Below are 56,105 nucleotides of genomic sequence, written 5' to 3'. Positions count from 1 at the left end.
CTTCACCAACTGGTTGTCGACGGTGTCCAGGCTCTCGCTGGTCTCCGTCAAAAACTCCCGCAACAGATCATCCATGAGCTACGCCTTACTGACCTGACTCTGGACTTCGGCGGCTGCGCCACCTTTGGCGCGGACGGAAGCCCTATGCTCGATCGTTAGACATCCCTTTTCACAGTCCCGTTAATTTCATCCTCCGTCCTAATACGGATATTGAAGAGAAGTTTGCGGTTCGCCCGCATGCGGCTGCGCTTTTCGGCAAAACCGGCTCCGCGCCGCAACGACGGGGACGTGTGAGGTAAACGGGCCGGTAACAGCGGGCGAAGCGCGCTGGAAAGTCCTGCTCGTGAAGGACGATAGCGACGGCCTGCGGGACATCGAACCGAGCCGTCCGCAACCGGAGGCGCAGTCGCGCCCCTCGGTTCGCGTTGGCGGCGCGATCTGCGTGGTCCGCACACGCGGTAAACGAACCGTTACCCCGTGGCCATAGCCGCCGCGCTGCGCTAACCCAATCGCGCGGCCGAGGCGATGTCGCCGTCGGGACGATGCTCCGCCAGGCAATCGTTGATGGCGGCGAGCAGCGCATGCGGCGTGAACGGCTTGCGCAGACAGCGCGCTGCACCGAGCTCGAGCGCCATCCGGAGGAAATCGGGTGCAGGCGAATTCAGATTCGCAAAGGCGTAGCCGGACATCGCGATCAGCGGAATGACCGGCGCCCGCTCGTGGAAGAGCCGGATCGATTCGAACCCGCGCATGTGCGGCATGAAGATATCGATGATCATCAGATCGAATTGCTGGTGTTCGAGCGCACGAAGTCCGGCTTCACCTCCTTCGGCAATCGTTACCCGAAAATTGTTGCGCTGGAGATAGACCTCGATGGCCATGCAGACCATCGGGTCGTCGTCGACAACGAGAATATGGCGCAGACCTTCTGTCCCCATGTGAGTTTCCCGTTTTGGCGATTCAATAATTGAACCGTGGGGCACGCCGTTCTCCTTTGCTTTCAGTCGAAAAATGGATGGTCGCGAATGTCATTGGCGGCACGGGGAATATGGACGCGAAATCCGCGGCCACGCGACGCCAGGTTTCATGGCAATATTGGATGGCTGTAAATGCTGGTCCAACGGACGACACTGCGCGGGTCGACCGGCGTCTGATCGCAGCACGGATGCAATGCTTCCGGCTCATGAAAGCCCCTTGCAGCTTTTTCCTGCGCAACCCCTACAGGACCGGCGCACAGGCTCAGGAGCGAATCAGCGCGCCATTCTTATTTCCGCCGCAAATGCTGCAGCCTGTCTGCCCTCTAACGGGTATATGGACAGCGCCACAACCTTTACAATATGTTTTTGTCACCGCGCAACTGGATGACGAACGGCTTTACACCGATCGTACATCGAACACGCCGGATTGACCTTCGATGATTGCGAGCGGCCGCCCGTCCAACCAATTGCTGCAAATGCTCGACGCGGCAGATCTCGGTCTGCTGCGCCCGCATCTCGCGACAGTCGAAATGGTCAGGAAATCTGTCTTGTGCGAGGCGGGTGCTGCGCTGAGATATGTCTACTTCCCGCATGGCGGATCCGTTTCGATCACGGTGGGCCTGTCCGAAGGACAGATGATCGAGGTGGCGATGCTGGGCCGCGACAGTGTCGTCGGTGGCGGCGCGGCGCTTGCCGGCGGCATCGCGCCGACAGACGCGGTCGTGCTGTTCCCAGGGACTGCTTCCGTGCTGGAAATCGCAGCTTTCCGTACGGTCGCTGCCGCAAGCGCGCCGTTTCGCCAGCTGATGGTCCGCCATGAGCAGGCCTTGCTCGCGCATGCGCAGCAGTCGCTGCTCTGCAATACGCTGCACCCGGTCGAGGCGCGGCTCGCGCGCTGGCTGCTGCGCGCCCGCGATCTCTCGGACAGTGAAATCCTGCCGCTGACCCAGGAGGCGCTGGCGCAGATGTTGGGCGTACGGCGCAATGCCGTCTCGTTGGTCGCACATGCGCTGCAGCGGGCCGGCATCATTCACTACAGCCGTGGCCAGATTGAAATCCTCAATCTACGGGCGCTGGAGACGACGTCCTGCGACTGCTATTCGGCCGTGAAAGCCCACCACCTCCGCCTGGTCGGAACCGTGCCGTGACGACAGCTCGGCGCTACCAACTGTATGCCGGCGTGCACGCAGCGTGGCAGGAGTGCTGCCGTGGTCGGACAACTTGTCCCAATTGCCAATATATCCCGACGTGAACATGATGGAACTTACGCGTGCCGGGCGTGATTTCGTCTATCGCGATTCGATGGCGCGGGAACGGGAGGCAGCTTTTGGAAACGATGTTGCGCTCAACCAACGGCTTCCTGTCCGCACTGTCGGCAGACGACTATGAATCGATCCGCCCGCACCTGCGAACAGTCGACCTGCCCCATGAGGCGGTGCTGGTCGAGACCGGCGAGACGCTGACGCGCGCGTATTTTCCCCACCGTGGCGTCATCTCGCTGGTGGTGAAGCTCGCCAAGGGCGAGCATGTGCAAGTCGCCATGATCGGCCGCGACAGCCTGCTCGGGACGCTCTCGACCATGGGCGATGCGTCCGCGCTGAACACCGCCATCGTGCTGGTTCCGGGCGTCGCGTCGGTGATGGATCTCGACCGGCTGCGGATCGCCGCCGACCAGAGCAGCACCCTGCGCACGTTGCTGACGCGCCACGGGCTGGCGGTCTACGCCCAGGTCCAGCAGACGGCGGGCTGCAATGCCGCCCATCCCGTGGAGTCGCGGCTGTCGCGCTGCCTCTTGCACACGCATGACCTCTCGGGCGACTACCGGCTGCTGCTGACCCAGGAGGCCATGGCGCAGATGATCGGCGCGCGGCGCAACAGCGTGTCGCTGGTCGCCAACACCCTGCAACAGGCCAATTTCATCCATTACAGCCGCGGGCACATCCAGATCACCAACCTCGACGGCCTGCGCCAGACGGCGTGCGAATGCTACGCCACCGTGAAGGCCCAGTACGACCGGCTGCTCGGCGCGCGCTGACCGCCGCACGCCCATGGTAAACTGCCTGCTAATGCCGGCCTTCAAACACCTAGTGTCCTGCTACCGGAACTGAAATTCGAATGCCGTAGACACGGGGCAGCCCTCGCGCCGGGACGTGCCGCGCGACAAATGACCCGTGATCAAGGCAGCAGGCCCATGTTTGAAGTCACCGTCGCGCCCGCGCAGAAGGCGCTCGATGCCGAGCCTGCGCGCGAGCCGCGCGCTTACGAAGCACTGGTGCGCGAGATCGGCGAGGACGGTGCCTGCGAAGTGCGCGATGTATTCTGGCGCGAGACCTCCGCGCGCCTGCAATTGTTTCGCACGCTCCCGCTGGCGCAGCACCACGCCAGGATCGCGCGCGAAGCGCATTCGCTGAAGAGCGCGGCCGGGACGTTCGGCTATGTCAGGCTCGCGGCGCTGGCGCTGCGACTGGAGAAGTCCGCAGAGAGGCTCGGCGATGGCGAATTCCGCGATCTCCTGGACCTGATGGACGCCGCCTATGCCGCCGCGCGCGCACAGGAGCCGCAGGGCTAGTCCAGACCGCGCGAAACCCGCCGTACTTCTACGGCTTGGGATTTTTAGAGATGGCTAATCATAGGTGGCGATAGTCGCCGGAAACCAGGAGGGTTTCCATGTTCACCTACGAGACCGCGGACCAGAAAGAGGTTCGCCGCTTCCGTATTGCACAGTTCAACGGCCGCATGGCGACGGTGAGGGCTGGCGAGTCCACGGTGACCGGCTTCGTGCGTTCGGTGCTGGAGCATGAATCGAGCATGCCGCCCCGCTGGACCATCACGATCATCCCGAACGGACCGAAGGAAGAGATCAAACCGCTGCGTCCCGTCTCGCGCGCGCGTCCCTTCGCCGAAGATTATTTCTGAGCGCGATCGGGTTTTTAAGACGTCCCGGGAGATCTCTCGGGGCCTTGTCCGCATCATCGCCGCCGGCGATGCAACACACCAGCCTCAGTCGATCGAGTGCAGCAGCGCCGCGCGGACCAGATCCGCGGTGTTGCGCGCACCGAGCTTGCGCATCGCCTCGGCGCGATGGCTCTCGAACGTGCGCGGGCTGATCTGCATTCGAAGCGCACCCTGCTTGTTCGAATAACCTTCGCTGATCAGCCTCAGCACCTCGCGCTCGCGCTTGGTCAGCCGCTTCTGACCCGACAGGCTGAGGAGTTCGGCGCTCGGCACGCGCTGGGCCTGCTGGGCGCGGACGGCCTTCGATTCCGCGTCCTCGGCGCTGGAGGGGATCGACAAGCCCCCCTTGTGGGGACCGGCAAGCTGCTTGACCAGGCCGCAAACGCGCTCGGTTTGTGCCAGCGCGTTCTCGACCACCCGCTGCAAATAGGCGCGGTCGCCGGTCACAGGCGCGAGTTGGTCGCTGTGATGCTTGATCTCGCCCATGTAGAGCAGCAGCGCAGTCAGGGGGCCGTTGAGCTCTCGGGCGATGGCAGCGGCCATTTCGTCGGCGGCCTTGGCCCGGGCGGCGCTCAGGCGGACGAAATCGAGCTCTTCAGTTGGAGCAGCGCTGCTTTCGTACCATTCCGACGGCCGCGAATCGGTGGCCGTATCATTCTGTGACCCCATGTCACTCGTTTAGCGGAACCGGGGGCGGTCTGTGGTTAACTTTTTGCTCCGTAAGACTACGGTGATTTTGTCGGTTTTGCGTTAAAGTGGTGTCGCCGGCACAATTTGTGCTTGCGTTCGGCGGCGCCGGCCCACGCCAGGGTTGAGTTTTACGCCAAAAACTTGGGCAGACAGGCGAAATCGTCCTTAACCGCTGCCTTCGCTCCGACGCCTCCCCCCGGTTTTTACGGATTAATTAACGGCGACTTGCTTCTCTTAGGGGAAGTTGAGAGCGCGCAAATGCCTCCACGCATTGGGCCCGCACGCCCGCGGGAAACGCTGCGAAAGATTGCGTGCCATGAACGAGATCGATCGGCTGTCGGAATTCCTGCAGAGGCTGACGCCGCTGTCGCGCAGCTGTCTGCTCAGCGAACTCGAACGGCTCGAGCTGTGCGGCATCGACATGCCCGGCTCGTCCGACATCCAGTCGCGCTTGCGCGCCGAGTTTCGCAAGGACGGATCGACCCAGGCGCGCGCCACCAGCCCGTCGCGCTATTTCTTCGCGCCGCTCGAACTGCTCCTGATCGACGGCGCGCCCGAGCACGCCAATATGGGGCGGATCTCGCGCAACACCCTCACCCCGATCTGGGAGTGGATCTGCCGCGACCTGCTGCCGACCATGGCACGCGACTACATCAAGGCGATCAACGACCAGGTCGCCGCCAACAACCCGAAGGAAGTCCTGAAGGTCGCCTCGACCTTCCAGACCAAGGTCGTCAAGGTGCTCGAGAGCACCTTCGCATCAGTGGAGAGCACCGAATTCGCGCGCGGCAAGCTCGCGCAATACACGGCCTCACGCACCGCCTTCGACGACGTCAGGAAGATGCAGCACGTGCTGCGTGCGGGCGATGCGCTGCCGAAGTTCAACGAAAAGCTGCCTGAGAAGATCGCGAAATTCGACGACGGCCGGGTTGCCCAGATCACCGCGCAGCTCGACGCCTTCAAGAAGTCTCATCCCGATGCGCTGCCCTTCGCGCTGGCGCTGGTGGCGAGGCGCCTGACGATGCCCTGGCAATTGGCGCGTCTCGCCACCAAGGCGGCTGCGAGCAAGAGCGTCACTGATGTCGCCGCGACGCCCTATGCCTGCGTCATTCCCATGGTGCTCGACCGGCTCGACGACAAGCGCCTCGCGCTTCGGATCGCGCTCCGGCACAATCGGGTGCTGGTCGCCCGCGACCTGCTCGCCGAGATCTACGACACCGAATATGCACTCAAGGTGCGCATCGACGGCATCGAGGGTTGCGAATGGGGAATCCGGCTCCAGCAATTGATGGATGCGATCGCGGCGCTGGTGTCCGCCGAGGTGAGCCGCTTCCCGTCCAATGTCGGCCACATCCTCGGCTCGCGCCGGCTGCGCAGCCACGACACGCTCGGCGGCAAGCTGACCTACCTGGCCTGGAAGGGCCGCGACGTGGTGCAGGACGGCGCGGCGGCGTTTCGCAAATTGATCGGGCAGACCTGATATCGCGCGAACCGCTGCACACTTTTCCGGTTCATGCTCTAATGCGCACGCGGCAGGCACAGGAAGCGATCGAGAAATCGCCCTGACATCACGACCCTGAACCACCAATACATCATTCGCCGCATCGTCATTGTCGTAATCCTCGACAGCCCACCACCGGCTGTGCCGAGCAATAGCGCAGGTGCAGCAATGCGCGTGTGATGTGCTTCACATTTGCAGCCGCGGGCCGGGACGCGGTGTCGCAGAACCGTCACGAGCGAAAGCGAAACTTGCGCGCATCGCGCGAAGGCGAATCCTTCGAACGTCGCCGTCGCTCGCTCCGGATCCACCACAAAGCCATCGGGGAGAGCGACCGCCGCAACGCAGCCCGCCCACCGCGGACGACGCGGTCCTGTTCACCGTCTTCGTTGCGTACGAGCGGGCGCACACCCCGAAGCAACGCCGAAAATTAATCTCCGCTGGTCGCCTCGTTGCTTCGAAAGGACACACATCCGCATCGCTCGCCTCGATCCACCCGCAAGCGGGACGCAGCTTTCATCGCGCGAGAGACATTTCGCGTGCGCTGACAGTCGTTGTGCGCGTGGTGCTCGGGTATGCGAACTCTTTGCGAAGAGTCTGTCGACAAATTAGCTCGAATTGCAGGGTTTAACGTTACTCAAATAATTCAAGAACGATGTGAAGCTCTCCTTATTTGAACCCACGCTCGGCGTTTAAGAAACCGTCACGGAACGGGAGTGGTGTTGATGAACGATGGGATGGTTGAACTCGTCGGACGAAGGCCTGTGACCTTCGGACGACGAAAGGTAACGCCGCGCGCCTGCGTGGCCGATAGTAAGCGGCATCTGCGCGCCTTCCTCAGCGAGGTGCTGGAGGATCTCGGCTTCGTCACCAGCGAATGCGCCAGCTCGGACGAGCTGCAAACGGTGCTCGCCACCGAACTGCCGGACCTGATCCTGCTCGGCGTCGCCGCCGACGGTATCGAGCCGGGGAGATTCCTCGAAATATTGGTGCGCGAGGCATTTTCCGGCAAGGTTCTCGCCGTCGGCGCCCGCGAGTCGATCATCGTCAAGGCCGTGCGGCAGGTCGGCGAGGAATATGGCCTTGCCATGCTGCCGCCGCTGACCACGCCCTTTGCGGCGGAAACGCTGCGCGAGCGCATCGCCATGCTGCTGCCGGAGGAGCCCGCGCCCAGTCCCGCCGTGCATGTCGGCGAGGCCCTGCATGCCGGCTGGCTCGAGCTCTGGTACCAGCCCAAGATCGACGCGCGCACGCTGATCCGCTGCGGTGCCGAGGCGCTGGTGCGGATGCGGCATCCGACCTGGGGCGTGGTGCCGCCGGCTTACTTCATTCCCGAGGAGCGCGATCCGCATCTGCGTGATCTCTCCGAATTCGTGATCGAGCGCGCGATACGGGACTGGCATTATCTGCTGGAGCAGCAGACCCCGGTCGATCTCTCGATCAACCTGCCCGCGTCTTATCTGAAGGAGCCGCAGGCGGTGCGCGATCTCTGCCGTCGCGTGCCGACGCATCCGGCCTTCGGCGGGCTGACGGTCGAGATCGACAGCGAGGAGGCGATCCGCGATCTCGATCACCTGACCGAGGTCGCGCGCGAGGTCGGGCTACACAATATCGGCCTGTCGATCGACAATCTCGGCGCCAACTGGCCGGCGCTGATGGAGCGGGACAAAGTTCCCTTCGTCAAGCTGAAGGCCGACCGGCAATTCGTCACCGGCAGCGGCAGTGACCGGTTGAAGCGCACGGTGTGCCGTCACATCGTCGAGCTCGCGCAGGGCTTTGGCGCGCGCAGCGTGGCCCAGGGGGTCGAAAGCCGCGCCGACCTCGTCGCCGCCAACGAGCTCGGCTTCGATCTCGTGCAGGGCTTCCTGTTCGGCAAGCCGATGCCGCTGAAGAAGTTTGCAAAGGGCGCGCTGACGAAGACGGTGATGGGGCAGGCGTGAGGCACAAGCCTCACGCAAACCGGCGTGCGAAGAAGACGCAGGCGACCACGAGCGCGGTCGCCGCGATCATGCTCCAGGCGACGGGCTCGTGCAGCAGCAGGCCGGCGAGCGCGAGACCGAAGAACGGCTGGAGCTGCTGCAACTGGCCAACGCGCGCGATGCCGCCGATCGCAAGGCCGCGGTACCAGAAGATGAAGCCGACGAACATGCTGAAGATCGAGACGTAAGCGAGCCCGATCCAGGCGGGCACGCTGACGCCGTTCCAGCTCGCCGGCCAGGTCAGAACCGCGACCGGCACCATCAGCGGCAGCGCGAGCAGGAGCGCCCAGGAGATCACCTGCCAGCCGCCGAGCCGGCGCGACAATGCGGCACCTTCGGCATAGCCGAGGCCGCACAGCACGATCGCGGCCACCATCAAGAGATCGCCGGTGAGCGAGGCCGAACCGCCGTTCGACAAGGCAAAGCCGGCTACCGTGGCGCTGCCGAGGATCGCGAACAGCCAGAACAAGGGTTGCGGCCGCTCGCCGCCACGCAGCACGGCGAAGACCGCGGTCGAGAGCGGCAACAGGCCGATGAAGACGATTGAACGGGCCGAGGTGATGTGCTGGAGCGCGAGCGCCGTCAGCAGCGGGAAGCCGACCACGACGCCGATGGCGACGATGGTGAGGGAGGCGAAATCCCCCCGCTGCGGCCGGGCCTGCCGCAGCACGCCGAGCACGGCCACACCGATCAGCGCCGCGATGACCGCGCGGGCCGACGTCAGGAACAGCGCGGAGAAGCCGCCGACCGCGACGCGCGTCGCCGGCAGCGAGCCGCTGAAGATGATGACGCCGAGCAGGCCATTGCCCCAGCCGCTCCCCGCAGATTGCATGTCCGTTCCGCCTTTCGAGAACCGCGATACTCGGCTGCCGGCGGTGGCCCGACCAGTCACAATCCAGTACAATCCGGCAAATCTGTATGGGTATGGAAGGTGATACACCTTGGACATCAGAGCGCCATCGAAGGGACGCGGCGGCACGCGGACCATTGACGTGATGAGCGCGATCCGCGGCAAGATCGCCGGCCGCGCGCTCAGTGCCGGCGACCGCCTGCCATCGGTCCGCAGCCTGGCGGCCACGATGGGTGTGTCGCCGTCGACCGTCGTCGAAGCCTATGATCGCCTCGCGGCCGAAGGCCTGATCCGCGCCCGTCGCGGCTCCGGCTTCTATGTCTCGCCGACGATCATGCCGCCGCTTGCGCTGGCCGAAGCCGGGCCGCGGCGCGACCGGGAGGTCGATCCGTTCTGGGTCTCCAGGCAATCGCTCGATGCCGACGCCGCGGTGCTAAAGCCCGGCTGCGGCTGGCTGCCGGCGGAGTGGATGCCGGAAGCGGCCTTGCGCCGCGCCGTCCGTGCCCTGGCGCGGACCGATGCGGATCTCTTGACGGACTATGGCAGCACGCGCGGCGGATTGGCGCTGCGCCGGCTGCTGCTTGCGCGCCTCGCCGAGGATTCGATTCCCGCGTCCGTCGATCAGCTCATGCTGACGGGCTCGGGCACGCAAGGCGCCGACCTCGTCTGCCGCTTCCTGCTGCGTCCCGGCGACACGGTGCTGGTCGACGACCCCTGCTACTTCAATTTCCGCGCGCTGCTGCGGGCGCATCAGGTCAGGATCATCGGCGTGCCCTACACACCGTCGGGCCCTGATGTCACCCGCTTCGAGCAGATCCTCGGTGCCGAACGTCCCAGGCTCTACATCACCAATTCAGCGCTGCACAATCCGACCGGCGCGACGATGTCGCTTGCGACCGCGCACCGGCTGCTGACCGCGGCGGCCGCGCACGACCTCACCATCATCGAGGACGACATTTTCGGCGATTTCGAGCCGGAGCGCTCGCCGCGCCTGGCCGCGCTCGACGGGCTCACCCGCGTGATCCGCATCGGCAGCTTCTCCAAGACGCTGTCGGCCTCAGTGCGTTGCGGCTATATCGCCGCGCGGCCCGACTGGATCGAGCATCTCGTCGACCTCCAGGTCGCAACCAGCTTCGGCGGCCCGAGCCCGGCCGCGACCGAGATCATCACAAAGGTGCTGGCCGGCGGCAGCTATCGCAAGCACATGGACGAACTCCGGCAAAAGCTCACGCGGACGCGCCGCGACGTCGCGCGAAAACTTCAGGCGTTGGGGCTGGAGCCATGGCTGATGCCGCGCGGCGGATTCTTCCTCTGGTGCCGGCTCACAGGCGGACGGGACGCCGCGCAGGTCGCGCGCGCGGCGCTGGAGCAGGATGTCGTGCTGGCGCCGGGCAACGTGTTCAGCGTGGCGCAGAAAGCCTCGCACTTCATGCGCTTCAACGTGGCGCAGATGAGCGATCCCCGCGTGTGGGACGTGCTGCGGCGGGCGCTGAAGGCACCGGTCGCCCTCTAATACAGCGGCTCCTCATACACCGGCGCGCCGTCGAGCAGCAGCCGCTTGATGGCGGCGCGGCCTGAGGGGAGCACGGCGGCGACGATTCGGATTTTTTGCTGGTTGCGGGCCTGCTCGAGCTTCTTGCCCTCGCCTTCCGGCACGAAATAGCTTTCGAGGCCGTATTTGATCGTCAGCTTGTCACAGAAGGTGCGGACGTTTGATCCGCAGGAATAACTGACGCGGCCGCGGATCAGCACGTCGGGCGCCGTGACCGGCGCCGGCTCGGCATGCACCGAAACCGCCGCGTAAAGGCCGTCGGCATTGGGCGCGAGCTTGACGAACACGATCGGATTACGCGCGTCGGCCGGCTTGCCGGCGAGCGCGCCGGCCGGCACTTGCGAAATGTCGTAGCGGAGCACGACATAGTCGCCGCGCAGGAGATCGCGGGGATCGACCGGCTGCGTCTGCAAGGTCACTTCATGGCCCTCGCGCAGGATCTGCATGCGGTCGGCGACCATCAGGACCAGCAGCAAGCATTGCAGCAGCACAGCGACGCCGAACAGCACGGCTTTCGGGATGCGCTGCCAGAGTCCAGTGATGGTACCGATCATCGCTCAGCCCTCGGCAGCATGCGATTGAGCGCGGTGGCAAAGACCACGGCGATGAGTCCGGCCCCCGCAAGAAAGGCCGAGCGGCGCAGCAACGAGCCGTGCACCGCCCAGGTGATGCCGGCGATGACGCCGGCAATTCCGAGCCAGCCGGCGGCGATCCGCGGGCGCACGTCATCGAGCACACCGGAGACGACGAGGCACAGCATGGCGCAAAGCAGCGCGGCGTAAGCGAACCAGGGCTCGCCGGCCGTGGAGACCGGCCAAATCGGCGCGGCGAGCAGCACGAGCCCGATCGCGCATGATGCGAGGATTTCACCTGCGCGCTTCGTGAGCATGGCGGAGACGAGGGCGAGGATCACCCCCGCGGCCCCGCACAGGATCGCCCAAATCGGCTGGGCGGATACCGTGCTGGTCCGGAAGCGGATGATGTCGTCGACGGTCGCCACCTCCAGGACGGCGACGCCGGCCAGCGAAAACGCCCCGTAGATCGACAGGACGCTCCCGAGACGGAGCGCCCTCGGCGAGGGCCAGGCTGCGAGCGCGAGCCCGGCGCCGAACAGCAGGGCGGCGCCGTTGGCGAGCACGAAGGACGGCTGGGCGCCGTCGAGCTCGAAGCGGAGCGACGTCGCGATCCACCACGGCAGCACCGCGAGCGCGACGAGATGAGCGGCGACGCGCGACTTCCAGGCGAAGGCGAGAGCTGCCGCAATCAGCCAGACCGCCACGAACGGAAGATGCAGGACGTCGGGCGCGTCGTAAGTCCGCATGCAGGTCCAGATGCCGGCGGCGACGAGGCCGACCGCGAGCGCACCGCGCGAGCCGGTCAGCAGCGCGGCGGCGAACGCGCCGATCGACCACAGCAGCATGCCGCCGGCAAAGTCGTCGCCGAGATGATACATCTGGCCGACCAGCGCGATGCCCGCACCGAAGATGATCGCACCGACGCTGGCGCAGAGATCGGCGAGAACGTGGCGGCCTCTCGATGCGAACCAGGCCCCGAGGCCAGAGGTAGCGACCATGCCGGCGAGCAGGATCGCAAACCGCAACAGCCGCGCGATCTCGGTCCAGTGCGCCGCCACGAAGGCGAGGAACGCGGCCGCGATCAACAGACCGCCGACGATGCCGACGACCACGGCGATGTTGATGCCCGGCGGCAGCGGCGGCAGCGCATTGCGGATCGAGGCCGCCGCCGCCGGCGCAATCACGCCATCGGCTTCCCATTGCGCAAGATCAGCGTTGAGGCGGTCGCGGTAGGACTTGTCGAACATTGGGGTGGGTTGCCTTGGTCCCGGCCGGCGGCGGGGCATTGCTAGGTCGGATCCCGCCGGTGGCGGGTTCAAGCGGGCGGGCGCCGGCGCGGGGTCTTAAGCGCCCGGATAACAAAAAACTGGAAAACAACCCCATGCACAGTAGACGACCGGCGTAAAATCAATGGCTTAGGCGAAGGCCATGCGCGCGAAATGATCGTTGGTCTTCGTCGGCGCTGGGACACGCTATTGCCGACGCTGTTGCCTAGCTTACGCTTGGCTGATCGCTTCGAGACTTGGAGCGCGGAGAATCCGTCTCCGGGCATTTTGTTTGCAGCCGCTGAGCGTACGCTTTTCTGACAGGGGCGGGCTCTGAGTCGATGAACGGCCCGGCGACTTTCCAAAAATTCGATGCCTGAAGCAGATTGGCCCAGCGGCGTAGCAGTCTGGATTGCTACATTGCAGGATTCGCATTGCGAGAAGCGCTTGATTGATCGAGACTTTTAGCTAGTCGACAGATTATGGCGGAGAGGGAGGGATTCGAACCCCCGATAGGCTTGCACCTATGCCGCATTTCGAGTGCGGTGCATTCAACCACTCTGCCACCTCTCCTAAGGCGCCATGGTAGGAGCTGGGCCCCTGTGGTTGGGGGCGTTAATAGGCGAGGATGGCGGGCCAGACAAGGCGCGCGGGGCGAAAATCAGATCGGTTTTCGGAGCTGGCGAGGCCCTGTGACGGCGAAGATGCCGCTCGCGGCGGATTTCAGGGGCCGTTTGAAGGATTTGCGAGTGATGCCGCTCCCCCGAAGGTGGCGTGCGCAAGGACTGAAGGGGGCTGGAGCGGTCCGAATCACCTGGGAAAAACGGGGTGGGACCGCCAGACGCGGTAAACACTGGCGGTCCCTTGCCGCTCATTGCAATACTGGCTGGGAAGGGCGGCTTCGCCGGCCAGGTGAGGCGACAATTCGACCCTAGCGTGCGGCCTCGGCGCCGCAACGCAATCCGGTCCTTAACCTAACCAGTCAAGGTTACTCTGGAGCCCGCTTCCGTTCCGATGACATCGGAACGGGGCTCCAGATTCCCCGTTTTGCGCGTTTTTTCGACGCGAACCGGTGTCCACTTCGCTTGAAAACGCGCAGCTAGTCGTTTTTGGCGCTGTCCTTGTTGTTTTCCTTGGCCTTTTTCTTGCCGTTCTCCGTAGTGTCCCGGTCCTTCGCGCTCTCCTTGCGGCGGTTGGTGAAGCGGGCATTGCCAAGGCCCGTGCCGATGGTGAGCACACCCCAGCGCTCGACGTCCTGCATGAACGGCACCTCGGAGAGGCCCTGAACCACGCCGTCATTGTGCATCAGGATCGCGGTGTCGTGCTCGCCGATCTCGGGGATGCCCTCGATCAGGCTCGCCGGCAGGTTGAACTTGCTGCTCTCCCAATTGCCCGGCAGGTTCTGCGCACCCTTCTCGATCGAGCCGTCGGCATTGATCACGCCGGGACAGGCGATGCCGATGAAAGGTGCGAGCTTGAAGCCGTCGTTCTCGGCTTCCGCGATCAGCCCCTTCAGCATCTTGGTGAGCCGCTTGACCGCACCTTCGCGCGTCGGCTCGTCGTCGGCATGACGCCACAGCTCGGATTTCACGACCTTGGCCTTCGACAGATCCTTGGCCTTCTTCCAGTTGGTCTCGACCAGGCCGCAGCGGATGTTGGTGCCGCCGATGTCGACCGCCAAAATGCTGTCATAGGCCTCGAAGATCCAGGACGGCGCCAGATGCAGCGCGCCAATCAGGCCGGCTTCATCCGGGTGATGGCGGATCGGCATCATGTCGATCTTGAAGTCCTCGGATTTGAGGATGATCTCGGTGCGCGCGATCGCCAGCTCGCCGAGCCGGGAATCGCGGAAGCCGCCGCCGACCACAATGCGCTCGGTCTTGGCCCAAGCCTTGGTCTTGAGGAAACGCCGGGTGACATAGGCGAGCTCCTGGGCGAAATCCTCGATCGCGCTGTGCACCACCGCGGAGGCCTCGGTGTCGTCGCCGACCAGGATGGCATCCAGCGTCTTCTTGCTGATCTCCTCCGAGGGCTCCTTGCCGAACGGGTCCTCCCCGGTCTTGCGCAGCGGCTTGCGCCAGCGGTCGAGGATGTCGCGGAACGCGCCCTTGCTGGCGCGATCGCCGAGAAAGCCGTCCTCGTCCTTCATCTCGATGTTGAAACTGTCGATCTCCACCGACGGCAGCCGCTCCGCGCCGTGATGGGCGATGCCCGTCGCCTTGACCAGTTCGTCCGTTGCCATGGTAAGCCCTTGCCCGCATGTCGATTTGCGATGACAACGGCAAGGGAACCCGTTGGTTGCAATGCCATCCCGCAGATTCGACGGGGCGCCGGAAGAGGCCCAAATCCTTCAAATCCGGGCGTTTTCCGCGGTTTTCCTTGACTCTTCTCTGCCGGCGGCTATAAGTCCCCCAACCGGCGCGGGGCGTTTCTCGCGCCGCTTGTTTTTGCGTGGGTTTTCAAAGGGATAACTCCCGCCCGCACAAAACTCGATAAACCCATAGCGACTGACAAAAAGCCGACCCCGACGATTACAGTCGCGAGGCCGGGATTGAACACGGAGAAAAAAACGATGTTCGCAGTCATCAAAACCGGCGGCAAGCAATACCGCGTCGTGCCGGATGATGTTCTCGAAGTAGGCAAGATCGAAGGCGAAGTCGGCTCGATCATTCAGCTGAATGAAGTTCTGGTGCTCGGCGGCGACACGCCGGTGCTGGGTATTCCGACGGTCGCAGGTGCGTCCGTTGCGGTCGAGGTGCTCGACCACAAGCGCGGCCCCAAGGTCATCGCGTTCAAGAAGCGCCGCCGCAAGAATTCGCGCCGCAAGCGCGGCTATCGCGACGAGATCACGGTGCTCCGCATCTCCGAGATCCTGACGGATGGCGCCAAGCCCACCAAGGGCCCGCGTCCGAAGCGGGAGAAGGTGGCGAAGGAGCCGGCAGCGGAAGCCGCCGAGTAACGCAAAATCGATCACGCCAATTCACGAATTGATGCGTGAGAAATTTTGAAATGATTCCGTCAAGGAATTGATCTAGAAATACGCAGGATTTCGGAGACGAGCCATGGCTCACAAAAAAGCAGGCGGTTCATCGCGCAACGGTCGCGATTCCAAGGGTAAGCGCCTCGGCATCAAGGCGTTCGGCGGGGAAGTTGTGATTCCCGGCAACATCATTGCGCGTCAGCGCGGCACCACCTGGCACCCGGGCCTTAATGTCGGCATGGGCACGGACCACACTCTGTTCGCCAAGATCGAGGGTCGCGTCACGTTCCAGGCCAAAGCCAACGGCCGCACCTTCGTATCGGTGCTCCCGCTCGCAGAGGCGGCTGAATAGACGGCGGATCAAATTGGAGTCCGCCGGTCCTACCAAACCGGCGGAGTCCTTAAGATCGCAAGAGATCGAAGGCTCCAAGGGGGAGGCGGGAAACCGGCCTCCCCTTTTCTTTTGACTTGCTCACTTTGACTTAGTGACTTTCACGGAGCCGGACATGTTGCAGGATTTCTCGAGCGCGACCTTGGCTGAGGCGAGACCTGGTGTCGTCGCCACCGAACGGCTGACCTTGCGGCGGCCGACCCTCGCCGACGTCAGGACCATCGCCCGGCTCGCCAATGACCGCCGCGTCGCCGAAAACACCCGCCGCCTCCCGCACCCCTATTCGCAGGACGACGCCGTCGCCTTCGTCCGCGCCACCGCCGCGCTCGGCAGCGAGACGGTGTTCCTGATCGAGCACGATACCGGGCCGGTCGGCATGGTCGGCATCGACTGCTCCACGCCCGGCAATGCCGAGCTCGGCTATTGGCTCGGCGTCGAGCACTGGGGCAAGGGCTTTGCCACCGAGGCCGCGCGCGGCGCGATCGACTTCTTCTTCGAGGAGTTCGAGGACGAGCACCTCTATGCCGGCGCGCGCGTCACCAATCCGGCCTCGCGCAACGTGCTGGAGAAGTGCGGCTTCCAGTGGAGCGGCGTGCAGCTGCATCGCTTCCTGGCGCTGGGCTCCTCGACGCCGGTCGACTGCTTCCGCCTTTCGCGCGGCGTGTGGGCGTCGCTGAAGAGCTGGAGCAGCGCGCGGAGGATGAGGTAGCGGCGCACTGCGTCCTCAATCACCAGTGTCGCCCCCGCGAAAGCGGGGGCCCATAACCACAGGGAGGAGTGTGAGGCAAAGCGCCCACTCCGAGTCTTCGCAAAACATCTCCCTGTGGGTAGGGGTCCCTGCTTTCGCAGGGACGACGGCGTGGCTTTGGCTACACTGGTGGATTTACTTCGGCACTCTCTCGCCCCAGATCCCGCTCACGCAGATAAATATAGAACCCCGCCCCGATGATGATCGCGGCGCCGATGAGCGTGGCCATTGACGGTACATCGCCGAACACGACGAAGCCGAAGATCACGGCCCAGACGATCATCGAATATTGGTAGGGCACCACGACGCTGGCCGGCGCCAGCTTGAGCGAGCGGTTGACGCAGAACAGCGCGGTGACCGAGACGCATCCCGCGAGCGCGAAGATCACCAGGCTGCCTGATGTCGGCGGCACCCAGTGAAACGCCGACAGCACCGCGCCCAGCGAAAACGTGCCGACGAATTGCGAGGATGCCATCACGATGTCGGGCGTCTTGCGCAGGCTGCGCGTGATCAGCATCAAGGTCGCAAACGACAGGCTGCCGCCGAGCGCGATCAGCGCCGGCAGGCTGACGGTCTGCGCCGACGGCCGCAGCGCGATCAGGACGCCGCAGAAGCCGATCAAAATCGCGGTCCAGCGCCGCCAGCCGACCTTCTCGCCCAAGAAGATCGCCGACATCGCGGTGACGAAGATGGGACCGGCGAGATAATAGGTGATGACGTCGGCGAGCGGCAGATAGACGGTGGCGAGGAAGAAGGCGGCGACCTCGAGCGTCGACAGCACGACACGAAACAGCTGCAGCCAGGGCTGCTCGAGGCGGACGAAATCGTGACGCTGCCGCCAGATCAGCGGCGCGAGCAGCAGCAGCGCCGCGCAGGCACGCAGGAACAAGAGCTGCCCCACCGAATAAGTCCCGACCAGGAACTTGCCCATGGCGTCGCCGAACGAGAACATGAAGATCGACAGCACCATCAGCCCGATGCCGGCGAGGCGCGCGGAGCGATCGTCATAGGCGGAGAGGTTCTTGAACAGGGGCATTGCAGCGAGTCTGGGTGAAGGATTCGTCGTTGCGTGCTCAGCGAAGCAATGACGGGGACAGAGCGTCAGGAATCGGCTGGTAGTATCGCTTGCGGTCGTTTTAATGACGTGGCCGCGCCGGACAAGCCCGTATCGCCGAATTGAACGGATTGTCGCACTCCTCGCGTCGCGGTAGCGATAGGCCGGCCACGAACAGAGAGCAGGGACATGCCCGACTTCGATCCGACCCAGCATCGCATGATCCCCACGCAACGCTGGTTTGAGGATTTCGTCATCGGCGAACGCTTCGTGCTGCCGAGCCGCACCCAGACCTCGGCGATATTCGCCGCGTTCCAGACCGCGAGCGGCGACACCCATCCCGTCCACTATGACGTGGAATATTGCCGCAGCCGCGGCATGCCGCATCTGCTCGCCCACGGTTTCCAGACGCTGATCCACACCGCGCCGGGCGCCGGCCTGTTTCCGTTCATGGTCGAGGACTCCCTGGTCGGCTTCCTCGAGCAGTCGAGCCGGTTCCTCAAGCCCGTGTTTGCCGATGACACCATCTATCCCGCGCTCGAGGTCACCGAGCTGGTGCCGGGCCGCACCACCGGCGCGGTGACGCTTCGCAGCACCGTGTTCAACCAGCGCAAGGAGCTGGTGCTGGAGGGGATGCAGAAATTCCTGATCCGGCGCCGGCCGACTGGTTAAGCAAGGGGCGAAATCGCGAGAAATTCGGCCGATTTGCGGGTCTATCCGGGTTGCCGGAGGGGGCCGGCTGGCCTACCTATGGCCCATGAAATTCCTCGACGAAGCAAAGGTCTATATCCGCTCTGGTGATGGCGGGAACGGCTGCGTGGCGTTCCGCCGCGAGAAGTTCATCGAATTCGGCGGTCCCTCCGGCGGCAATGGCGGCCGCGGCGGCAACGTCATCATCGAGGTCGCCGATGGCCTCAACACGCTGATCGATTACCGCTACCAGCAGCACTTCAAGGCCCAGAAGGGCGAGAACGGCTCAGGTTCGGACCGCCACGGCGCCAACGGCAAGAACATCGTGCTGAAGGTGCCGATGGGCACGCAGATCTTCGACGAGGACCGCGAGACGCTGATCCACGACTTCACCAAGGTCGGCGAAAAGTTCGTGCTGGCCGAGGGCGGCAATGGCGGCTTCGGCAACGCGCATTTCAAGACCTCGACCAACCGCGCGCCGCGCAACGCCAATCCCGGCCAGACCGGCGAAGAGCGCTGGATCTGGCTGCGGCTGAAGCTGATCGCGGATGCCGGTCTCGTCGGCATGCCCAATGCCGGCAAGTCGACCTTCCTGTCCAAGGTCAGCGCGGCGCGGCCGAAGATCGCCGACTATCCCTTCACCACGCTGCATCCGCAGCTCGGCGTCGTGAATGCCGACGGCCGCGAATTCGTGCTCGCGGACATTCCGGGCCTGATCGAAGGCGCGCATGAAGGCACCGGTCTCGGCGACCGCTTCCTCGGCCATGTCGAGCGCTGCCGCGTGCTGCTGCATCTGATCGATGCGACCTGCGAGCACGCCGGCAAGGCCTACAAGACGGTGCGCAAGGAGCTCGACGCCTATGGCGGGCTGCTCACCGACAAGATCGAGATCGTCGCGCTGAACAAGATCGACGCGGTCGAGCCGGACGAACTCAAGAAGCAGAAGGACCGGCTAAAGCGCGCCGCCAAGAAGACGCCGCTGCTGCTGTCCGGCGTCACCGGCGACGGCGTCAAGGAAGCGCTGCGTGCACTCGTCGAGGTGATCGGCGAGGCCCCGGTGTCGGCCAAGGCCAAGAGCGCTGCCGAAGCGGAGCCGTGGTCGGCTTGAACTCTCTCGTCGTCCCTGCCTAGTGCGCAATTGCGCACGGGGCGCAGGGACCCATACCGCGTGATCTCTCGATGCGGATGGTCGTATACCGAACTTCTAATCTTCGCCAAACTCCTCCCTGTGGTTATGGGTCCCTGCTTTCGCAGGGACGACAGTGGAGGATGGGGCTACGCGTACGCGCATCACCGGCTTGTCTTCGCCCCTCCGATAGCGCAGCATCCAGCAATCAAGAAAATGCAGGGATGACGCATGCCGCGCGCGAAGAATGTTCTCTGGATCATGTGCGACCAGCTTCGCTATGATTATCTCGGCTGCACCGGCCATCCCACGCTGAAGACGCCGAACATCGACGCCATGGCCAAGCGCGGCGTGCTGTTCAGCAAGGCCTATGTGCAATCGCCGATCTGCGGCCCGTCGCGGATGTCGTTCTACACCGGCCGCTACATGCGCTCGCACGGCTCGCACTGGAACGGCTGGCCGCTGCGCGTCGGCGAGCCGACGCTCGGCGATCACCTCAAAAAGATCGGCGTGCGCAACGTGCTGGTCGGCAAGACCCACATGGCCCCTGATATCGAAGGCATGAAGGCGCTCGGCATCCCCCCGGAATCGATGATCGGCGTGCACGTCGCCGAATGCGGTTTTGAGCCGTATGAGCGCGACGATGGCCTGCATCCGACCGGCCGCCCGCGCCCGAAATACGACGAATATCTGCGCCAGCAGGGTTTTGAAGCGACCAATCCCTGGGAGCATTGGGCCAATTCAGGTGCGGCAGAGGACGGCTCGCTGCAGAACGGCTGGCTGCTGGTGCATGCCGACAAGGCCGCGCGCGTGCCGGACGAGCATTCCGAAACACCCTACATGACGCGGCGCGCGATGGACTTCATCGGCGAGGCCGAGACCGATGGCCGGCCGTGGTGCCTGCATCTGTCCTACATCAAGCCGCACTGGCCCTATATCGCGCCAGAGCCCTACGCCAGCATGTATTCGACCGATGACATGATCCCGGTGATCCGCTCGGAGCGCGAGCGGCAAAATCCGCATCCGGTGTTCGGCGCCTATATGGACATGCGCTACTCCCGCAACATGGCGCGCGACGATGCCCGCGAGAAGGTGATCCCGACCTATATGGGCCTGATCACCCAGATCGACGACCAGATGGGCGTGCTGATGAAGTTCTTAGGTGAGCGCGATCTGCTGGAAACCACCATGATCGTGTTCACTTCCGATCACGGCGACTATCTCGGCGATCACTGGATGGGCGAGAAGGACCTGTTCCACGAGCAGTCGGCGAAGATTCCGCTGATCGTCATCGACCCCTCGAAGGAAGCCGACGCCACGCGCGGCACGCGCAGCGATGCGCTGGTGGAGGGAATCGACCTCGCGCCGACCTTCGTCGATTATTTCGGCGGCAAGGTGCCGGGTCATATCCTCGAAGGGCATTCGCTGCTGCCGCTGCTGCGCGGGCCGACACCGCCGGACTGGCGCAAGGTCGCGTTCTCCGAATACGACTACGCCATGCAGGACGTGCGGCTGAAGCTGAACCAGCCGATCGAGCGCTGCCGCCTCTTCATGGTGTTCGACGGCCGCTGGAAATACATCCACGCCTCCGGCTTCCGCCCGATGCTGTATGACCTCGAGACCGATCCGGAAGAGTTTGTCGATCGCGGCGACGACCCCGAATGCGCCGGCATCATCGCGCGGTTGCAGGCCGAGCTGTTCGACTGGGCGCTGCATCCGAGCGGTCACATCACCACGCCCCCCGAAAAGATCGCCGCCTATGCCGAGAACCAGCTCCAAGTGAAAGGCGGCTTCCTGATCGGCATCTGGGATGAAGCCGAGCTTGCCGCGATCAAGGACGGAATAGCGCAGCGCGCGAAGATGTGAGTGAGCGGAGCGCAGCTCTCTCAACTCGTCATGCCCGGGCTTGACGGTCGAGTGTGGAGCGCGAGCGAGACCTAATTCTCGATCTTGTAGCCCGTCGCCTGCACGATCGGCCGCCAGAACGCGATATTCGCCGCGAGCTGTTTTGACAGGCCTTCCGCCGTGCTGCCGACCGGGATCAGGCCGATGGCGGCGAGCTTGTCCTTCACCTCCGGCTTGGCCAGCATCGCGACCGCGGCTGCGCTGAGCTTTTCGGCAAAATCCGGCGGGCTGCCGGCGGGGAGCCACATGCCGTACCAGCCGTCGGCAACGAGATCGATACCGCTTTCCTTCAGCGTCGGCACATCGGGGACGAACGGCGAGCGCTCTGCGCTTGCAATCGCGAGGATCCTCACACCGTTGGCACGATGCTGCGCGATCGCATCGGATACCGTGGTGATGCCGAACGGCAGATGGCCGGCGATGAGATCATTCATGACAAGCGCGCTCCCGCGATAAGGCGCCCGGGTCATTGAAAGACCAAGGATCTGTTCAAGTCGCCATCCGAGGAAGTGCGGGATGTTGCCGCTGCCTGGTGTCCCATAGGCGGCCTTTGCGACATTTGCCCTCAACCAGGTGACGAGTTCACCAAAACTACCCACCCCGATCGCGGGACTTGCAACGACGGCAAACTCGAAGCGAACGAGTTGCGACACGGGGACGAAATCCCTGGCCGCGTCGAAGCTCGGTTGATTCTCCACCATCGGCAGCAGGTACATGGTCGGACCGGTCGTCACCAAGATTGTATTGCCGTCGGAGCTTGCGCCCTTCACGGCCCTGATTCCGATCAACCCGTCACCACCGGTACGATTCTCGACGATCATGGTTCGCCCAAGCGGGGCGCCGAATTGCTCGGCGATGAGACGACACAAGGCATCACCGCTGCCGCCTGCCGCGAACGGGAAGATGATGCGCGTCAGCGGACCGGATTGAGCATGTGCGCCACTGGCCTGCGCCAGCAAGGGCAGCGAGAGGCCTCCGGCGATGAAGCTGCGTCGGTCCACGTCATCCTCCCTCGTTATTGATTATTCGAGGCATAGACTGCCCGGGCCTTGGCCGACAAGGGCGCCGTTAGGCCTATTTACCGGCTCCGCTGCCTTGCGCCGGCCACCGTCCTGCTGCAAAAGCTAGCCGCATCGGCGCCGCCCTTTTTCGCTCCGCCGGACCAACGACAGAGCAATTTGACGACCGCCATGGCCAGCCCCGAACTCAGTCAATTCCGCCGCATCGTCGTCAAGGTCGGCTCCGCGCTGCTGGTCGATTCCGACAAGGGCGAGGTGCGGGCGTCCTGGCTCGCCGCGCTCGCCGACGACATGGCCAAGCTGCACCGCGAGGGACGCGACGTCCTCGTCGTCTCCTCCGGCTCGATCGCGCTCGGCCGCAGCCGCCTCAAGCTGCCGCGCGGCCCGCTCAAGCTGGAAGAGAGCCAGGCCGCCGCCGCCGTCGGCCAGATCGCGCTGGCGCGGATCTGGTCCGAGGTGCTCGGGGCGCACGACATCGGTGCCGGCCAGATCCTGGTGACGCTGCAGGACACCGAGGAGCGCCGCCGCTATCTCAATGCGCGCTCCACGATCGGCAAGCTGCTGGAGTGGCGTGCGATCCCCGTGATCAACGAGAACGACACGGTCGCCACCAACGAGATCCGCTACGGCGACAATGACCGGCTCGCCGCGCGCGTCGCCACGATGGCAAGCGCCGACCTGCTGGTGCTGCTGTCCGACATCGACGGACTCTATGACGCCCCGCCGAAGAACAATCCGAACGCCAAGCTCATTCCGGTGGTCGAGAGCATCTCCTCGGAGATCGAAGCCGTGGCGGGCGACGCCGAGTCCGAGCTGTCGCGCGGCGGCATGCGCACCAAGGTCGAGGCGGCCAAGATCGCGACCACCGGCGGCACGCATATGCTGATCGCCTCCGGCAAGATCGAGCATCCCTTGCAGGCGATCGCCGACGGCGGCCGCTGCACCTGGTTCCTGACGCCGGCCAATCCGATCACCTCGCGAAAGCGCTGGATCGCGGGCACGCTGGAGCCGAAGGGCACGCTGACCATCGACGCCGGCGCAGTGACGGCGCTGCGCGCCGGCGCCAGCCTGCTGCCGGCCGGCGTGATCAAGGTCGAGGGCCAGTTCGCCCGCGGCGATGCCGTGATCGTGCGCGGCCCCGACACCAGCGAGGTCGGCCGCGGCCTGATCGCCTACGACGCCGAGGTCGCCGAGCGGATCAAGGGCCGCTCCTCCCCTGATGTGATGACCATCCTCGGTATCAGCGGAAGATCGGAGATGATCCACCGCGACGATCTGGTGGTGGGCGGATAAGGGCCGCTGCGGCCCTTTTGCTGAGCCAGTGGCCTAGCCGCCGCGCGGCTTGGGAGACCTGCCATACCCTCCCGACCCTTCGCAGGCGCGGGATTTCCGTGCTAGGACACCGCCTTAGCAGAAGGTTTTGACCCCAATGGCCGCCCCCCTCAAAGCCGTCGACGGCAATGCCGATCTCCAGGCGCTGATGTCCGATCTCGGAACCCGTGCCCGCGCTGCCGCGCGCGTGCTGGCGCTGGCGCCGCCGGAGCAGAAAAACCGGGCGCTGGAAGCCATGGAGCGGGCGATCCGCGCGAGCTCTGCGGCGATCCTCGCCGCCAATGCCGAGGACGTCGCGGAAGCCCGCGCCTCCGGCAATGCCACATCCTCCTTCATCGACCGCCTGACGCTGACGCCGGCGCGCATCGAGGGCATGGCCGAGGGCATCGACATCGTACGCGGCATCGCCGATCCCGTCGGCATCGTCACCGAGAGCTGGCAGCGGCCGAACGGCATGAGGATCGAGCGCGTGCGCGTGCCGCTCGGCGTCGTCGGCGTGATCTTCGAGAGCCGTCCGAACGTTGCGGCCGACGCCGGCGTGCTGTGCCTGAAGTCCGGCAATGCCGTGATCCTGCGCGGCGGCTCGGACAGTTTTCGGTCCTGCCGCGCGATCCATGAATGCCTGGTGCAGGGCCTGCGCGAGGCGGGCCTGCCTGAAGCTGCGATCACGCTGGTGCCGACGCGCGACCGCGCGGCAGTCGGCATGATGCTCTCGGGCCTGAACGGCGCGGTCGACGTGATCGTGCCCCGCGGGGGAAAAAGCCTCGTCGCGCGCGTCGAGCAGGAAGCGCGCGTGCCTGTCTTCGCGCATCTCGAAGGCGTCAACCACGTCTATGTCGATGCCAGCGCCGACCTTGCCATGGCGAAGTCGCTCGTGCTCAACGCAAAAATGCGCCGCACCGGGGTCTGCGGCGCGGCCGAGACGCTGCTGGTCGATCGCGCCGCGGCCGGCAAAAATCTGAAGCCGCTGGTCGAGATGCTGATCGAGGCGGGCTGCGAAGTGCGCGGCGACGAAACGGTGCAAGGGACGGATGCGCGCGTAAAACCTGCGAGCGACGACGATTGGGACACCGAATATCTCGACGCGATCATCGCGGCGAAGGTGGTCGACGGCGTCGATGGCGCAATCGCGCACATCCAGAACCATGGCTCGCATCACACCGATGCGATCGTGAGCGCGGATGAGGCGGCCGCGAAGAAATTCCTGAGCGAGGTCGATTCCGCGATCGTGCTGCACAACGCCTCGACACAGTTTGCCGATGGCGGCGAGTTCGGCTTCGGCGCCGAGATCGGGATTGCGACCGGCCGCTTCCACGCCCGCGGCCCTGTTGGCGCCGAGCAGCTGACGAGCTTCAAATATCGCGTTCACGGCACCGGACAGACGCGGCCGTAAGCAACGTCGCGGGGCGGGCATTGAGCAACAATTTCGTCGTGCCGCGTTTCGTGGCGCAAGCGGTCCCACCCCACACGGAGGGCATGCGCATCGGCCTGCTCGGCGGCTCGTTCAATCCGCCGCATCAGGCGCACCGCGCGATCAGCCGGTTCGCGCTCCAACGATTGCAACTCGATCGCGTCTGGTGGCTGGTGACCCCAGGCAATCCGCTGAAGGAGAACGGCAATCTGCATGAGCTCGGCGAGCGCATGCGGGCCGCGCGCGACGTCGCCGATGATCCCCGGATCGAGGTCAGCTGTCTCGAATCCGTCATCCGCACCCGCTACACTATCGACACGATCAACACCTTGCGCCGCCGCTTCTCGGGCCTGCGCTTTGTCTGGATCATGGGCGCCGACAATCTCGCTCAATTCCATCATTGGCAGGACTGGCGGCGCATCGCCGGCCAGGTGCCGATGGCAGTCATCGATCGCCCGCCGCAGAGTTTTCGCGCCCTCGCCTCCCCCGCAGCCCAAGCGCTGGCACGCTACCGCCTGCCCGAGAACAAGGCGGCGCTGCTTGCGGATCGAACAGCGCCCGCCTGGGTGTTCCTGACCGGATTGAAGCTGAATCTGTCCTCGACGGGCTTACGGAACCCGGACGGGAGCTGGAAAGGTACAATGTGAGGACGAGGGCGTGGATGTGGTGTGGGCTTTCGCCTCTCTGGCATATTGAAACCCTTAACCCCACATGATGTAGTGTAACCAGTGAGCGCTGGATTCGGCGTTCGCGATACAGTGAAAGGAATGGTCCCTGACCACATCTGTATTGTCCAAGTCAGCTTCGACGAAGTCTGTTTTACCCAAGGTTGCCAAGCCGGCGCGTAAAACATCAGCCAAAGCTGCGGTCTTGAAGGCGCAACCCGACGCCGACAAGACGCTGAGCCTGATCCTCTCCCGCCTCGAGGACATGAAGGCGGAAGAGACGGTCACCATCGACCTTCGCGGCAAATCGGCGTACTCCGACTACATGATCGTCACCACCGGCCGGGTGAACCGGCACGTTGGCGCGATCGCGGAAAACGTCGCCAAGGGCCTCAAGGAAAACGGCATCAAGAACATCCATGTCGAGGGCTTGCCCAATTGCGACTGGGTGCTGATCGATTCCGGCGACGTGATCGTGCACGTGTTCAGACCCGAGGTCCGTGAGTTCTACAATCTCGAGCGATTGTACACGCAGGGCCCAGGGGCGGCGAAGGCGATCTAGGCTGATCGAGCCGATTTCGAATCGGCTGACGCGCATGCTAGCGTCGTGCGCGCGCCATTTGCGCGCGGTCTTGAAAACACGACCCTGAAGATATCAGACCCCTGAAGATATCATGCGCGTTGCTGTCATTGCGGTGGGCCGGCTGAAGCAGGGCCCCGAACGGGAGCTTGCCGACCGCTATTTCGAGCGGTTCGACGAGGCCGGCGGCAAGCTCGGATTCCGCGAGCTCCTGGTCCACGAAATCCCCGAGAGCCGCGCGCGCGACACCGCGACGCGGATGACCGAAGAGGCCGCCGCGATCTCCGCGCATATTCCGGACAAATCGATCCTGGTGGCACTGGACGAGCGCGGGCAAAATCTCGACTCCACCGTATTCGCACGGCATCTCGGACGCTGGCGGGACGAAGGTGCCGGACATACTGTCTTCGTGATCGGAGGGGCGGACGGACTTTCGCCCGAATTGCGCCGTAAGGCCAAGCTCGCGATTGCGTTCGGCTCTGCGACCTGGCCGCACCAAATGGTCCGCGTCATGCTTCTGGAACAGCTTTATCGGGCCGCCACCATTTTGGCCGGCCACCCCTATCACCGCGCGTGATGCGCGCCACAACGAGCACCTTTGCCGACACGATGCGAGCGCCGCTCCTCAACCTGTTGCTGATCACAAGCGTTGCCGGCGCAAGCCTCGCGCAAGCCCAGACCGCAGCGCCGGCGCCCCAGACAGCCGCCGTCTCGCCTGACGCCATCAAGCAGCGCGAGCAGGAGCTGGAAGCCGCGCGCGCCCGGCAGAAGAGCGCGGAAGAGGCGCAGGCCAAGCTCAAGGCCGAGATCACCTCGCTCGGCCAGGACCGCACTCAGCTCAATCAGCAGCTGATCGACACCGCCGCCAATGTGCGCAGCGTGGAGACCAAGATCGACGAGACCGAAACGCGTCTGCGCACGCTCAACGGACGCGAGCAGGCGATGCGCACCTCGCTCGATTCGCGCCGTGCCGACATCGTCGAGGTGCTGGCGGCGTTGCAGCGGGCCGGACGGCGCACGCCGCCGGCGCTGCTGGTGCGGCCCGAAGATGCGCTGCAATCACTGCGCACGGCAATGCTGCTCGGCGCCGTGGTGCCGGAGCTGCGCGGCCGCGCCGAAAAGATCGCAAGCGAGCTCGGCGAGCTCGTGGCCTTGCGCAAGAATATCGCCACCGAGCGCGACCAGCTCGCCTCCGATCGCGACAAGGTCAGGAGCGACCAGACCCGGCTCACCGCCCTCGTCGACGAGCGGCAGCGCCAGCAGGCGGCACGCGAGAAGGACCTCGATGCCGAGAATTCGCGCGCCATCGCGCTTTCGAGACAGGTCGGCGATCTCCAGGGGCTGATCACCAAGATGGAGCAGGATCTGCAGAGCGCCGCCAAGGCGGCCGAGAAGGCAGCCGAGGCCGCACGGCAGGCCGAGGCCAAGGCGGCCGCCAGTGCCAGCGCGAGCGCCAAGTCCGGGCCGGGCGTGTTCAAGGACCGGTCCCGGACCACCCCTGCGATCGTCTTTGCCTCCGCCAAGGGTCTCCTGCCTCTTCCAGTTAACGGTAACAAGATCAGGGATTTCGGCGGTTCCGACGGGGTCGGCGGGGTCCAGAAGGGCATTTCGCTGGCGACCAAGCCCGGCTCCCAGGTCACAACGCCGTGTGACGGCTGGGTGGTCTATTCAGGCCCGTTCCGCAGCTATGGACAACTCTTGATCCTCAACGCCGGGGGCGGGTATCATGTCCTGATCGCCGGGATGGAGCGCATTTCGGTCAACATCGGACAGTTTGTGCTCACGGGGGAGCCGGTTGCGACGATGGGATCGACCTCTCAGGTCGCCTCCATTCTCGCGACGAACGCGAGTCAACCTGTGCTGTATGTCGAGTTCCGTAAGGACGGCACTCCAATCGATCCAGGCCCATGGTGGGCCGCAAATGAAGGCGAGAAGGTTCGCGGATGATGCGCAAGACTTCAGTAATCCTCCTCAGCGCGGCCACCGGCGCGGCGCTGATGCTGTTCGTGACCCAGCCGCGCGCGGTGTTCATGGGCTCCAGCGCGCGAGCCGCCACCGCAGACACCTATCGCCAGCTCAATCTGTTCGGCGACGTCTTCGAGCGCGTGCGCTCCGACTATGTCGAGAAGCCCGACGACACCAAGCTGATCGAATCCGCCATCAGCGGCATGCTCACCGGCCTCGATCCGCATTCGAGCTACATGGATGCCAAGAGCTTCCGCGACATGCAGGTGCAGACCCGCGGTGAGTTCGGCGGCCTCGGCATCGAGGTCACGATGGAAGACGGCCTGATCAAGGTGGTCTCGCCGATCGACGACACCCCGGCTTCGCGTGCCGGCGTCATGGCCAACGACATCATCACCAATCTCGACGACGAGGCGGTGCAGGGCCTGACCCTGAACCAGGCGGTCGAGAAGATGCGCGGCCCGGTCAACACCAAGATCAAGCTCAAGATCATCCGCAAGGGACAGGACAATCCGATCGACGTCACCCTGGTGCGCGACAACATCCGCGTCCGCTCGGTGCGCGCGCGCGTCGAGGCCGACGACATCGCCTATATCCGCATCACCACCTTCAACGAGCAGACCACCGAAGGCCTGAAGCGCGAGGTCGCCAACCTCTCCAATCAGATCGGCGACAAGCTGAAGGGCTACATCATCGACCTCCGCAACAATCCGGGCGGCCTGCTCGAGGAAGCGGTCACCGTCTCCGACTCGTTCCTGGAGAAGGGCGAGATCGTGTCGACGCGCGGGCGCAATGCCGAAGAGACCCAGCGTCGCACCGCGCATTCGGGCGATCTGACCAAGGGCAAGCCGGTTATCGTATTGGTCAATGGCGGCTCGGCCTCGGCGTCGGAGATCGTCGCCGGCGCGCTGCAGGACCACAAGCGCGCGACCATCGTCGGCACGCGCTCGTTCGGCAAGGGCTCGGTGCAGACCATCATTCCGCTCGGAAGCGGCAATGGCGCCCTGCGGCTGACCACGGCGCGCTACTACACGCCGTCGGGCAAGTCGATCCAGGCCAAGGGCATCGTGCCCGACATCGAAGTGCTGCAGGACGTGCCGGACGAGCTGAAGTCGCGCACCGACACCAAGGGCGAAGCTTCGCTGCGCGGCCATCTCAAGAACGACGGCGACGAGAAAACCGGCTCGCAGTCCTACGTCCCGCCGGACGCCAAGGACGACAAGGCGCTCAAGCTCGCCGACGACTTGCTCCACGGCATCAAGAACAGCGCCTCCGCCGCGCCCACCCCGGGCGGCGACAACAAGGCCACGACCGACAAGCCCAAAGCGGCGAACTAAGTCGGCGTATCCACGCGATCCCACGAAAGGGCGGCTCCTCGGAGCCGCCCTTTTGCTTGGAACTCCTGGTTGCTGATAACTCCTGGCATCCCCGGCCTATCCCGGCCTGCCGCCGCTTGACCCCGGCGTGGTATCGTCATTGGCAGTGATTCGGGATCGCGCATGACTGAAACGGCCGATGATCTGAGCGCCCCGCTCGGACAGGACAAGCCGCGCCGGAAACGCCGGCTGCGGCTGCCGTTCACGGCCATGCAGGCGCTTGCCGTGCTGCTCGGCCTGTTCCTCCTCACCTTTGCCGGCTTCGCCATCTTCAACAAGGATCCGCTCGGCGGCGAGCCGATGACGCGGATCGCCATCCGCGAGAACGGCGCCGACAAGGCTCCCGCCGAGAAGCCCGCCGCCGGCCACGGCCAGGACAGCAAGCAAGACGGCAAACACGACAGCCAGGAGACGCCGAAGCAGGCCGCTCCCGGCGAGCAGAAGACCGTCACCATGATCGACGGCTCCACCGGCGCCCGCCATGACGTGGTGATCGGCGAGGACGCAGGCGACAAGGCGGGGGCGGCTTCGGCCCCGCCGCCGGTCATGGCCGGGATCAATCCAAAACTGCTGGAGAAGTCACGCTACGGCATGATCCCGGTGGTCGCCGACGGGCTGAAGCCGTTCAACGTCTATGCGGCGGACGCCGATCGCGCCAAGGCCGCCAAGATGCCGGTGGTCGCCATCGTGATCGGCGGCCTTGGCGTCGGCGCCGCCAAGACCACCGATGCGATCATGAGGCTGCCGGCAGCGGTGACGCTGGCCTTCACGCCCTACGGTACCGATCCCGGCAAGCTCGCCGAACGGGCCCGCGCGCAGCGCCACGAGATCTTCCTCCAGATCCCGATGGAGCCCTACGACTTCCCCGACAATGATCCGGGACCGCAGACGCTGCTGACCTCGCTCAGCGCCGACCAGAACATGGACCGCCTGTTCTGGCATTTCAGCCGGATGCAGGGCTATGCCGGCATCACCAATTTCATGGGCGCCCGCTTCATCGCGACGGAGCCGGCGATGCAGCCGATCATCCGCGAGGCGGCCAAGCGCGGCCTCGGCTTCTTCGACGACGGCTCCTCGCCCCGCAGCATCGCAGCCCAGGCCGCGGCGAACCAGGCCATGCCGTTCGGCAAGGGCGACATCGCGATCGACGTGGTGCCGACCCCGACCGAGATCGACCGCGCCCTGAACAAGCTCGAATCGGCGGCACGCGAGCGCGGCGCGGCTGTCGGCACCGCCTCCGCCCTTCCCGTCTCGATCGAGCGCATCGGCGCCTGGACCAAGACATTGGGCGACCGGGGTATCCTTTTGGTGCCATTGACAACCGCGATGCTGAAATCAAAATCCAGCTAAATCAACGGATTGGTACGGCACGGGTCCCGCGGGACCGGTCAAGCCTTACCGACAGCATGCGAGAGGTCTGGCGGAATGGCGCGTTACGAGGATCTGCCCTACCGGACCTGCGTCGGTGTGATGCTGATCAACACAGAGGGACGGGTGTTCATCGGCCGCCGCGCCGGCGGCATCGAGCATGTCGACGACACCCATGTCTGGCAGATGCCGCAAGGCGGCGTCGATCCCGGCGAGGACACCTGGGACGCCGCGAGGCGCGAGCTCTATGAGGAGACCAGCGTGCGCTCGGTCGAGCGGCTCGGCGAGGTCCCGGACTGGCTCACTTACGACATTCCGCGCACGGTCGCCGGGCGCGCCTGGAAGGGCCGCTATCGCGGCCAGCGCCAGAAATGGTTCGCCGTGCGCTTCACCGGCAAGGACAGCGAGATCAATGTCGCCAATCCCGGCGGTGGCGGCCACAAGGCCGAATTCGTGAGCTGGCGCTGGGAGCCGATGAAGAATCTGACCGGGCTGATCATTCCCTTCAAGCGCCCGGTCTATGAGCGCGTGGTGCAGGAATTTTCCGCGCTGGCGGAGGATTGACCTCCACCGTCATTCCGGGGCACGCGAAGCGTGAACTCCGGTGCGCAGTGCGCACCTGAGAATCTCGAGGTTCCGGGTTCGATGCTGCGCATCGCCCCGGAACGACGACGGAGAGCGAAAGCACATGACCAATCAAAAACCCTACCGCCCCAACGTGGGGATCGCCCTCTTCAACACCGAAGGCCGCGTGCTGATCGGCCATCGCTTCAAGGGCGACGGTCCCGAGATCATCCTGCCCGGGCTCGACTGGCAGATGCCGCAGGGCGGCGTCGACGACGGTGAGAATTTGCGCGATGCCGCGATGCGCGAGCTCTGGGAGGAGACCAGCGTCGTCAGCGCGGACTATCTCGGCGAGACCGACTGGCTCAGCTACGAATTCCCGCCCTATGACGGACCGCAGACGCATCGCCTCGCGAAATTTCGTGGCCAGCGGCAAAAATGGTTCGCGCTGCGCTTCACCGGCAAGGATGACGAGATCGACCCGCTGACGCCGCGCAACGGCCAGCCCGCCGAGTTCGACGCCTGGCGCTGGGAGCGCCTGGATCGTGTTGCCGACGTCGTGGTGCCGTTCCGGCGTGAGGTTTATCAGGCCGTCGCGCAGCAGTTCGCGGCCTTCGCAAACTGAAACTGCGAAAACAACCCCATGCACAGTAGAAGGCCGCCGCCGGCGCGGTACGCTGTGGTTGTTGTGAAGCGATTGACACCGCGGAAGAAGTTCACAGCGCTGCGCAATCCGTCACGGGTGTCCAACCTCTCCCGCTTGCGGGGGAGGTCGGCGCGAAGCGCCGGGTGGGGGCTCTCTCCACCCAGGGAGTGTCCCGTTGCGGAGACACCCCCACCCCAGCCCTCCCCCGCAAGCGGGAGAGGGAGCGCATCTCGCGCCCGGCAGCGATCGGGCCCAGTCTCAGCACGCGCTAATTAATCGGACCCACCGTGAACGGGCCGAGTGCGATGACGTGGCAGTCGCTGTCGCGCTTGGCGCAGTCGGCGAGTGCGGAGGTGACGGCGGCCTGCTCGTCGGCGGCCTTGAGGCCGAGGCCTGGCCGGCCCGCGCTACCGACCGCGACCGCGTTCCAGCCCATGGCGTCACCGAGCTTGCGCACGACCTCGCCGCGCGCATCCGCCACGATCGAGGCGTTGGAGGCGGCATTGAAGAAGCCGGTGATCCTGAACAGCGTCGGGATCGGCACGACGAAATTGTCGTCGATCGCGACCACGAGGCACGCGACGCCGGCGATCGCGCCGCATGATTCCAGCGAACGGCGCGCGGCATCTTCGGCGGACGCGGCGCCGAGCACCATGAAATATTGTCCGCCCGGGCCGAGCGCGACCGAGCGGGATTTCGCCGCCGGCACGAACATGTTCTCGAGCCGGACCTTTTGCGGTTCGCGCACCATCGGAAAGTCCTTCGATGCGAAGCTTCGCTCGGTCATGGCGTCGTGCCGGAAATAGGGAGACGGCGGCATCGGCGGCTTGCCGTGCGTGTAGACGACGTTGTTGCCGACCGCATAGAGCTCGCAGCGCCGCGGCGATTGCGCGGCATCGGCGCGCTTCTGGCACTGCTCGATCGCGGTGTTGCGCGCGGCCTCCTCGTTCGGCTGGTTCAGGGCCGAGCCGGTGAAGCCGCCGACATTGAGCGCGAAGGCCTTGTAGTCGCCGGCAGCGGAATAATCGCCGGCGAGAAAGTTGCGCACGCGCTCGTTGATGAAGGGCACGCTGTCGGCCGCAAACTTGCCGGCCATCGGCGCGGCCGATGGTGACGGCGCAGGCATCGGCGCCATCGCAGCGCCGGCATTTTGCGGCGCCATTGGCGTCATTGGCGCTTTGGCCATTTGAGTCGGCGCGGGGCTCGGCGCCGCGCTTGGTGCTGCGGCCGGCGTCGCTGCGACATTCGCCGTCTGCTTGAGCTTGGTGTTGTAGAGGAAGCCGGTGACGCCGATGGCGACGATCGAGACGATTGCGACCACCAGCGGCCACATCCACACCGGCGCCGTGGCGAGCTTTGAGCCCGCTTTCTTCAGCTGCGGCTTGGTATAGCTGCCGTCCTCGCGCCGCATCGCCACCATGTAGGCGTGCACCGGCGTCGGGATGTTCTTGACCTCCTGCGCGCCGATATCGGCGAACTGCACCGAGAGCTTGTTGGCGACCTGCTCATGCACCGCGCGCGAGACGCAGATGCCGCCGACCTCGGCGAGACCCTCCAGCCGCGCAGCGATGTTGACGCCGTCGCCGAGCAGATCGCCGTTGCGCTCGACCACGTCGCCGATAGTGATGCCGATGCGGAACGACATCTGCCGGCTCGGCGGATAAGCCATGTTGCGGGTCCGCAAGGATTCCTGGATGTCGATCGCGCAACGCACCGCATCGACCGCGCTCGGGAATTCCGCGAGCACGGCATCGCCCGCCGTATTGAAGATGCGTCCCCCGGCCCTCGCGATGAAATCGTCGACGACCTCGCGATAGGAGGCCAGACGCCGCAGCGTCTCCTCCTCGTCTTCGGCAACCAGTCTCGAGTAACCGGCAATATCGGCTGCGAAAATCGCTGCGATCTTGCGTTTCATCTGCGACCCGCCCCGGGAACAAATTCGCAGGGCAGAATGCCGCTATCGGCGGCGGGGTGCAACAAAGTTTCAGCGCCCGCCACGGGTGTGACGAGCGCTGCACTTGGTCAGGGAATGTCTTGCAAGGTTCTCGTTCGAGCCCCGGAGCGGTGCCCCGGGGCTTAGTGCATAGCCGTCGAGTTGAGCTGCTGCTGGATGCTCTTGAAGTGGTCGAGCCGCTCGATCGCCTGATCGAGCTCGCCGCCTTCATGCTCCTTCAGCCCCTCTTCCATCTCCGAGATGGTCGCCGCGAACTGGGCGCGGTCGAGCTCGGCCAGCGACGTCGCGACATCGGCGAGCACGGTCAGGCCCTTTTCGGAGACTTCGGCGAGACCGCCGAGCACGATGACCTTCTCATGGCGGCCAGCGGTGGTGATGGTGAGAATGCCCGGACGGATCGCGGCCACGACCGGCGCATGCCCTGCCAGCACGCCGAAATCACCCTCGACGCCGGGGATGTCGACCTGATCGACCTCGCCCGAGAAGGCGAGCTTTTCCGGAGAGACGAGATCGAAGTGGAAGGTAGCCATGGTGTACCTGCGAATGGTGAGTAGCGAATGGCGAGTGGCGAAGAGAGCAGCGCGTCTATTCGCTACTCCCCATTCGCCATTCGCGCCTTAGGCCGCTTCCGCCGCCAGCTTCTTGCCCTTCTCGACGGCTTCTTCGATCGTGCCGACCATGTAGAAGGCCGCTTCGGGCAGATGGTCGTACTTGCCTTCCACCAGGCCCTTGAAGCCCTTGATGGTGTCGGCGAGCTCGACGAACTTGCCCGGCGATCCCGTGAAGATTTCGGCGACGTGGAACGGCTGCGACATGAAGCGCTCGACCTTGCGGGCGCGCGCCACCGTCAGCTTGTCCTCTTCCGAAAGCTCGTCCATGCCGAGAATGGCGATGATGTCCTGGAGCGCCTTATAGCGCTGCAGCACCTGCTGGACCTGACGGGCAACCGCGTAGTGCTCCTCGCCGACGACCAGCGGGGAGAGCATGCGCGAGGTCGAGTCGAGCGGATCCACCGCGGGATAGATGCCCTTTTCGGCGATCGAGCGCGACAGCGTGGTGGTCGCGTCAAGATGCGCGAACGAGGTCGCGGGCGCCGGGTCGGTCAAGTCGTCGGCCGGAACGTAGATGGCCTGCACCGAGGTGATCGAACCCTTCTGCGTGGTGGTGATGCGCTCCTGCAGCGCGCCCATGTCGGTGGCGAGCGTCGGCTGATAACCCACCGCCGAAGGAATACGGCCGAGCAGCGCCGACACTTCCGAGCCGGCCTGGGTGAAGCGGAAGATGTTGTCGACGAAGAACAGCACGTCTTGGCCCTTGTCGCGGAAGTCTTCCGCGATGGTCAGACCCGTGAGCGCGACGCGGGCGCGGGCGCCGGGCGGCTCGTTCATCTGGCCGAACACCAGCGCGCACTTCGACTTGACGCTCGGATCCGGATTCTTCGGATCGGCGTTGACCTTGGACTCGATGAACTCGTGATAGAGGTCGTTGCCCTCGCGGGTGCGCTCGCCGACGCCGGCGAACACGGAGTAACCGCCGTGCGCCTTCGCGACGTTGTTGATCAGCTCCTGAATCAGCACGGTCTTGCCGACGCCGGCGCCGCCGAACAGGCCGATCTTGCCGCCCTTTGCATACGGAGCCAGGAGATCGACGACCTTGATGCCGGTGACCAGAATTTCAGCTTCGGTCGACTGGTCGGTGTAGCTCGGCGCGTCCTGATGGATGGGGCGCAGGCTTTCGGCGTTGACCGGGCCGGCTTCGTCGATCGGCTCGCCGATGACGTTGATGATGCGGCCGAGCGTGCCTTCGCCGACGGGAACGCGGATCGGCAGGCCGGTGTCGGTCACTTCCTGGCCGCGCACCAGACCTTCGGTCACGTCCATCGCGATCGTGCGCACGGTGGACTCACCGAGATGCTGCGCAACTTCCAGCACGAGGCGGATGTTGCCGTTCTTGGTTTCCAGCGAATTGAGAATGGCCGGGAGGTGGCCCTCGAACTGAACGTCGACGACGGCGCCCATGACCTGGGTGACGCGACCGACCGGGTTAGCTGCTGTAGCCATGAAGCTCTCCTTCGAAATTCTTTACTTGAACGACCGTCGTTGAGTTCGTGCGTCAGACCGCCTCGGCGCCGGAGATGATCTCGATCAGCTCCTTGGTGATCTGGGCTTGACGGGTTCGGTTGTAGATCTGGGTTTGCTTGCGGATCATTTCGCCGGCGTTGCGGGTGGCGTTGTCCATCGAGCTCATCTGCGCGCCGTAGAACGAAGCGGTGTTTTCCAGCAGCGCGCGGAAGATCTGCACCGCGATGTTGCGCGGCAGCAGGCCCGAAAGGAGTTCGTCCTCCTCCGGCTCATATTCGTAGGACGTCGACGGCGCGTTCGCCGCCTTCTCTTCCACGACCAGCGGAATGATCTGCTGCGCGGTCGGGATCTGGGCGATCACCGACTTGAACTGCGCGTAGAACAGCGTGCAAACGTCGAACTCGCCGTTCTCGAAACGGGCCAGCACCTTCCTGGCGATGTCCTCGGCGTTGACGAAACCGAGCTGACGAACGCTGCGCAGGTCGAGATGTTCGACGATCTGCTTGTCGAACTGGCGGCGGAGCTGCTCATAGCCCTTGCGGCCGACGCAGAAGAATTTGACTTCCTTGCCCTGCGCCATCAGCGCCTGGGCACGATCGCGCGCGAGGCGCACGATCGAGGAGTTGAAGGCACCGGACAGGCCGCGCTCGCCGGTGCAGACCAGCAGCAGGTGGACCTGGTCCCTGCCGGTGCCGGCAAGCAGCGCCGGCGCGCCGGGTGAACCGGCGGCGGCGCTGGCGATGTTGGAGATCACCGCGCTCATCTTGTCGGCATAGGGGCGCGCAGCTTCGGCCGCCTGCTGGGCGCGGCGCAACCTGGACGCCGCGACCATCTGCATGGCCTTGGTGATCTTTTGCGTCGCCTTGGTGGAGGCGATGCGCACGCGCATGTCTTTAAGTGACGCCATTCTTCGTTCACCCCGGCGGTTCGACTGATACGTCGGACCGCTAGCCTGTCCCGATCGCAATGCCCGGCCGGGCGCCGGGCACGCTTCTTATTGTCTTGCCTCTCGCGAAGCGATCATGGCCGGAAGACCCGGCCATGACGACGCTTAAGCGAAGCTCTTCGCAAAACCTTCGACCACCGACTTCAGCTTGGCAGCCACGTCGTCGGAGAGGTCGCGGGTGTCGCGGATCGAATTGAGGATCTCGACGTTCTTGCCGCGCAGCAGCGAGAGCAGACCGTCCTCGAACGCGCGCACCTTGTTGACCGGGAGCGGATCGAGATAGCCGTTGGTGCCGGCCCAGATCACGCAGACCTGCTCTTCCATCTTCAGCGGCGCGAACTGCGGCTGCTTCAGGAGCTCGGTCAGGCGGGAGCCGCGGTTCAGCAGGCGCTGGGTCGAGGCGTCCAAGTCGGAGCCGAACTGCGCGAACGCCGCCATTTCGCGGTACTGCGCCAGCTCGCCCTTGATCTTGCCCGCGACCTTCTTGGTGGCCTTGGTCTGCGCCGAGGAGCCGACGCGCGACACCGACAGACCGACATTCACCGCGGGACGGATGCCCTGGAAGAACAGGTCGGTTTCCAGGAAGATCTGACCGTCGGTGATCGAGATGACGTTGGTCGGAATGTAGGCCGACACGTCGTTGGCCTGGGTTTCGATGACCGGCAGCGCGGTCAGCGAGCCCGAGCCGTGATCCTTGCTGAGCTTGGCCGCGCGCTCGAGCAGACGGGAATGCAGGTAGAACACGTCGCCCGGATAAGCTTCGCGGCCCGGCGGGCGGCGCAGCAGCAGCGACATCTGGCGGTAGGCGACGGCCTGCTTGGACAGATCGTCATAGATGATGACCGCGTGCATGCCGTTGTCGCGGAAGAACTCGCCCATGGTGCAGGCGGTGAACGGCGCGATGTACTGCATCGGCGCCGGATCCGAAGCGGTGGCGGCGACGACGATCGAATATTCGAGCGCGCCCTGCTCTTCCAGCACCTTCACGAACTGGGCGACGGTCGAACGCTTCTGGCCGACCGCGACGTAGACGCAGTACAGCTTGATGTTCTCGTCGGGCTGCGCGTTGAGCGGCTTCTGGTTCAGGATGGTGTCGAGCGCGATCGCGGTCTTGCCGGTCTGACGGTCGCCGATGATCAGCTCGCGCTGGCCGCGGCCGATCGGGATCAGGGCGTCGATCGCCTTGAGGCCGGTCGCCATCGGCTCGCTCACCGACTTGCGCGGAATGATGCCGGGCGCCTTGACGTCGACGCGCATGCGCTTGTCGGCCTGGATCGGGCCCTTGCCGTCGATCGGATTGCCGAGCGCGTCGACGACGCGGCCGAGCAGGCCCTTGCCGACCGGCGCGTCCACGATGGCGCGGGTGCGCTTGACGGTCTGGCCTTCCTTGATCTCACGGTCGCCGCCGAAGATCACGACGCCGACGTTGTCGGTTTCAAGGTTCAGCGCCATGCCGCGGGTGCCGTTCTCGAACTCGACCATTTCGCCGGCCTGGACGTTGTCCAGACCGTAGACGCGAGCGATACCGTCGCCGACGGACAGCACCTGTCCGACTTCGGAGACTTCAGCTTCCTGGCCGAAATTCTTGATCTGGTCCTTGAGGATCGCGGAAATTTCCGCGGCGCGGATGTCCATCAGCCTGCCTCTTTCATCGCGTGCTTGATCGAATTGAGTTTGGTGCGAAGCGAACTATCGATCATGCGGCTGCCGAGCTTGACGACGAGGCCACCGATGATCGAGGGATCGACATTCACGTTGAGCGCGACGTCCTTGCCGGTCACCGACTTCAGGGCAACCTTGAGGGCGTCGAGATTCTTGTCCGAAAGCGTTTCCGCAACGGTGACGTCGGCCGTCACCTCGCCCTTGAACCTGGCGACCAGGGCCCGGTAGGCGCGAATGACGTCGACCACCGCGAACAGGCGGCGATTGGCGGTCAGGACTTTCAGGAAATTGGCGGAGATGCCGGCGATGCCGGCCTTGGCCAGCACGGCCGAAAGGGCCTTGGACTGGGCATCGGCCGCGAAAACCGGACTGCGGACGAGGCGCTTAAGATCGGCGCTCTCGTTCAGCATGGCCTCGAATTTCTCGAGATCGGCTTTGACCTCGTCGACCACTTTCTGGTCGCGGGCCAGTTCAAACAAGGCCGTTGCATAACGGCCGGACACACCTGAAACGGACGTATCTTCTGCAGCCACAGACGCGCTCTTTTTGCTGTCAAACTCGCAAGGGAAAAACCGTCGCCACAAAGCGGCGCCAAGCGATCCAAGCCCTTGGAATTCAAGCGGGACTTCGATTTCCGGCCGACACGGGACGTGCCGGATCCGTGAAAATCGCGGCTTTGCTAACATAGCAGGCGCGCAGGTGCAACATGACGCCAAATTAAAGGCACGAGGTTCTGTCGCCAGTTCGTCGCACGCTGGATACGTCGGTCACCCACCTGATCCGACGACCGTATCAGGGGACTTGAGCAAGGACATGGTGACGAGGTGCCACGTCACGGAATTGTCGCGCGGGCTCCGCCGTGGTCCCGCCTTGTTGGTTCCTGCTCTCAGCGCATAGCGGCCATGAACACGGATCGCTGAGGCGTGATTCCGGCCTCGCCGGAATCACTCGCCGAATACTTACCCAATTCTAAATGCTCAAGATGATGACTTCGTTTTTACAGTATTCTGAAGTATTTCATAAGTTAACAAATCGTTAAAAGCGAAGATTACGGAACATCGCCCGAATATCTGGTCGCGGTAACAAGATATTTCATGACGACACAGAATGGATTTACTGCCCAATTCACGCCTCATTAGGAATCGAAACGCCAACCCGCTCACAAACTGATGGGGGCTCCACTAGCCACATGTGTGGCAATACTAGCTTAGGGACCACTAAATGCTGTCTTTGAAGACGCTGGGCTTTGTGACCCGGCCGCGCACGGCGATCGCTTTCATTGCCGCAACTCTTCTCATCGGTGGAACTGCCACCGAAGCTTCCGCCAAATCCCGGCATCACCGGCATCATCATCACCGCCACCACGCTCAGACCGATACCAACGCGACCTCCGATTGGCGCAACGCCAATGCGTCGATGACGCCGTCACAGGGCACGGGCCACAGCTTCTCCGGCGTGGCCTCCTTTTACGGCAACGAGTCCGGCAGCCGCACGGCCTCGGGCCAGCGCTTCAACCAGAACGCCCTGACCGCGGCGCACCGCTCGCTGCCGTTCGGCACCAAGCTGCGCGTCACCCACCGCGGCCAGAGCGTTGTCGTCACCATCAATGACCGTGGCCCGTTCATTCGCGGCCGGGTTCTCGACCTCTCCACGGGCGCTGCCCGCGCCATCGGCCTCACCGGCGCCGGCGTCGGCCGCGTCACCGCGGAAGTCGTCTCCTAAGGCGCGATAAAGCGTCTCATCGAGCGCGCGCAGTTTTCATCAGTTTGATGCGCGCATGAAACAAGCCCGCGGTCTTGGGGGACCGCGGGCTTTTTTGTTGGCCGTCATCGCCGCTGGTGTCCCGGACAAGCTGCGACGCCGCTTGGACTTGCGGCGCAGAGCCGGGACCCAGAAGCCGCGCGCTCCTCTGCGAGATGGGCCCCGGCTCTGCAGCGCACCGTCAAAGGGACGCTGCGCTGCGTCCGGGGCACGAGAGAAGAGAGCTCAGCCCCTACAAAAAGCTCTGCGGATCGACGTCGACTTCGAGCTTCTGATTGCCCGTCGGCTTCGGGCAGACCGCGAGCCAATTGCGCAAATAGTCCGACAGGTCGAAACCGCGCGCCGATTTCACCAGGATGCGGAAGCGGTAGCGGCCCTTGATCACGGCGAGCGGCGCTTCCGCCGGGCCGAGCACCACCACGCGCTCGTCGCGCGGGGCGAGCGCGACGAGGCGGCGGCCAAGCCCTTCGGCGCTCGGGCGGTCGCCGGCGGAGATGATCAGGCTGGCGAGCCGGCCGAACGGCGGATAGAGCGTGCGTTCGCGCAGATCGATCTCGCTGTCGTAAAAGGCCTCGCGGTCGCAGGCGATCAGCGCCTTCATCACGGGATGATCGGGCTGATGGGTCTGGAGATAGCCGACGCCGCGGCCCTGCTCGCGCCCGGCGCGGCCGATGACCTGGTTGAGCAATTGCCAGGTGCGCTCCGCCGCCCGCGGATCGCCGTTGGAAAGACCAAGATCCGCATCGACCACGCCGACCAGATTGAGCCGCGGGAAATTGTGGCCCTTGGCGACAAGCTGCGTGCCGATGATGATGTCGACGCGGCCCTCCGCGATCTCGGCAAGCTCGATGCGCATCGTCTCGATCGAGGTGATGAGATCGCTCGACAGCACCATGGTGCGCGCCTGCGGGAACAGCGCCGCCGCCTCCTCCTGCAGGCGTTCGACGCCCGGGCCGACCGCGACCAGCGATTCCTCGGCCGAACAGTTCGGACAGAGATGCGGCCGCGGCATCGAGAAGCCGCAATGATGGCAGACCAGGCGCTGCCGGAAGCGATGATCGACCAGCCAGGCATCGCAGATGGTGCAGGCGAAGCGATGGCCGCAGCCGCGGCACAGCGTCAGCGGCGCATAGCCGCGGCGATTGAGGAACAGCAGCGCCTGCTCGCGCTTCTCGATCGCTTTTCTGATTTCACCGGCAAGCCGCGGCGAGATGAAGCGGCCGCGCGCGGGCGGCTCGCGGCGCATGTCGATCGCCTCGATATGCGGCATGTGCTGGCCGCCGAAGCGCGAGGGCAGCGCGATGCGCTGATAGCGATTCTTGCGCGCGTTGACTTCGGATTCGACCGATGGCGTCGCCGACGCCAGCACGACCGGGATTTTTGCGATATGCGCGCGCACCACCGCCATGTCGCGGGCGTGATAATGCACGCCCTCGTCCTGCTTGTAGGCCTGGTCGTGCTCTTCATCGACGACAATCAGGCCGAGATTGGCGTAGGGGAGAAACAGCGCCGAGCGCGCGCCGACCACGACCGGCGCAGTCCCTGCGGAGATCGCCGCCCAGTTCCGCGCGCGCGTGCGCGGCGTCAGCTCGGAATGCCATTCGATCGGCCGCACGCCGAAGCGCTGCGCGAAGCGATCGAGGAACTGGCCGGTGAGCGCGATCTCCGGCATCAGGATCAGCGATTGCCTGCCGCGGCGGATGGCTTCCGCGATCGCCTCGAAATAGACCTCGGTCTTGCCGGAGCCGGTGACACCGTCGAGCAATGCGACGTGGAAGGTACCGTTGGCCGCGAGCGCGCGCATCGTGTCGACCGCGGCGCGCTGCAGCGGGGTAAAATCCGGCCGGCCGAAATCGGGATCGGGCACCGGCGGCGGCGCAGGCGGCGGCATCGGCTCGACCGTGAGCGTGCCTTCGTCGACGAGCCCGTCGATCACGCCTGAGGAGACGCCGGCTTCCTTGGCGGCTTCAGACTTGCCGTGCAGCAGCCGGTCCGACAGCACCTCGAGTACGCGCTGCCGTGCCGGCGTCAGCCTCTTCGGCGGGTCGCCGACCAGGCGCACGCCGGGGCGGACCCGCTCGGGGCCGAGATTCTCGCCCATCCGCAGGCACATGCGGAGCACCATGCCGCGCGGGCTCAGTGTGTAATTGGCGACCCAGTCGACCACGGACCGCAGCTCGGGCTTGAGCGGCGGGATGTCGAGCTTCTCGCTGACCTCCTTGAGACGGTTGTGCAGGCGCGGATCGGGATTGGCGTTCTCGCCCCAGACCACGGCCAGTACCTCGCGCGGCCCGAGCGGCACGGCGACGAGATCGCCCGCCTTCAGCTCCATCCCGCGCGGTACCTTGTAGGAATAGGTCTGGTCGAGCGCGACCGGCACCAGCACGTCGACCATGCCGGTCGCGTTGGTGGGGGCGGTGGTGCTGCGCGAGGTATGATCCATGAACGAAGAATCGGAACCGGGGGCCTCAAGGCTAGCGCCCTGAGGCAGCCTTAGCGAACGATAAACGGGTGTGATGCGATATACTGGGTGGAATCACCACGTCCAGTGCGCATGAGCAAAGCCGTCGCCCCACCTCTCGAGCTCGCCAGCGCCGATCCCTCGATCGCGCAGGAGATGACGCGCTGGCTGTCGCATCTCGGTGCCGAGCGGCGGTTGTCGCCGAAGACGCTGGAAGCCTATGGCCGCGACTTGCGGCAGTGCCTGGATTTCCTTTGCAGCCATTGGGGCGAGCGCGTGACCCTGAAGCGCTTCGCGGCGCTGGAGGCCGCCGACGTCCGCGCCTTCATGGCGATGCGCCGCGCCGACGACATTGCCGGCCGCAGCTTGATGCGCGCGCTGGCCGGGCTGCGCTCCTTCGGCCGCTTCCTCGAGCGCGAGGGCAAGGGCAAGGTCGGCGCACTCTCGGCGATCCGTGCGCCGAAGGTGGCCAAGACCTTGCCGAAGCCGCTGCCGATGGCATCGGCCAAGCGCCTTGCCGATGCCGACGAGCGGGCCGGCGAGGATCGCGAGACCTGGATCCTGGCGCGCGATGCCGCGGTGATGGCGCTCTTGTACGGCTCGGGGCTCCGCATCTCGGAGGCGCTCGGCCTGAAGCGCCGCGAGGTGCCGCGTCCCGGCGAGGGCGACGTCTTGATCGTGACCGGCAAGGGCAACAAGACCCGCATGGTGCCGGTGCTGCAGAACGTGCTGGAGCTCGTTCAGGAATACGTCGCGATGTGCCCGTATCCGCTGCCCGCCGAGGGCCCGATCTTCGTCGGCGCGCGCGGCGGTCCCTTGAGCCCGCGCATCATCCAGCTCGCGATGGAGCGGCTGCGCGGCGCGCTCGGCCTGCCCGACAGCGCCACGCCGCACGCGCTCCGCCATTCCTTCGCCACGCATTTGCTGTCACGCGGCGGGGACTTGCGCGCCATCCAGGAATTGCTCGGCCATTCCTCACTCTCGACGACGCAGATCTACACCGGCATCGATTCGGAGCGACTGCTGGAAGTCTATGCCAGCGCGCATCCAAGACGCTGACGAATTGGCGCTGACACACTGACGTCATAACTGCCTTGCCTCTTGCGCAGGCCGCGCGGTTCGGTCAATCGTTGCGGAACCGAGGCAGGAGAGACTGATGAGCGCACATGAAAGCATGGAGCATGCCGAGCACGCCGAACACGCGTCCGGCTCGAACAAGAAGATCGCGCTCCTGATTGCCGTGCTGGCGCTGTTCCTGGCGATCTCGGAGACGCTCGGCAAGGGCGCCCAGACCGAATCGATCAGCAAGAACGTCGAGGCCGCCAATCTCTGGGCGTTCTTCCAGGCCAAGAGCATCCGCCGCACCGTGGTGATCACCGCCGCGGAGCAGGGCAAGCTCGCGCTCGCCGGCGCGGACGAGGCGCAGAAGCCCGCGGTGCAGAAGCAGGTCGACGACTGGACCAAGACCGCGCAGCGCTACCGCTCCGAGCCGGAGACCGGCGAAGGCACCGAGCAGCTCGCCGAGAAGGCCAAGCATGCCGAGCACGAGCGCGACGAGGCGACCGCGAAATACCACCACTTCGAGCTGGCGTCGGCCGCCTTCCAGATCGGCATCGTGCTGGCCTCGGCCACCATCATCACCGGCATGTTCGCGCTGGCCTATGTCGCCGGCATCCTGACGCTCGCCGGCCTGCTCATGACCGGCCTCGGCCTGTGGTGGCCGCATCTGGTGCATTTGCATTGATTGGTGCGCTGACGCGCTCGCCACAAGCCACACAGACAGTGTCATGCCCCCGGGCTTGACCGGGGCATCCAGTACGCCGCGGCCTCTCGGTTCAATCACTGACGTCTCTGGAATACTGGATTGCCCGCCTTCGCGGGCAATGACACCGAATATGTGGCGATGACAGTATGTAGCAGCGGGCAGCTACCGCGCCTGGTGCACGCTCTTCCTGAAACGCTGGATCAGACGCAGCGTACGTGACGACCAGCCTTCGCCGTTGCCGGCGATCAGCTCGCGGATACGGCGCTTGATCGGGTCGACCAGCTCGGCGGCCTTGGCGCGGACCTTCATCACCAGATCGTAGATCCGCTCGAACCAGTGCATCTCCAAAAGCTTGTCGCGCGTCACGTCGAACACGAAGGCGGTGACGCCGACGCCGAGCAGCTTCGCGAAAACGATCGTGAAGACCGCACTGGTCCAGTATTCATGCGTGAGCAGCCACAGGCCGACCAGCTTGAGCGGAAACAGCGGGACGATGGGGACCGCGAACACGATCAGCGTCATGGCCGGCGACAGTGCATCGACGCGCTCCGTCAGCCATTGCTTGAAGCGCGCCAGCGGGATCGCCGCGACGACCTTTGCAACGATCGGCTCGAGATGGTCCCACAGCCAGGCTTCGATCAGGAAGACGATCGCAAGCAGGACCCAGACCGGTTGAAGAAGGCGGCGCAGCATGTGTTTCCCGCCCGATTAGGCGCTGGGCGCGTGACTACATATGGATGGCCCGCTTGCCGACTGCAAGCGCGGCTTCCTTGATGGCCTCCGAGCGGGTCGGATGCGCGTGGCAGGTGCGCGCGAGATCTTCCGCACTGCCGCCAAACTCCATGAGAACGCACGCCTCATGGATCATTTCGCCGGCTTCGCGGCCGATAATGTGCACGCCGAGCACGCGATCGGTCTTCGCATCTGCGAGAATCTTCACAAAGCCGTCAGTGGTCTGGTTGACCTTGGAGCGGCCGTTGGCGGTAAAGGGAAACTTCCCGACGGTATAAGCCACGCCCGCCTGCTTCAGCTCCTCCTCGGTCTTGCCGACGCAGGACACTTCCGGGGTGGTATACACGACGCCTGGGATCACGTCGTAATTCACGTGGCCGGCCTGGCCGGCGATGATCTCGGCCACCGCCACGCCTTCGTCCTCGGCCTTGTGCGCGAGCATCGGCCCAGCGACGACGTCGCCGATGGCGTAAACGCCCTTCAGGCTGGTGGCGAAGTGCGGATCGATCTGGACGCGGCCGCGATTGTCCAGCGCGACGCCGGCTTCCTTCAGGCCGAGCGCGTCGGTGTAGGGCACGCGGCCGATGCAGACCAGAACGACGTCGGCTTCCAGCGTCTCGGCGGCGCCGCCGGCGGCGGGCTCGATCGTCGCCTTCAGCGTCTTGCCGGAGCTGTCGACGCCGGTGACCTTGGCGCCAAGCTTGAACGCAAAGCCCTGCTTTTCCAGGATGCGCTGGAATTGCTTGGCGATCTCGCCGTCCATGCCGGGCAGGATGCGATCGAGGAATTCGACGACGACGACCTCGGCACCGAGACGATGCCAGACCGAGCCTAGCTCGAGGCCGATCACGCCGGCGCCGACGATCAAGAGCTTGCCGGGCACCCTGTCGAGCGACAACGCGCCGGTCGAGGACACGATGCGCTTCTCGTCGATCTCGATACCCTTGAGGCGCGCGATGTCCGAACCGGTCGCGATCACGATGTTCTTCGTTTCGATCGTCTGCGACTTGCCGTCGGCGGAGACCGCGACCTTGCCGGTCCCCAATATCTTGCCGGTGCCCTTGAGCACGTCGATCTTGTTCTTCTTCATCAGGAACTCGACGCCCTTGACGTTGCCGTCGATGCCCTGCTGCTTGAAGTTCATCATCGCGGGAAGATCGAGCTTCGGCGAGGACACCGACACGCCCATCTTGGCGAAGGAGTGCCCGGCTTCCTCGAACATCTCGGACGCGTGCAGCAGCGCCTTCGACGGCATGCAGCCGACATTGAGGCAGGTGCCGCCGAGGGTTGCGTTCTTTTCGACCACGGCGACTTTCATGCCGAGCTGGGCTGCGCGCACCGCGCAGACATAACCGCCCGGTCCGGTGCCGATCACAACGAGGTCATAGGTCATGGAATCTCCGTCACGTCTATTCATCGGGGTTGAGCCATCGCGATCGATCGTCGACAGGCCGAGGCATCCGTCCCTCGAGCAACTGCCGAAGATAGCGCGGCGACACTGCGCCGGTCGCTTCGATCAGCCAGTACAGATAGTCGCGTGGACCGCCATTCAGATATGGCGGCGATGACATCGGCTTGAACAGCGTCGGCAATTTTTCGGTCACCGACAGATTGTTGAGTATCGAGCCGAGCTCTTGAACCACATGCCACGCCAAGGGATCATCGATGTCGATGGTGAGATTGATGCACCAGCGTTCATCTGGATAGAGATGGTGCGCATCCACCTTGGCACCCGGAATCCGCGCGAGAAATCCTTTCAGATCTTCGAACATATCTTCGCGGAATTCGTTCGCAGGCATTCAACGCCCACCCGAGACATCGAGGATGGCGCTGGTGACGTAGGAAGCCTCGTCCGACAACAGCCAGACGATAGCATTGGCGATTTCGTCCGATGTGCCGACGCGCTTCATCGGCACCAGATGGGCCAGACGATGGGCGCGATCGGGCTCGCCGCCGGCGGCGTGAATTTCGGTGTCGATCAGGCCGGGACGGATCGCGGCGACGCGGATGCCTTCGGCTGCGACTTCATGGCCGAGACCGATAGTGAAGGAATCCACCGCGCCCTTGGACGCGGCGTAATCGACATAGGTGTTGGGCGAGCCGAGCTTGGCGGCGACCGACGACAGATTGACGATGACGCCGCCCTTGCCGCCGTGCTTGGTCGACATCCGCTTCACCGCCTCGCGCGCACAGAGGATCGACCCGGTGACGTTGACCGCCATCACGCGCTGGATGCGCTCGGCCGACATCTCGTCGACCCGCACGCCGCTCTGGCCGACGATGCCGCCATTGTTGACGAGCGCCCCGAGCGTGCCGAACTTGTCCGCTTCCTTGAACAGCTCGAGGATGTCGCTTTCCTCGGCGACATCGCATTTCACCGCGATCGCCTTGCCATTGCTGGCCGCGATCTGCGCGACCACCTCGTCGGCGGCCTTCTTGTTGCTGGCATAGCCGACCACGACGCGAAAGCCGCGCGCGGCCGCCGCAATCGCGGTCGCCCGCCCGATGCCGCGGCTGCCGCCGGTGATGACAACGACTTTATCGGTCACGCGCGCCTCCATGGTTCGACACGCGCCGTCGCGAATGGCGACGGCGCTCGCAGAGCATCAGGGATCAGAGATCGAGCACCAGGCGCGCCGGATCTTCCAGGCTCTCCTTGACGCGAACCAGGAAGGTGACGGCTTCCTTGCCGTCGATGACGCGGTGATCATAGGACAGCGCCAGATACATCATCGGGCGGACCTCGATCTTGCCGCCGACGACCATCGGCCGCTCCTGGATCTTGTGCATGCCGAGGATGCCGGACTGCGGCGCGTTCAGGATCGGGGTCGACATCAGCGAGCCGTAGATGCCGCCATTGGTGATGGTGAAGGTGCCGCCCTGCATCTCGTCGATCTTGAGCTGGCCGTCACGGGCGCGGCGGCCGAAATCGGCGATGCCCTTCTCGATGTCGGCGATCGACTTGTGGTCGCAGTCGCGCACCACGGGCACGACGAGACCCTTGTCGGTGCCGACGGCGACGCCGATGTGGTAGTAGTTCTTGTAGATCAGGTCGGTGCCGTCGATCTCGGCGTTGACGGCCGGGATGTCCTTCAGCGCCTGCACGACGGCCTTGGTGAAGAAGCCCATGAAGCCGAGCTTGGAGCCGTGCTTCTTCTCGAACGCATCCTTGTAGTGCGCACGCAGCGCCATCACGTTGGTCATGTCGACCTCGTTGAAGGTCGTCAGCATGGCCGCGGTGTTCTGCACGTCCTTGAGGCGGCGCGCGATGGTCTGGCGCAGGCGAGTCATCTTGACGCGCTCTTCGCGGGCGGCGTCATCGGCCGGCGAGGGCGCGCGCACCTGCACGGCGGCGGCGGGCTGGTTGACCGGGGTCGGCGCGGAGGCCGCACGCTCGATCGCGGCGAGCATGTCGCCCTTGGTGACGCGGCCGTCCTTGCCGGAGCCCGGAACGGTCGAGGCATTGACGCCGGTCTCAGCCGAGAGCTTGCGCACGGACGGAGCGAGCGGCGCGTCGGCCGGCGGCGCCTTCGAGGCCGGGGCCGGCGCGGAAGCAGCAGCGGCGGCAGGAGCGGCAGCGGCGGGCTTGGCGGGAGCAGCGGCGGGCTTGGCAGCGCCTGCGGCGCCTTCCGTGATCTGGCCGAGCAGCGCGCCGACCGCGACGGTGGCGCCATCGGCGGCGATGATCTCGCTCAGCGTGCCGGCGGAGGGCGCCGGGACCTCGATGGTGACCTTGTCGGTCTCGAGCTCCACCAAGGGCTCGTCGACGGCGACGGGGTCGCCGGCCTTCTTGAACCAGCGGCCGATGGTGGCCTCGGTGACGGATTCGCCGAGCGTCGGCACACGAATTTCAGTCATGGTCTTTTCCTTAAGGGATCGCCGGTGCGGTCATGAATTTTTCAGCTGTCATCGCCCGCGAAGGCGGGCGATCCAGTACGCCGTGACGTTCGCGAGTATCACGAACGCCGCGGAATACTGGATGCCCCGCCTCCGCGGGGCATGACGACGTCTTAAAAACTTTTCAGCTCAGTGCTTCGTCCAGGAACGCCTTCAGCTGCGCCTGATGCTTGGACATCAGACCAGTGGCGGTCGCAGCGGAAGCGGCGCGGCCGACATAACGCGGACGCCGGCTCGCGCCGTTCACCTGGTTCAGCACCCATTCCAGATAGGGCTCGATGAAGTGCCAGGCGCCCATGTTGCGGGGCTCTTCCTGGCACCACACCATCTCGGCCTTCTTGAAGCGCGACAGCTCGGCCACCAGCGCCTTCAGCGGCACCGGATAGAGCTGCTCGACGCGCATCAGATAGATGTCGTCGATGCCGCGCTTCTCGCGCTCCTCGTAGAGGTCGTAATAGACCTTGCCGGAGCACAGCACGATGCGGCGGACCTTCTCGTCCGGAACGAGCTTGATCGCCTCGTTCGGCAGCATCTGGGCGTCATCATAGAGGATGCGGTGGAAGGACGTGTCCTTCGCAAGTTCCTCGATGCGCGACACCGCCCGCTTGTGACGCAGCAGCGACTTCGGCGTCATCACAATCAGCGGCTTGCGGATCTCGCGATGAAGCTGCCGACGCAGCACGTGGAAATAGTTCGCCGGCGTGGTCGGATAGACCACCTGCATGTTGTCTTCGGCGCACATCTGCAGGTAACGCTCGAGGCGCGCCGAGGAGTGCTCCGGTCCCTGGCCCTCATAGCCGTGCGGCAGGAGGCAGACGAGGCCGGACATGCGCAGCCATTTGCGCTCGCCGGAGGAGATGAACTGGTCGAAGACGACCTGCGCGCCGTTGGCGAAGTCGCCGAACTGGGCTTCCCAGAGGGTCAGCGTGTTCGGCTCGGCGAGCGAGTAGCCGTATTCGAAGCCGAGCACGGCTTCTTCCGACAGCAGCGAGTTGATGACCTCGTAATGGCCCTGCTCGTTGCCGAGATGGTTGAACGGCGTGTAGCGGCTCTCGTCCTCCTGGTCGATCAGGACCGAGTGGCGCTGCGAGAAGGTGCCGCGCTCCGAATCCTGTCCGGACAGGCGGACGTGGTGGTTTTCCTGGAGCAGCGTGCAGAACGCCAGCGCCTCGCCGGTCGCCCAGTCGATGCCCGCGTTGCCGTCGATCGCCTTGGCGCGGTTGTCGAGGAAGCGCTGGATGGTGCGATGAACGCGGAAACCGTCCGGCACCTTGGTGATCTTGCGGCCGATGTCCTTGAGAACAGGAAGATCAACGCCGGTGACGCCGCGCCGCGCATCCTCTTCCTGATCGGCGATCTTGAAGCCGGACCACTTGCCGTCAAGCCAGTCGGCCTTGTTCGGCTTGTAGGAGGTGCCGGCCTCGAACTCGGCGTCGAGCCGCGCGCGCCAGTCGGCCTTCAGCTTGTCGACTTCACCCTCGGTGACCACGCCTTCGGCGATCAATCGCTTGGAGTAGAGGGTAAGGGTCGAGGCATGGGCCGCGATCCGCTTGTACATCACCGGCTGAGTGAATGCCGGCTCGTCGCCCTCATTGTGGCCGTAGCGGCGATAGCACCACATGTCGATGACGACGGGCTTGTGGAATTTCTGCCGGAATTCAATCGCGACCTTGGCCGCGAACACCACGGCTTCCGGATCGTCGCCGTTCACATGGAAGATCGGCGCGTCGATCATCTTCGCCACGTCGGACGGATAGGGCGAGGAGCGCGAGTAGCGCGGATAGGTGGTGAAGCCGATCTGGTTGTTGACGATGAAGTGCACGGAGCCGCCGGTGCGGTAGCCCTTCAGGTCGGACAGGCCGAAGCATTCAGCGACCACGCCTTGGCCGGCGAACGCCGCGTCGCCGTGCATCAGGAGCGGCAGCACCGAGATACGCATGTCGGGCGGATCGCCATGCTGGTCCTGCTTGGCGCGGACCTTGCCGAGCACCACGGGATCGACGATCTCGAGATGCGAGGGGTTGGCGGTCAGCGACAGATGGATGCGGTTGCCGTCGAACTCGCGGTCCGAGGACGCGCCGAGGTGATATTTGACGTCGCCCGAGCCTTCGACCGCGTCGGGGTTGGCGGAGCCGCCCTTGAATTCGTGGAACAGGGCGCGGTGCGCCTTGCCCATCACCTGCGTCAGCACGTTGAGGCGGCCGCGATGCGGCATGCCCAGCACGATCTCCTTCACGCCGAGATTGCCGCCGCGCTTGATGATCTGCTCGAGCGCCGGGATCAGCGATTCGGCGCCGTCGAGACCGAAGCGCTTGGTGCCGGTGAACTTGGTGTCGCAGAATTTCTCGAAGCCCTCGGCCTCGACCAGCTTCATCAGGATGGCGCGGCGACCTTCGCGGGTGAACGAGATCTCCTTGTCCGGACCCTCGATGCGCTCCTGGATCCAGGCCTTCTGCGCGGCATTGCTGATATGCATGAACTCGACGCCGAGCGTCTGGCAGTAGGTGCGCTCGCAGATCGCGGTGATCTCGCGCAGCGTGCCGTATTCGAGGCCGAGCACGTGATCGAGGAAGATCTTGCGGTCGAAATCGGCTTCGCTGAAGCCGTAGGTACGCGGATCGAGCTCTTCACGGTTGCGCTGGGCTTCGATGCCGAGCGGATCGAGCTTGGCATGGAAGTGACCGCGCATGCGGTAGGAGCGGATCAGCATCAGGGCGCGGACGGAGTCGCGCGTCGCCTGGAGCAGATCGGCGGAGGAGAGACCGGCGCCCTTGTCACCCCCCTTGGCCTGCGCTTTGGCCGCGATCTTGGCACCGACCGCCTTCTCGACTTCGGCCCAGTTGCCGTCGAGGGCGGAGGTCAGATCGTCCTGTGGGGTCAGCGGCCAGTTGGTGCGCTCCCAGGACGGACCCTCGGCGTTCTTGCTGATGTCACCGGGGTGGTCGTTAAGGCTCTTGAAGAACTCCTGCCACTCGGCGTCGACCGAGGACGGGTCCTTCTCGTAGCGGGCGTAGATTTCGTCGATGTAGGTGGCGTTGGTGCCCTGCAAAAAGGATGACAGGGCAAAGGCTGCGTTCGCGTCCTGGCGAGACATACTGGAGTTCCTGGCGATTTCGGTTCGCGCATAACAAACGGCGCTGGCACCGAGCTCCCCGGCAGAGGCTCGGCGCGACAGGCACCCTTTACCCTATTTGCTGCGAAACTTCGCCCGGAAAAGTACGAAGAAGTGAATTAGCCTTTCAACTTTTCGGCAAGCGTATGGCCGAGGCGGGCGGGTGACGGGGACACTGTAATCCCTGCGGATTTCATCGCCTCGGTCTTGGAACCGGCGTCGCCCTTGCCGCCCGAAATGATCGCACCGGCATGGCCCATGCGGCGGCCGGGAGGGGCGGTGACGCCGGCGATGAAGCCGACCATCGGCTTCTTGCGGCCGCGCTTGGCCTCGTCCTTGAGGAACTGGGCGGCGTCCTCCTCGGCGGAACCGCCGATCTCGCCGATCATGATGATCGACTCGGTCTTGGGGTCGGCCAGGAGCATTTCGAGGACGTCGATGAACTCGGTTCCCTTGACCGGGTCGCCGCCGATGCCGACCGCGGTGGTCTGGCCAAGGCCTTCCTGGGAGGTCTGGAACACGGCTTCATAGGTCAGCGTGCCCGAGCGGGAGACGATGCCGACCGAGCCGGTCTTGAAGATGTTGGCGGGCATGATGCCGATCTTGCACTCGCCGGCGGTCATGACGCCCGGACAGTTCGGCCCGATCAGGCGCGACTTGGAACCGGCCAGCGAACGCTTCACGCGCACCATGTCGATGACGGGAATGCCCTCGGTGATGCAGACGATCAGCGGGATCTCGGCGTCGATGGCTTCGCAGATCGCGTCGGCCGCGCCCGGCGGCGGCACGTAGATCACCGATGCATCGGCGCCGGTCTTCTCACGCGCATCGCGCACGGTGTCGAACACCGGCAGGCCCAGATGCGTCGCGCCGCCTTTGCCCGGCGAGGTGCCGCCGACCATCTTGGTGCCGTAGGCGATCGCGGCCTCCGAATGGAAGGTGCCGTTCTTGCCGGTGAAGCCCTGGCAGATGACCTTGGTGTTCTTGTCGATCAGGATGGACATGAGGTCTGCTTTCGCGAAACTAACAGAGTGAGAGGATCAGTGGATGCGGCGGTAGACGCCGGTGAGCACGTCGGCCCAGCCTTCCGCGTCCGGCGAGAACTGGATCTTCAACGAGTAGGAATTGTCGTCGATGATTTCGTAGACGTGGCGCGCATTGCCGCGGAGCGAGCCGCGCACCAGCGTCAGGGTCTTGCCGACCCACCCGCCGGAGGCGGGCGAAGGCGGCGTGTAGCCGAGCGAGTCGTACCAGAACAATTTATAGGTCCGGTCGTCGCGGTCGAAGGTGAAGATGCCGTGGGTGGCGAAGATCTGCTTGCCGTCGCGCATCTGCACCGCGTCCTGGATCAGATAAAATCCATTCAGGTCCATGCGCGCGACGACGTGCGAAGTTGCCGGCCCGCCCGCCGTCCAGCGCGACGGGAAGACCACCTCTTCGCCATCCCATTCGCCGGCGAACGCGGCGAGACGCGCGTGCTCGGGAAGCGGAGATGAAGCGGCGAGATGGTCCTGGGCCATGGCCTTAGCCTCCCTTGACGGCCTTCACGATCTTCTGCGCGGCGTCGTCGAGATTGTCGGCCGGCACCACGTTCAGGCCGGATTCGCGGATGATCTTCTTGCCGAGCTCGACATTGGTGCCTTCGAGGCGGACCACCAGCGGCACGCTGAGGCCGACCTCACGAACCGCAGCCGTGACGCCCTCGGCGATCACGTCGCACTTCATGATGCCACCGAAGATGTTGACCAGGATGCCCTTCACGTTGGGATCGGCGGTGATGATCTTGAACGCGGCCGCGACTTTCTCCTTGCTGGCGCTGCCGCCGACGTCGAGGAAGTTCGCCGGCGACATGCCGTAGAGCTTGATGATGTCCATCGTCGCCATGGCAAGTCCGGCGCCGTTGACCATGCAGCCGATGTTGCCGTCGAGCGTGACGTAGTTGAGGTCGTATTTCGACGCCTCGATTTCCTTGGCGTCTTCCTCGGTCTCGTCGCGCAGCGCGAGCACTTCGGGGTGACGGAACAGCGCGTTGTCGTCGAACGACACCTTGGCGTCGAGGACGCGGAGCTGGCCCTGCTTGGTCACGACCAGCGGATTGATCTCCAGCATGGCCATATCCTTGCCGACGAAGGCCGCGTAGAGCTGTGCGGTGAGCTTCTCGGCCTGCTTGGCGAGATCGCCGGAGAGCTTCAGCGCGTTCGCAACCGTGCGGCCGTGATGGCCCATGATGCCGGTGGCGGGATCGACCGAGAAGGTCACGATCTTCTCAGGATTGTTGTGCGCGACGTCCTCGATGTTGACGCCACCTTCGGTCGAGACGACGAACGAGACGCGCGAGGTTTCGCGGTCGACCAGGAGCGAGAGGTAGAATTCCTTGTCGATGTCGGAGCCGTCCTCGATGTAGAGGCGGTTGACCTGCTTGCCGGCGGGGCCGGTCTGGATGGTCACGAGGGTCGCGCCGAGCATCTGCTTGGCGAACTCGGTGACCTCTGCGGCCGACTTGGCGATGCGGACGCCGCCCTTGTCGCCGGCGGAAGCTTCCTTGAACTTGCCCTTGCCGCGGCCGCCGGCGTGGATCTGGCTCTTCACCACATAGACCGGACCCGGCAGCGCCTTGGCGGCGGCTTCCGCATCCGAGGGCTTCAGGACGGGCACGCCCTTGGAGATCGCTACGCCGAACTCGCTGAGCAGCGCCTTGGCCTGATATTCATGGATATTCATATGGTCGCTCCCTGAACCCGCGGGCGGTGACCTCTAGGGCCCACCTCAGTCTTGTGGCTGGCATACCATATACCACAGGAACTGCAACCCGGATTCTTTGACTTCGATCTGGACTGCTGAAACCGGACCCGTCCCGACAACCGGTCCCCGGAAATGAAACCGCCGAAGACCGGTTTTCGGGCTTCGGCGGGACTTGCTAGCCGTTAGCGGCCGAGAAGATCGGGGGCGATCTTCTTGCAGGCGTCGACCAGGCCCTGCACCGCGCCGACCGACTTGTCGAAGGCTTCGCGGTCCTTGCCGGCGAGCTCGATCTCGACGACGCGCTCGACGCCCTTGGAGCCGATCACGACGGGCACGCCGACATACATGTCCTTCACGCCGTATTCGCCGTTCAGGTACGCGGCCGAGGGCAGCACGCGCTTCTTGTCACGCAGATAGCTCTCCGCCATCGCGATCGCCGAGGCGGCCGGCGCGTAGAAGGCCGAGCCGGTCTTGAGCAGGTTGACGATCTCGGCGCCGCCGTTGCGGGTGCGGTCGACGATCTCGTCGAGGCGCGCCTGCGAGGTCCAGCCCATCTTGACGAGGTCGGGCAGCGGAATGCCGGCGACGGTGGAGTACTTCACCAGCGGCACCATGGTGTCGCCGTGGCCGCCGAGTACGAAGGCGGTGACGTCCTCGACCGAGACGTTGAACTCGTCGGCCAGGAAGTAGCGGAAGCGAGCCGAATCCAGCACGCCGGCCATGCCGACAACCTTCTTGTGCGGCAGGCCCGAAGCCTTCTGCAGCGCCCAGACCATCGCGTCGAGCGGGTTGGTGATGCAGATGACGAAGGCGTCCGGAGCGTACTTCTTG

General features: G+C 64.8%; 52 protein-coding genes and 1 tRNA gene (1 of these 53 cut by a window edge). 27 read left to right on the top strand and 26 right to left on the bottom strand.

Annotation, left to right across the window (positions count from 1 at the left end; all coding sequences use genetic code 11):
* Window positions 1–500 precede the first annotated feature (500 nt).
* Window positions 501–938: a response regulator gene (locus RAD10_RS35750; RefSeq protein WP_038972600.1), complete on the bottom strand. Its 438-nt coding sequence runs from the start codon at window positions 936–938 to the stop codon at window positions 501–503.
* A 77-nt stretch (window positions 939–1,015) separates the two neighbouring features.
* Here RAD10_RS35750 and RAD10_RS35745 point away from each other — a divergent pair, with 77 nt between their 5' ends.
* The 5 genes from RAD10_RS35745 to RAD10_RS35725 all read left to right on the top strand — a co-directional run bounded on the left by RAD10_RS35745 (window position 1,016) and on the right by RAD10_RS35725 (window position 3,893).
* On the top strand, window positions 1,016–1,408 hold the full coding sequence (locus RAD10_RS35745) for a hypothetical protein (RefSeq protein WP_461621110.1): 393 nt from the start codon (window positions 1,016–1,018) through the stop codon (window positions 1,406–1,408).
* Between the two features lie 6 nt (window positions 1,409–1,414).
* Complete coding sequence (locus RAD10_RS35740; RefSeq protein ID WP_461621109.1) at window positions 1,415–2,125, top strand: Crp/Fnr family transcriptional regulator; 711 nt, start codon at window positions 1,415–1,417, stop codon at window positions 2,123–2,125.
* Window positions 2,126–2,313: 188 nt separating this feature from the next.
* The gene (locus RAD10_RS35735; protein WP_461621108.1) at window positions 2,314–3,012 is read left to right on the top strand and encodes a Crp/Fnr family transcriptional regulator; all 699 of its coding nucleotides are present in this window, start codon (window positions 2,314–2,316) and stop codon (window positions 3,010–3,012) included.
* A gap of 156 nt (window positions 3,013–3,168) precedes the next feature.
* Entirely contained in the window at window positions 3,169–3,546 is a 378-nt protein-coding gene (locus RAD10_RS35730; protein ID WP_461621107.1) for an Hpt domain-containing protein, read from the top strand.
* Between the two features lie 98 nt (window positions 3,547–3,644).
* On the top strand, window positions 3,645–3,893 hold the full coding sequence (locus RAD10_RS35725) for a hypothetical protein (protein WP_038949373.1): 249 nt from the start codon (window positions 3,645–3,647) through the stop codon (window positions 3,891–3,893).
* 84 nt (window positions 3,894–3,977) lie between these two features.
* Here the strand turns inward: RAD10_RS35725 and RAD10_RS35720 are convergent, their stop codons facing one another.
* Window positions 3,978–4,601 (bottom strand): helix-turn-helix domain-containing protein, encoded by a 624-nt coding sequence (locus RAD10_RS35720; protein ID WP_028139177.1) that lies wholly within the window; start codon window positions 4,599–4,601, stop codon window positions 3,978–3,980.
* A gap of 337 nt (window positions 4,602–4,938) precedes the next feature.
* On the opposite strand from RAD10_RS35720, the gene RAD10_RS35715 reads away from it, so the two are divergent.
* Both RAD10_RS35715 and RAD10_RS35710 read left to right on the top strand, forming a co-directional pair.
* Window positions 4,939–6,102 carry a hypothetical protein gene (locus RAD10_RS35715; protein ID WP_091964892.1) on the top strand — a complete coding sequence of 388 codons (1,164 nt, stop codon included), beginning with the start codon at window positions 4,939–4,941 and terminating at the stop codon, window positions 6,100–6,102.
* Window positions 6,103–6,845: 743 nt separating this feature from the next.
* A complete protein-coding gene (locus RAD10_RS35710; RefSeq protein ID WP_461621106.1) occupies window positions 6,846–8,060 on the top strand; it encodes an EAL domain-containing protein in 1,215 nt (404 codons plus the stop codon).
* 10 nt (window positions 8,061–8,070) lie between these two features.
* On the opposite strand, the gene RAD10_RS35705 is transcribed toward RAD10_RS35710, so the two are convergent.
* Window positions 8,071–8,931, bottom strand: coding sequence for a DMT family transporter (locus RAD10_RS35705; RefSeq protein WP_461621105.1), 861 nt, complete (start codon window positions 8,929–8,931; stop codon window positions 8,071–8,073).
* A gap of 163 nt (window positions 8,932–9,094) precedes the next feature.
* Here RAD10_RS35705 and RAD10_RS35700 point away from each other — a divergent pair, with 163 nt between their 5' ends.
* Window positions 9,095–10,462 (top strand): aminotransferase-like domain-containing protein, encoded by a 1,368-nt coding sequence (locus RAD10_RS35700; protein WP_461621113.1) that lies wholly within the window; start codon window positions 9,095–9,097, stop codon window positions 10,460–10,462.
* Here RAD10_RS35700 and RAD10_RS35695 read toward each other — a convergent pair.
* The 4 genes from RAD10_RS35695 to RAD10_RS35680 form a co-directional block, all read right to left on the bottom strand.
* A complete protein-coding gene (locus tag RAD10_RS35695) occupies window positions 10,459–11,055 on the bottom strand; it encodes a GDYXXLXY domain-containing protein (RefSeq protein WP_461621104.1) in 597 nt (198 codons plus the stop codon). The two genes, RAD10_RS35700 and RAD10_RS35695, sit on opposite strands and share 4 nt — an antisense overlap.
* Window positions 11,052–12,323, bottom strand: a complete 1,272-nt coding sequence (locus tag RAD10_RS35690; RefSeq protein WP_461621103.1) for a DUF2157 domain-containing protein — start codon at window positions 12,321–12,323, stop codon at window positions 11,052–11,054. The genes RAD10_RS35695 and RAD10_RS35690 overlap by 4 nt, the downstream gene beginning before the upstream one ends.
* Window positions 12,324–12,824: 501 nt before the next feature.
* A tRNA-Ser gene (locus tag RAD10_RS35685) sits at window positions 12,825–12,914 on the bottom strand.
* Between the two features lie 526 nt (window positions 12,915–13,440).
* Window positions 13,441–14,583: an ROK family protein gene (locus RAD10_RS35680; RefSeq protein ID WP_461621102.1), complete on the bottom strand. Its 1,143-nt coding sequence runs from the start codon at window positions 14,581–14,583 to the stop codon at window positions 13,441–13,443.
* 330 nt (window positions 14,584–14,913) lie between these two features.
* Between RAD10_RS35680 and rplU the strand changes: the two genes are divergently transcribed.
* The 3 genes from rplU to RAD10_RS35665 all read left to right on the top strand — a co-directional run bounded on the left by rplU (window position 14,914) and on the right by RAD10_RS35665 (window position 16,421).
* Complete coding sequence (gene rplU / locus RAD10_RS35675) at window positions 14,914–15,300, top strand: 50S ribosomal protein L21 (RefSeq protein ID WP_104464344.1); 387 nt, start codon at window positions 14,914–14,916, stop codon at window positions 15,298–15,300.
* A gap of 103 nt (window positions 15,301–15,403) precedes the next feature.
* Window positions 15,404–15,673 (top strand): 50S ribosomal protein L27, encoded by a 270-nt coding sequence (rpmA, locus tag RAD10_RS35670; protein WP_008137923.1) that lies wholly within the window; start codon window positions 15,404–15,406, stop codon window positions 15,671–15,673.
* Between the two features lie 154 nt (window positions 15,674–15,827).
* Window positions 15,828–16,421 carry a GNAT family N-acetyltransferase gene (locus tag RAD10_RS35665; protein WP_461621101.1) on the top strand — a complete coding sequence of 198 codons (594 nt, stop codon included), beginning with the start codon at window positions 15,828–15,830 and terminating at the stop codon, window positions 16,419–16,421.
* Window positions 16,422–16,581: 160 nt separating this feature from the next.
* Here RAD10_RS35665 and RAD10_RS35660 read toward each other — a convergent pair whose 3' ends face one another.
* Window positions 16,582–17,496 carry a DMT family transporter gene (locus tag RAD10_RS35660; RefSeq protein ID WP_461621100.1) on the bottom strand — a complete coding sequence of 305 codons (915 nt, stop codon included), beginning with the start codon at window positions 17,494–17,496 and terminating at the stop codon, window positions 16,582–16,584.
* A 207-nt stretch (window positions 17,497–17,703) separates the two neighbouring features.
* Here RAD10_RS35660 and RAD10_RS35655 point away from each other — a divergent pair, with 207 nt between their 5' ends.
* From RAD10_RS35655 to RAD10_RS35645, 3 genes are all read left to right on the top strand, one after another.
* A complete protein-coding gene (locus RAD10_RS35655; protein ID WP_461621099.1) occupies window positions 17,704–18,186 on the top strand; it encodes a MaoC family dehydratase in 483 nt (160 codons plus the stop codon).
* A gap of 85 nt (window positions 18,187–18,271) precedes the next feature.
* Window positions 18,272–19,312, top strand: coding sequence for a GTPase ObgE (gene obgE, locus RAD10_RS35650; protein WP_461621098.1), 1,041 nt, complete (start codon window positions 18,272–18,274; stop codon window positions 19,310–19,312).
* A gap of 249 nt (window positions 19,313–19,561) precedes the next feature.
* Window positions 19,562–21,196, top strand: coding sequence for an alkaline phosphatase family protein (locus RAD10_RS35645; protein ID WP_461621097.1), 1,635 nt, complete (start codon window positions 19,562–19,564; stop codon window positions 21,194–21,196).
* 71 nt (window positions 21,197–21,267) lie between these two features.
* Here the strand turns inward: RAD10_RS35645 and RAD10_RS35640 are convergent, their stop codons facing one another.
* A complete protein-coding gene (locus RAD10_RS35640; RefSeq protein WP_461621096.1) occupies window positions 21,268–22,236 on the bottom strand; it encodes a Bug family tripartite tricarboxylate transporter substrate binding protein in 969 nt (322 codons plus the stop codon).
* Window positions 22,237–22,425: 189 nt separating this feature from the next.
* On the opposite strand from RAD10_RS35640, the gene proB reads away from it, so the two are divergent.
* From proB to RAD10_RS35590, 10 genes are all read left to right on the top strand, one after another.
* Window positions 22,426–23,547: a glutamate 5-kinase gene (proB, locus tag RAD10_RS35635; RefSeq protein WP_028139195.1), complete on the top strand. Its 1,122-nt coding sequence runs from the start codon at window positions 22,426–22,428 to the stop codon at window positions 23,545–23,547.
* 136 nt (window positions 23,548–23,683) lie between these two features.
* Window positions 23,684–24,979 carry a glutamate-5-semialdehyde dehydrogenase gene (locus tag RAD10_RS35630; protein WP_461621095.1) on the top strand — a complete coding sequence of 432 codons (1,296 nt, stop codon included), beginning with the start codon at window positions 23,684–23,686 and terminating at the stop codon, window positions 24,977–24,979.
* A 20-nt stretch (window positions 24,980–24,999) separates the two neighbouring features.
* Window positions 25,000–25,644 carry a nicotinate-nucleotide adenylyltransferase gene (locus RAD10_RS35625; RefSeq protein WP_461621094.1) on the top strand — a complete coding sequence of 215 codons (645 nt, stop codon included), beginning with the start codon at window positions 25,000–25,002 and terminating at the stop codon, window positions 25,642–25,644.
* Between the two features lie 223 nt (window positions 25,645–25,867).
* Entirely contained in the window at window positions 25,868–26,224 is a 357-nt protein-coding gene (rsfS, locus tag RAD10_RS35620; RefSeq protein WP_018318847.1) for a ribosome silencing factor, read from the top strand.
* A gap of 112 nt (window positions 26,225–26,336) precedes the next feature.
* Complete coding sequence (gene rlmH, locus RAD10_RS35615; protein WP_461621093.1) at window positions 26,337–26,819, top strand: 23S rRNA (pseudouridine(1915)-N(3))-methyltransferase RlmH; 483 nt, start codon at window positions 26,337–26,339, stop codon at window positions 26,817–26,819.
* Between the two features lie 32 nt (window positions 26,820–26,851).
* On the top strand, window positions 26,852–28,189 hold the full coding sequence (locus RAD10_RS35610; protein WP_461621092.1) for a murein hydrolase activator EnvC family protein: 1,338 nt from the start codon (window positions 26,852–26,854) through the stop codon (window positions 28,187–28,189).
* Window positions 28,186–29,544, top strand: coding sequence for a S41 family peptidase (locus RAD10_RS35605; RefSeq protein ID WP_018318850.1), 1,359 nt, complete (start codon window positions 28,186–28,188; stop codon window positions 29,542–29,544). The genes RAD10_RS35610 and RAD10_RS35605 overlap by 4 nt, the downstream gene beginning before the upstream one ends.
* 162 nt (window positions 29,545–29,706) lie before the next feature.
* Complete coding sequence (locus tag RAD10_RS35600) at window positions 29,707–30,933, top strand: divergent polysaccharide deacetylase family protein (protein WP_461621091.1); 1,227 nt, start codon at window positions 29,707–29,709, stop codon at window positions 30,931–30,933.
* A gap of 75 nt (window positions 30,934–31,008) precedes the next feature.
* Window positions 31,009–31,515: an RNA pyrophosphohydrolase gene (locus tag RAD10_RS35595; RefSeq protein ID WP_091964923.1), complete on the top strand. Its 507-nt coding sequence runs from the start codon at window positions 31,009–31,011 to the stop codon at window positions 31,513–31,515.
* A 124-nt stretch (window positions 31,516–31,639) separates the two neighbouring features.
* Window positions 31,640–32,140 (top strand): RNA pyrophosphohydrolase, encoded by a 501-nt coding sequence (locus RAD10_RS35590; RefSeq protein WP_461621090.1) that lies wholly within the window; start codon window positions 31,640–31,642, stop codon window positions 32,138–32,140.
* Window positions 32,141–32,429: 289 nt separating this feature from the next.
* On the opposite strand, the gene RAD10_RS35585 is transcribed toward RAD10_RS35590, so the two are convergent.
* The 6 genes from RAD10_RS35585 to RAD10_RS35560 all read right to left on the bottom strand — a co-directional run bounded on the left by RAD10_RS35585 (window position 32,430) and on the right by RAD10_RS35560 (window position 39,337).
* Entirely contained in the window at window positions 32,430–34,076 is a 1,647-nt protein-coding gene (locus RAD10_RS35585) for an adenylate/guanylate cyclase domain-containing protein (protein WP_461621089.1), read from the bottom strand.
* Between the two features lie 161 nt (window positions 34,077–34,237).
* A complete protein-coding gene (locus RAD10_RS35580) occupies window positions 34,238–34,645 on the bottom strand; it encodes a F0F1 ATP synthase subunit epsilon (protein WP_461621088.1) in 408 nt (135 codons plus the stop codon).
* Between the two features lie 87 nt (window positions 34,646–34,732).
* Complete coding sequence (atpD, locus tag RAD10_RS35575) at window positions 34,733–36,175, bottom strand: F0F1 ATP synthase subunit beta (protein WP_028139206.1); 1,443 nt, start codon at window positions 36,173–36,175, stop codon at window positions 34,733–34,735.
* 52 nt (window positions 36,176–36,227) lie between these two features.
* Window positions 36,228–37,103: a F0F1 ATP synthase subunit gamma gene (locus RAD10_RS35570; protein WP_461621087.1), complete on the bottom strand. Its 876-nt coding sequence runs from the start codon at window positions 37,101–37,103 to the stop codon at window positions 36,228–36,230.
* Window positions 37,104–37,247: 144 nt separating this feature from the next.
* Window positions 37,248–38,777, bottom strand: coding sequence for a F0F1 ATP synthase subunit alpha (gene atpA / locus RAD10_RS35565; RefSeq protein WP_028139207.1), 1,530 nt, complete (start codon window positions 38,775–38,777; stop codon window positions 37,248–37,250).
* Window positions 38,777–39,337 (bottom strand): F0F1 ATP synthase subunit delta, encoded by a 561-nt coding sequence (locus RAD10_RS35560; protein ID WP_018318859.1) that lies wholly within the window; start codon window positions 39,335–39,337, stop codon window positions 38,777–38,779. Before RAD10_RS35560 ends, atpA begins: the two co-directional genes overlap by 1 nt.
* 688 nt (window positions 39,338–40,025) lie before the next feature.
* Here RAD10_RS35560 and RAD10_RS35555 point away from each other — a divergent pair.
* Window positions 40,026–40,526, top strand: coding sequence for a septal ring lytic transglycosylase RlpA family protein (locus RAD10_RS35555; RefSeq protein WP_461621086.1), 501 nt, complete (start codon window positions 40,026–40,028; stop codon window positions 40,524–40,526).
* A 271-nt stretch (window positions 40,527–40,797) separates the two neighbouring features.
* Here RAD10_RS35555 and RAD10_RS35550 read toward each other — a convergent pair whose 3' ends face one another.
* Entirely contained in the window at window positions 40,798–43,008 is a 2,211-nt protein-coding gene (locus RAD10_RS35550) for a primosomal protein N' (RefSeq protein WP_461621085.1), read from the bottom strand.
* A 111-nt stretch (window positions 43,009–43,119) separates the two neighbouring features.
* Between RAD10_RS35550 and RAD10_RS35545 the strand changes: the two genes are divergently transcribed.
* A complete protein-coding gene (locus RAD10_RS35545) occupies window positions 43,120–44,085 on the top strand; it encodes a tyrosine recombinase XerC (RefSeq protein ID WP_461621084.1) in 966 nt (321 codons plus the stop codon).
* Window positions 44,086–44,182: 97 nt separating this feature from the next.
* Window positions 44,183–44,770 (top strand): DUF4337 domain-containing protein, encoded by a 588-nt coding sequence (locus RAD10_RS35540; protein WP_461621083.1) that lies wholly within the window; start codon window positions 44,183–44,185, stop codon window positions 44,768–44,770.
* Window positions 44,771–44,953: 183 nt separating this feature from the next.
* On the opposite strand, the gene RAD10_RS35535 is transcribed toward RAD10_RS35540, so the two are convergent.
* From RAD10_RS35535 to mdh, 10 genes are all read right to left on the bottom strand, one after another.
* A complete protein-coding gene (locus tag RAD10_RS35535) occupies window positions 44,954–45,484 on the bottom strand; it encodes a hypothetical protein (protein ID WP_461621082.1) in 531 nt (176 codons plus the stop codon).
* 34 nt (window positions 45,485–45,518) lie between these two features.
* Entirely contained in the window at window positions 45,519–46,916 is a 1,398-nt protein-coding gene (gene lpdA, locus RAD10_RS35530) for a dihydrolipoyl dehydrogenase (protein WP_461621081.1), read from the bottom strand.
* A gap of 16 nt (window positions 46,917–46,932) precedes the next feature.
* Window positions 46,933–47,322 carry a hypothetical protein gene (locus RAD10_RS35525; protein WP_461621080.1) on the bottom strand — a complete coding sequence of 130 codons (390 nt, stop codon included), beginning with the start codon at window positions 47,320–47,322 and terminating at the stop codon, window positions 46,933–46,935.
* Window positions 47,323–48,084 (bottom strand): SDR family oxidoreductase, encoded by a 762-nt coding sequence (locus tag RAD10_RS35520; protein ID WP_461621079.1) that lies wholly within the window; start codon window positions 48,082–48,084, stop codon window positions 47,323–47,325. It abuts the gene before it with no gap.
* A gap of 52 nt (window positions 48,085–48,136) precedes the next feature.
* A complete protein-coding gene (gene odhB, locus RAD10_RS35515) occupies window positions 48,137–49,381 on the bottom strand; it encodes a 2-oxoglutarate dehydrogenase complex dihydrolipoyllysine-residue succinyltransferase (RefSeq protein WP_461621078.1) in 1,245 nt (414 codons plus the stop codon).
* A gap of 163 nt (window positions 49,382–49,544) precedes the next feature.
* Entirely contained in the window at window positions 49,545–52,514 is a 2,970-nt protein-coding gene (locus RAD10_RS35510; RefSeq protein WP_461621077.1) for a 2-oxoglutarate dehydrogenase E1 component, read from the bottom strand.
* Between the two features lie 137 nt (window positions 52,515–52,651).
* On the bottom strand, window positions 52,652–53,536 hold the full coding sequence (sucD, locus tag RAD10_RS35505; RefSeq protein ID WP_091964944.1) for a succinate--CoA ligase subunit alpha: 885 nt from the start codon (window positions 53,534–53,536) through the stop codon (window positions 52,652–52,654).
* A gap of 36 nt (window positions 53,537–53,572) precedes the next feature.
* Entirely contained in the window at window positions 53,573–54,052 is a 480-nt protein-coding gene (locus RAD10_RS35500) for a DUF1579 domain-containing protein (RefSeq protein WP_104465450.1), read from the bottom strand.
* Window positions 54,053–54,056: 4 nt separating this feature from the next.
* Window positions 54,057–55,253, bottom strand: coding sequence for an ADP-forming succinate--CoA ligase subunit beta (gene sucC / locus RAD10_RS35495; protein WP_461621076.1), 1,197 nt, complete (start codon window positions 55,251–55,253; stop codon window positions 54,057–54,059).
* 203 nt (window positions 55,254–55,456) lie between these two features.
* Window positions 55,457–56,105, bottom strand: partial view of a malate dehydrogenase gene (mdh, locus tag RAD10_RS35490; protein ID WP_008145224.1) — the 3' portion only. It continues 320 nt past the right edge of the window; the window shows 649 of its 969 coding nt (coding positions 321–969); its start codon lies beyond the right edge, outside the window; its stop codon occupies window positions 55,457–55,459.

Source organism: Bradyrhizobium sp. 23AC, from assembly GCF_054863025.1.
Note: the sequence above shows the minus strand (reverse complement) of the source record. Positions and strands in the feature narration are given on the sequence as shown.

Coding starts and splice junctions, on each gene's coding strand:
- RAD10_RS35750 (WP_038972600.1), bottom strand. CDS start 938: ATGGGGACAGAAGGTCTGCGCCATATTCTCGTTGTCGACGACGACCCG.
- RAD10_RS35745 (WP_461621110.1), top strand. CDS start 1,016: ATGGTCGCGAATGTCATTGGCGGCACGGGGAATATGGACGCGAAATCC.
- RAD10_RS35740 (WP_461621109.1), top strand. CDS start 1,415: ATGATTGCGAGCGGCCGCCCGTCCAACCAATTGCTGCAAATGCTCGAC.
- RAD10_RS35735 (WP_461621108.1), top strand. CDS start 2,314: ATGTTGCGCTCAACCAACGGCTTCCTGTCCGCACTGTCGGCAGACGAC.
- RAD10_RS35730 (WP_461621107.1), top strand. CDS start 3,169: ATGTTTGAAGTCACCGTCGCGCCCGCGCAGAAGGCGCTCGATGCCGAG.
- RAD10_RS35725 (WP_038949373.1), top strand. CDS start 3,645: ATGTTCACCTACGAGACCGCGGACCAGAAAGAGGTTCGCCGCTTCCGT.
- RAD10_RS35720 (WP_028139177.1), bottom strand. CDS start 4,601: ATGGGGTCACAGAATGATACGGCCACCGATTCGCGGCCGTCGGAATGG.
- RAD10_RS35715 (WP_091964892.1), top strand. CDS start 4,939: ATGAACGAGATCGATCGGCTGTCGGAATTCCTGCAGAGGCTGACGCCG.
- RAD10_RS35710 (WP_461621106.1), top strand. CDS start 6,846: ATGAACGATGGGATGGTTGAACTCGTCGGACGAAGGCCTGTGACCTTC.
- RAD10_RS35705 (WP_461621105.1), bottom strand. CDS start 8,931: ATGCAATCTGCGGGGAGCGGCTGGGGCAATGGCCTGCTCGGCGTCATC.
- RAD10_RS35700 (WP_461621113.1), top strand. CDS start 9,095: ATGAGCGCGATCCGCGGCAAGATCGCCGGCCGCGCGCTCAGTGCCGGC.
- RAD10_RS35695 (WP_461621104.1), bottom strand. CDS start 11,055: ATGATCGGTACCATCACTGGACTCTGGCAGCGCATCCCGAAAGCCGTG.
- RAD10_RS35690 (WP_461621103.1), bottom strand. CDS start 12,323: ATGTTCGACAAGTCCTACCGCGACCGCCTCAACGCTGATCTTGCGCAA.
- RAD10_RS35680 (WP_461621102.1), bottom strand. CDS start 14,583: ATGGCAACGGACGAACTGGTCAAGGCGACGGGCATCGCCCATCACGGC.
- rplU (WP_104464344.1), top strand. CDS start 14,914: ATGTTCGCAGTCATCAAAACCGGCGGCAAGCAATACCGCGTCGTGCCG.
- rpmA (WP_008137923.1), top strand. CDS start 15,404: ATGGCTCACAAAAAAGCAGGCGGTTCATCGCGCAACGGTCGCGATTCC.
- RAD10_RS35665 (WP_461621101.1), top strand. CDS start 15,828: ATGTTGCAGGATTTCTCGAGCGCGACCTTGGCTGAGGCGAGACCTGGT.
- RAD10_RS35660 (WP_461621100.1), bottom strand. CDS start 17,496: ATGCCCCTGTTCAAGAACCTCTCCGCCTATGACGATCGCTCCGCGCGC.
- RAD10_RS35655 (WP_461621099.1), top strand. CDS start 17,704: ATGCCCGACTTCGATCCGACCCAGCATCGCATGATCCCCACGCAACGC.
- obgE (WP_461621098.1), top strand. CDS start 18,272: ATGAAATTCCTCGACGAAGCAAAGGTCTATATCCGCTCTGGTGATGGC.
- RAD10_RS35645 (WP_461621097.1), top strand. CDS start 19,562: ATGCCGCGCGCGAAGAATGTTCTCTGGATCATGTGCGACCAGCTTCGC.
- proB (WP_028139195.1), top strand. CDS start 22,426: ATGGCCAGCCCCGAACTCAGTCAATTCCGCCGCATCGTCGTCAAGGTC.
- RAD10_RS35630 (WP_461621095.1), top strand. CDS start 23,684: ATGGCCGCCCCCCTCAAAGCCGTCGACGGCAATGCCGATCTCCAGGCG.
- rlmH (WP_461621093.1), top strand. CDS start 26,337: ATGCGCGTTGCTGTCATTGCGGTGGGCCGGCTGAAGCAGGGCCCCGAA.
- RAD10_RS35610 (WP_461621092.1), top strand. CDS start 26,852: ATGCGAGCGCCGCTCCTCAACCTGTTGCTGATCACAAGCGTTGCCGGC.
- RAD10_RS35605 (WP_018318850.1), top strand. CDS start 28,186: ATGATGCGCAAGACTTCAGTAATCCTCCTCAGCGCGGCCACCGGCGCG.
- RAD10_RS35600 (WP_461621091.1), top strand. CDS start 29,707: ATGACTGAAACGGCCGATGATCTGAGCGCCCCGCTCGGACAGGACAAG.
- RAD10_RS35595 (WP_091964923.1), top strand. CDS start 31,009: ATGGCGCGTTACGAGGATCTGCCCTACCGGACCTGCGTCGGTGTGATG.
- RAD10_RS35590 (WP_461621090.1), top strand. CDS start 31,640: ATGACCAATCAAAAACCCTACCGCCCCAACGTGGGGATCGCCCTCTTC.
- RAD10_RS35585 (WP_461621089.1), bottom strand. CDS start 34,076: ATGAAACGCAAGATCGCAGCGATTTTCGCAGCCGATATTGCCGGTTAC.
- RAD10_RS35580 (WP_461621088.1), bottom strand. CDS start 34,645: ATGGCTACCTTCCACTTCGATCTCGTCTCTCCGGAAAAGCTCGCCTTC.
- atpD (WP_028139206.1), bottom strand. CDS start 36,175: ATGGCTACAGCAGCTAACCCGGTCGGTCGCGTCACCCAGGTCATGGGC.
- RAD10_RS35570 (WP_461621087.1), bottom strand. CDS start 37,103: ATGGCGTCACTTAAAGACATGCGCGTGCGCATCGCCTCCACCAAGGCG.
- atpA (WP_028139207.1), bottom strand. CDS start 38,777: ATGGACATCCGCGCCGCGGAAATTTCCGCGATCCTCAAGGACCAGATC.
- RAD10_RS35555 (WP_461621086.1), top strand. CDS start 40,026: ATGCTGTCTTTGAAGACGCTGGGCTTTGTGACCCGGCCGCGCACGGCG.
- RAD10_RS35550 (WP_461621085.1), bottom strand. CDS start 43,008: ATGGATCATACCTCGCGCAGCACCACCGCCCCCACCAACGCGACCGGC.
- RAD10_RS35545 (WP_461621084.1), top strand. CDS start 43,120: ATGAGCAAAGCCGTCGCCCCACCTCTCGAGCTCGCCAGCGCCGATCCC.
- RAD10_RS35540 (WP_461621083.1), top strand. CDS start 44,183: ATGAGCGCACATGAAAGCATGGAGCATGCCGAGCACGCCGAACACGCG.
- RAD10_RS35535 (WP_461621082.1), bottom strand. CDS start 45,484: ATGCTGCGCCGCCTTCTTCAACCGGTCTGGGTCCTGCTTGCGATCGTC.
- lpdA (WP_461621081.1), bottom strand. CDS start 46,916: ATGACCTATGACCTCGTTGTGATCGGCACCGGACCGGGCGGTTATGTC.
- RAD10_RS35525 (WP_461621080.1), bottom strand. CDS start 47,322: ATGCCTGCGAACGAATTCCGCGAAGATATGTTCGAAGATCTGAAAGGA.
- RAD10_RS35520 (WP_461621079.1), bottom strand. CDS start 48,084: ATGGAGGCGCGCGTGACCGATAAAGTCGTTGTCATCACCGGCGGCAGC.
- odhB (WP_461621078.1), bottom strand. CDS start 49,381: ATGACTGAAATTCGTGTGCCGACGCTCGGCGAATCCGTCACCGAGGCC.
- RAD10_RS35510 (WP_461621077.1), bottom strand. CDS start 52,514: ATGTCTCGCCAGGACGCGAACGCAGCCTTTGCCCTGTCATCCTTTTTG.
- sucD (WP_091964944.1), bottom strand. CDS start 53,536: ATGTCCATCCTGATCGACAAGAACACCAAGGTCATCTGCCAGGGCTTC.
- RAD10_RS35500 (WP_104465450.1), bottom strand. CDS start 54,052: ATGGCCCAGGACCATCTCGCCGCTTCATCTCCGCTTCCCGAGCACGCG.
- sucC (WP_461621076.1), bottom strand. CDS start 55,253: ATGAATATCCATGAATATCAGGCCAAGGCGCTGCTCAGCGAGTTCGGC.